This window comes from Candidatus Binatus sp. (assembly GCF_030646925.1).
GTDB lineage: Bacteria > Desulfobacterota > Binatia > Binatales > Binataceae > Binatus.
This window is the reverse complement of record NZ_JAUSKL010000084.1, coordinates 1-56,519: the sequence shown is the minus strand read 5'-3', so window position 1 is coordinate 56,519 and position 56,519 is coordinate 1. Positions and strand designations below refer to the sequence as shown.

57 protein-coding genes, 1 tRNA gene and 1 pseudogene (1 of these 59 running past the window's edge) are annotated in these 56,519 nt (G+C 61.3%); 42 read left to right on the top strand and 17 right to left on the bottom strand.

The genetic code is table 11. The features are described from left to right. From Q7S58_RS14925 to pal, 3 genes are all read left to right on the top strand, one after another. Positions 1-235: the 3' end of a cell envelope integrity protein TolA gene (locus tag Q7S58_RS14925; protein WP_304827316.1), read on the top strand. Its footprint begins 848 nt before the window's first position; 235 of the gene's 1,083 nt are visible here — the last part of the coding sequence; its start codon lies off the left edge, out of view; its stop codon occupies positions 233-235. Positions 236-299: 64 nt separating this feature from the next. Continuing rightward, complete coding sequence (locus tag Q7S58_RS14920; RefSeq protein ID WP_304827313.1) at positions 300-1,646, top strand: hypothetical protein; 1,347 nt, start codon at positions 300-302, stop codon at positions 1,644-1,646. Beyond that, positions 1,639-2,172, top strand: coding sequence for a peptidoglycan-associated lipoprotein Pal (gene pal, locus Q7S58_RS14915; protein ID WP_304827310.1), 534 nt, complete (start codon positions 1,639-1,641; stop codon positions 2,170-2,172). The genes Q7S58_RS14920 and pal overlap by 8 nt, the downstream gene beginning before the upstream one ends. A gap of 29 nt (positions 2,173-2,201) precedes the next feature. Here the strand turns inward: pal and Q7S58_RS14910 are convergent, their stop codons facing one another. After that, positions 2,202-2,354 (bottom strand): hypothetical protein, encoded by a 153-nt coding sequence (locus Q7S58_RS14910; protein ID WP_304827307.1) that lies wholly within the window; start codon positions 2,352-2,354, stop codon positions 2,202-2,204. Between the two features lie 3 nt (positions 2,355-2,357). Here Q7S58_RS14910 and bamD point away from each other — a divergent pair, with 3 nt between their 5' ends. Together bamD and Q7S58_RS14900 are read left to right on the top strand one after the other, a co-directional pair. Next, a complete protein-coding gene (bamD, locus tag Q7S58_RS14905) occupies positions 2,358-3,056 on the top strand; it encodes an outer membrane protein assembly factor BamD (protein WP_304827304.1) in 699 nt (232 codons plus the stop codon). Positions 3,057-3,127: 71 nt separating this feature from the next. Further along, positions 3,128-4,051: a bifunctional riboflavin kinase/FAD synthetase gene (locus tag Q7S58_RS14900; protein WP_304827301.1), complete on the top strand. Its 924-nt coding sequence runs from the start codon at positions 3,128-3,130 to the stop codon at positions 4,049-4,051. Between the two features lie 36 nt (positions 4,052-4,087). On the opposite strand, the gene Q7S58_RS14895 is transcribed toward Q7S58_RS14900, so the two are convergent. From Q7S58_RS14895 to Q7S58_RS14880, 4 genes are all read right to left on the bottom strand, one after another. Then, positions 4,088-4,963: an LLM class F420-dependent oxidoreductase gene (locus Q7S58_RS14895; protein WP_304827298.1), complete on the bottom strand. Its 876-nt coding sequence runs from the start codon at positions 4,961-4,963 to the stop codon at positions 4,088-4,090. Further along, entirely contained in the window at positions 4,960-5,820 is an 861-nt protein-coding gene (locus Q7S58_RS14890; protein WP_304827295.1) for a class I SAM-dependent methyltransferase, read from the bottom strand. The genes Q7S58_RS14895 and Q7S58_RS14890 overlap by 4 nt, the downstream gene beginning before the upstream one ends. A gap of 39 nt (positions 5,821-5,859) precedes the next feature. After that, positions 5,860-6,633, bottom strand: a complete 774-nt coding sequence (locus tag Q7S58_RS14885; RefSeq protein ID WP_304827292.1) for an enoyl-CoA hydratase — start codon at positions 6,631-6,633, stop codon at positions 5,860-5,862. 64 nt (positions 6,634-6,697) lie between these two features. Further along, the gene (locus Q7S58_RS14880; protein WP_304827289.1) at positions 6,698-8,425 is read right to left on the bottom strand and encodes a M48 family metallopeptidase; all 1,728 of its coding nucleotides are present in this window, start codon (positions 8,423-8,425) and stop codon (positions 6,698-6,700) included. 240 nt (positions 8,426-8,665) lie between these two features. Between Q7S58_RS14880 and hemE the strand changes: the two genes are divergently transcribed. The 6 genes from hemE to leuD all read left to right on the top strand — a co-directional run bounded on the left by hemE (position 8,666) and on the right by leuD (position 16,723). Next, entirely contained in the window at positions 8,666-10,531 is a 1,866-nt protein-coding gene (gene hemE / locus Q7S58_RS14875) for a uroporphyrinogen decarboxylase (RefSeq protein ID WP_304827286.1), read from the top strand. Between the two features lie 6 nt (positions 10,532-10,537). Next, positions 10,538-11,458: a ferrochelatase gene (gene hemH / locus Q7S58_RS14870; protein WP_304827283.1), complete on the top strand. Its 921-nt coding sequence runs from the start codon at positions 10,538-10,540 to the stop codon at positions 11,456-11,458. A gap of 85 nt (positions 11,459-11,543) precedes the next feature. Beyond that, positions 11,544-12,947, top strand: a complete 1,404-nt coding sequence (gene hemG / locus Q7S58_RS14865; RefSeq protein WP_304827280.1) for a protoporphyrinogen oxidase — start codon at positions 11,544-11,546, stop codon at positions 12,945-12,947. A 54-nt stretch (positions 12,948-13,001) separates the two neighbouring features. Then, positions 13,002-14,210, top strand: coding sequence for a DNA polymerase IV (gene dinB / locus Q7S58_RS14860; protein WP_304827276.1), 1,209 nt, complete (start codon positions 13,002-13,004; stop codon positions 14,208-14,210). Positions 14,211-14,695: 485 nt separating this feature from the next. Beyond that, on the top strand, positions 14,696-16,105 hold the full coding sequence (gene leuC, locus Q7S58_RS14855) for a 3-isopropylmalate dehydratase large subunit (protein WP_304827273.1): 1,410 nt from the start codon (positions 14,696-14,698) through the stop codon (positions 16,103-16,105). Positions 16,106-16,117: 12 nt separating this feature from the next. Then, complete coding sequence (gene leuD, locus Q7S58_RS14850) at positions 16,118-16,723, top strand: 3-isopropylmalate dehydratase small subunit (protein WP_304827270.1); 606 nt, start codon at positions 16,118-16,120, stop codon at positions 16,721-16,723. A 206-nt stretch (positions 16,724-16,929) separates the two neighbouring features. On the opposite strand, the gene Q7S58_RS14845 is transcribed toward leuD, so the two are convergent. From Q7S58_RS14845 to Q7S58_RS14835, 3 genes are read right to left on the bottom strand one after another with little or no spacing between them, the layout of a single operon-like run. Next, entirely contained in the window at positions 16,930-20,070 is a 3,141-nt protein-coding gene (locus Q7S58_RS14845; RefSeq protein WP_304827267.1) for an efflux RND transporter permease subunit, read from the bottom strand. A 1-nt stretch (position 20,071) separates the two neighbouring features. After that, the gene (locus tag Q7S58_RS14840) at positions 20,072-21,262 is read right to left on the bottom strand and encodes an efflux RND transporter periplasmic adaptor subunit (RefSeq protein WP_304827264.1); all 1,191 of its coding nucleotides are present in this window, start codon (positions 21,260-21,262) and stop codon (positions 20,072-20,074) included. 20 nt (positions 21,263-21,282) lie between these two features. Then, positions 21,283-22,458 carry a TolC family protein gene (locus Q7S58_RS14835; RefSeq protein WP_370655525.1) on the bottom strand — a complete coding sequence of 392 codons (1,176 nt, stop codon included), beginning with the start codon at positions 22,456-22,458 and terminating at the stop codon, positions 21,283-21,285. A gap of 297 nt (positions 22,459-22,755) precedes the next feature. Between Q7S58_RS14835 and Q7S58_RS14830 the strand changes: the two genes are divergently transcribed. Continuing rightward, a complete protein-coding gene (locus tag Q7S58_RS14830; protein WP_304827258.1) occupies positions 22,756-23,220 on the top strand; it encodes a hypothetical protein in 465 nt (154 codons plus the stop codon). Between the two features lie 58 nt (positions 23,221-23,278). Here Q7S58_RS14830 and Q7S58_RS14825 read toward each other — a convergent pair whose 3' ends face one another. Further along, the gene (locus Q7S58_RS14825) at positions 23,279-23,488 is read right to left on the bottom strand and encodes a hypothetical protein (protein ID WP_304827255.1); all 210 of its coding nucleotides are present in this window, start codon (positions 23,486-23,488) and stop codon (positions 23,279-23,281) included. Positions 23,489-23,499: 11 nt separating this feature from the next. Here Q7S58_RS14825 and Q7S58_RS14820 point away from each other — a divergent pair, with 11 nt between their 5' ends. From Q7S58_RS14820 to Q7S58_RS14810, 3 genes are all read left to right on the top strand, one after another. Continuing rightward, positions 23,500-24,501, top strand: a complete 1,002-nt coding sequence (locus Q7S58_RS14820) for an RluA family pseudouridine synthase (RefSeq protein WP_304827332.1) — start codon at positions 23,500-23,502, stop codon at positions 24,499-24,501. 297 nt (positions 24,502-24,798) lie between these two features. Beyond that, entirely contained in the window at positions 24,799-26,190 is a 1,392-nt protein-coding gene (rho, locus tag Q7S58_RS14815; RefSeq protein ID WP_304827252.1) for a transcription termination factor Rho, read from the top strand. 236 nt (positions 26,191-26,426) lie between these two features. Next, entirely contained in the window at positions 26,427-26,741 is a 315-nt protein-coding gene (locus Q7S58_RS14810; protein ID WP_304827249.1) for a hypothetical protein, read from the top strand. Here the strand turns inward: Q7S58_RS14810 and Q7S58_RS14805 are convergent, their stop codons facing one another. Beyond that, a complete protein-coding gene (locus Q7S58_RS14805) occupies positions 26,742-26,900 on the bottom strand; it encodes a hypothetical protein (RefSeq protein ID WP_304827246.1) in 159 nt (52 codons plus the stop codon). It lies immediately after the preceding gene. A 566-nt stretch (positions 26,901-27,466) separates the two neighbouring features. Here Q7S58_RS14805 and Q7S58_RS14800 point away from each other — a divergent pair. Beyond that, on the top strand, positions 27,467-28,012 hold the full coding sequence (locus Q7S58_RS14800; protein WP_304827242.1) for a hypothetical protein: 546 nt from the start codon (positions 27,467-27,469) through the stop codon (positions 28,010-28,012). On the opposite strand, the gene Q7S58_RS14795 is transcribed toward Q7S58_RS14800, so the two are convergent. After that, positions 28,009-28,779: a hypothetical protein gene (locus Q7S58_RS14795; protein WP_304827239.1), complete on the bottom strand. Its 771-nt coding sequence runs from the start codon at positions 28,777-28,779 to the stop codon at positions 28,009-28,011. The two genes, Q7S58_RS14800 and Q7S58_RS14795, sit on opposite strands and share 4 nt — an antisense overlap. Here Q7S58_RS14795 and Q7S58_RS14790 point away from each other — a divergent pair. Continuing rightward, positions 28,753-29,049 (top strand): hypothetical protein, encoded by a 297-nt coding sequence (locus tag Q7S58_RS14790; protein ID WP_304827236.1) that lies wholly within the window; start codon positions 28,753-28,755, stop codon positions 29,047-29,049. The two genes, Q7S58_RS14795 and Q7S58_RS14790, sit on opposite strands and share 27 nt — an antisense overlap. 156 nt (positions 29,050-29,205) lie before the next feature. Here Q7S58_RS14790 and Q7S58_RS14785 read toward each other — a convergent pair whose 3' ends face one another. Then, positions 29,206-29,739, bottom strand: coding sequence for a hypothetical protein (locus Q7S58_RS14785; RefSeq protein ID WP_304827233.1), 534 nt, complete (start codon positions 29,737-29,739; stop codon positions 29,206-29,208). A 127-nt stretch (positions 29,740-29,866) separates the two neighbouring features. Here Q7S58_RS14785 and Q7S58_RS14780 point away from each other — a divergent pair. The 21 genes from Q7S58_RS14780 (at position 29,867) to Q7S58_RS14680 (ending at position 46,750) form a co-directional block, all read left to right on the top strand. Beyond that, positions 29,867-29,953 (top strand) — tRNA-Cys (locus Q7S58_RS14780). A gap of 439 nt (positions 29,954-30,392) precedes the next feature. After that, on the top strand, positions 30,393-31,169 hold the full coding sequence (rpsB, locus tag Q7S58_RS14775; RefSeq protein ID WP_304827230.1) for a 30S ribosomal protein S2: 777 nt from the start codon (positions 30,393-30,395) through the stop codon (positions 31,167-31,169). 111 nt (positions 31,170-31,280) lie between these two features. Then, complete coding sequence (gene tsf / locus Q7S58_RS14770; protein WP_304827227.1) at positions 31,281-31,892, top strand: translation elongation factor Ts; 612 nt, start codon at positions 31,281-31,283, stop codon at positions 31,890-31,892. Between the two features lie 50 nt (positions 31,893-31,942). Further along, positions 31,943-32,692: a UMP kinase gene (pyrH, locus tag Q7S58_RS14765; protein WP_304827224.1), complete on the top strand. Its 750-nt coding sequence runs from the start codon at positions 31,943-31,945 to the stop codon at positions 32,690-32,692. Positions 32,693-32,694: 2 nt separating this feature from the next. Next, positions 32,695-33,252, top strand: coding sequence for a ribosome recycling factor (gene frr / locus Q7S58_RS14760; protein WP_304827222.1), 558 nt, complete (start codon positions 32,695-32,697; stop codon positions 33,250-33,252). A 71-nt stretch (positions 33,253-33,323) separates the two neighbouring features. Further along, a complete protein-coding gene (locus Q7S58_RS14755) occupies positions 33,324-34,097 on the top strand; it encodes an isoprenyl transferase (RefSeq protein ID WP_304827219.1) in 774 nt (257 codons plus the stop codon). Further along, positions 34,084-34,878: a phosphatidate cytidylyltransferase gene (locus Q7S58_RS14750; protein ID WP_304827216.1), complete on the top strand. Its 795-nt coding sequence runs from the start codon at positions 34,084-34,086 to the stop codon at positions 34,876-34,878. Before Q7S58_RS14755 ends, Q7S58_RS14750 begins: the two co-directional genes overlap by 14 nt. Positions 34,879-34,979: 101 nt before the next feature. Further along, positions 34,980-36,329 carry an RIP metalloprotease RseP gene (gene rseP, locus Q7S58_RS14745; protein WP_304827213.1) on the top strand — a complete coding sequence of 450 codons (1,350 nt, stop codon included), beginning with the start codon at positions 34,980-34,982 and terminating at the stop codon, positions 36,327-36,329. Continuing rightward, positions 36,316-37,122, top strand: coding sequence for a tRNA (adenosine(37)-N6)-threonylcarbamoyltransferase complex dimerization subunit type 1 TsaB (gene tsaB, locus Q7S58_RS14740; protein WP_304827210.1), 807 nt, complete (start codon positions 36,316-36,318; stop codon positions 37,120-37,122). The genes rseP and tsaB overlap by 14 nt, the downstream gene beginning before the upstream one ends. Further along, a complete protein-coding gene (locus Q7S58_RS14735) occupies positions 37,083-37,313 on the top strand; it encodes a hypothetical protein (protein WP_304827207.1) in 231 nt (76 codons plus the stop codon). Before tsaB ends, Q7S58_RS14735 begins: the two co-directional genes overlap by 40 nt. A gap of 39 nt (positions 37,314-37,352) precedes the next feature. Then, a complete protein-coding gene (gene ilvN / locus Q7S58_RS14730; RefSeq protein WP_304827204.1) occupies positions 37,353-37,886 on the top strand; it encodes an acetolactate synthase small subunit in 534 nt (177 codons plus the stop codon). A gap of 13 nt (positions 37,887-37,899) precedes the next feature. Then, on the top strand, positions 37,900-38,916 hold the full coding sequence (ilvC, locus tag Q7S58_RS14725; protein WP_304827201.1) for a ketol-acid reductoisomerase: 1,017 nt from the start codon (positions 37,900-37,902) through the stop codon (positions 38,914-38,916). Between the two features lie 6 nt (positions 38,917-38,922). Further along, positions 38,923-39,621 (top strand): phosphatidylserine decarboxylase, encoded by a 699-nt coding sequence (locus Q7S58_RS14720; RefSeq protein ID WP_304827198.1) that lies wholly within the window; start codon positions 38,923-38,925, stop codon positions 39,619-39,621. 38 nt (positions 39,622-39,659) lie between these two features. Beyond that, the gene (gene pssA, locus Q7S58_RS14715; protein WP_304827195.1) at positions 39,660-40,526 is read left to right on the top strand and encodes a CDP-diacylglycerol--serine O-phosphatidyltransferase; all 867 of its coding nucleotides are present in this window, start codon (positions 39,660-39,662) and stop codon (positions 40,524-40,526) included. 94 nt (positions 40,527-40,620) lie between these two features. After that, entirely contained in the window at positions 40,621-40,995 is a 375-nt protein-coding gene (locus Q7S58_RS14710; RefSeq protein ID WP_304827192.1) for a hypothetical protein, read from the top strand. A gap of 31 nt (positions 40,996-41,026) precedes the next feature. Further along, positions 41,027-41,269, top strand: a complete 243-nt coding sequence (locus Q7S58_RS14705; protein ID WP_304827190.1) for a hypothetical protein — start codon at positions 41,027-41,029, stop codon at positions 41,267-41,269. A 284-nt stretch (positions 41,270-41,553) separates the two neighbouring features. After that, positions 41,554-43,122 carry a 2-isopropylmalate synthase gene (locus Q7S58_RS14700; protein WP_304827187.1) on the top strand — a complete coding sequence of 523 codons (1,569 nt, stop codon included), beginning with the start codon at positions 41,554-41,556 and terminating at the stop codon, positions 43,120-43,122. 172 nt (positions 43,123-43,294) lie between these two features. Further along, positions 43,295-44,401: a 3-isopropylmalate dehydrogenase gene (gene leuB / locus Q7S58_RS14695; protein ID WP_304827184.1), complete on the top strand. Its 1,107-nt coding sequence runs from the start codon at positions 43,295-43,297 to the stop codon at positions 44,399-44,401. Next, positions 44,401-45,375 (top strand): hypothetical protein, encoded by a 975-nt coding sequence (locus tag Q7S58_RS14690; RefSeq protein ID WP_304827181.1) that lies wholly within the window; start codon positions 44,401-44,403, stop codon positions 45,373-45,375. Before leuB ends, Q7S58_RS14690 begins: the two co-directional genes overlap by 1 nt. Before the next feature lie 16 nt (positions 45,376-45,391). Continuing rightward, a complete protein-coding gene (gene truA, locus Q7S58_RS14685; protein ID WP_304827178.1) occupies positions 45,392-46,123 on the top strand; it encodes a tRNA pseudouridine(38-40) synthase TruA in 732 nt (243 codons plus the stop codon). A 345-nt stretch (positions 46,124-46,468) separates the two neighbouring features. Beyond that, positions 46,469-46,750, top strand: a complete 282-nt coding sequence (locus Q7S58_RS14680) for an HU family DNA-binding protein (protein WP_304827175.1) — start codon at positions 46,469-46,471, stop codon at positions 46,748-46,750. A gap of 61 nt (positions 46,751-46,811) precedes the next feature. Here Q7S58_RS14680 and Q7S58_RS14675 read toward each other — a convergent pair whose 3' ends face one another. Next, positions 46,812-48,185, bottom strand: a complete 1,374-nt coding sequence (locus Q7S58_RS14675) for a replication-associated recombination protein A (protein ID WP_304827171.1) — start codon at positions 48,183-48,185, stop codon at positions 46,812-46,814. Between the two features lie 127 nt (positions 48,186-48,312). On the opposite strand from Q7S58_RS14675, the gene Q7S58_RS14670 reads away from it, so the two are divergent. The 4 genes from Q7S58_RS14670 (at position 48,313) to Q7S58_RS14655 (ending at position 53,082) form a co-directional block, all read left to right on the top strand. Continuing rightward, positions 48,313-49,125: a BadF/BadG/BcrA/BcrD ATPase family protein gene (locus Q7S58_RS14670; RefSeq protein WP_304827168.1), complete on the top strand. Its 813-nt coding sequence runs from the start codon at positions 48,313-48,315 to the stop codon at positions 49,123-49,125. Positions 49,126-49,282: 157 nt separating this feature from the next. Further along, positions 49,283-50,542 carry a CaiB/BaiF CoA-transferase family protein gene (locus Q7S58_RS14665; RefSeq protein ID WP_304827166.1) on the top strand — a complete coding sequence of 420 codons (1,260 nt, stop codon included), beginning with the start codon at positions 49,283-49,285 and terminating at the stop codon, positions 50,540-50,542. A gap of 20 nt (positions 50,543-50,562) precedes the next feature. Beyond that, positions 50,563-51,780: a CaiB/BaiF CoA-transferase family protein gene (locus Q7S58_RS14660; protein ID WP_304827164.1), complete on the top strand. Its 1,218-nt coding sequence runs from the start codon at positions 50,563-50,565 to the stop codon at positions 51,778-51,780. Positions 51,781-51,831: 51 nt separating this feature from the next. After that, positions 51,832-53,082 carry an ABC transporter permease gene (locus Q7S58_RS14655; RefSeq protein ID WP_304827162.1) on the top strand — a complete coding sequence of 417 codons (1,251 nt, stop codon included), beginning with the start codon at positions 51,832-51,834 and terminating at the stop codon, positions 53,080-53,082. Positions 53,083-53,119: 37 nt separating this feature from the next. Here the strand turns inward: Q7S58_RS14655 and Q7S58_RS14650 are convergent, their stop codons facing one another. The 4 genes and pseudogenes from Q7S58_RS14650 to Q7S58_RS14635 all read right to left on the bottom strand — a co-directional run. Beyond that, a complete protein-coding gene (locus Q7S58_RS14650) occupies positions 53,120-53,407 on the bottom strand; it encodes a hypothetical protein (protein WP_304827159.1) in 288 nt (95 codons plus the stop codon). Positions 53,408-53,717: 310 nt separating this feature from the next. Further along, a complete protein-coding gene (locus tag Q7S58_RS14645; protein ID WP_304827156.1) occupies positions 53,718-54,047 on the bottom strand; it encodes an SCP2 sterol-binding domain-containing protein in 330 nt (109 codons plus the stop codon). A 198-nt stretch (positions 54,048-54,245) separates the two neighbouring features. Further along, positions 54,246-55,793: a BON domain-containing protein gene (locus tag Q7S58_RS14640; protein WP_304827153.1), complete on the bottom strand. Its 1,548-nt coding sequence runs from the start codon at positions 55,791-55,793 to the stop codon at positions 54,246-54,248. Positions 55,794-56,257: 464 nt separating this feature from the next. After that, a pseudogene (locus Q7S58_RS14635) lies at positions 56,258-56,519 on the bottom strand (hypothetical protein); the annotation flags it as partial.

Here is a 56,519-nt window from a genome sequence, read left to right as displayed (position 1 = left end):
GAACTTTTACGGCGGCAGCAATGAATTGACCGCGACCGTCGATTTCTCGATCGGTCCCGACGGCGCGCTGACGGCGGTCAAGATCGGCAAGAGTTCCAAAGATTCCGCCTTCGACGATTCGGTGATTCGCGCGATCCGCCGCGCCGCGCCGTTCCCGCCGCCGCCCGACAAGTTTCGCGATCGTTTCGGCGCGGGGATCGAGGCGCTGTTCCAGCTCGGCGAGCTAAAATCATAGGCGGTGCGCGGGGAAGTGGTGGTGGCAGTTATGATGATCGCCGGCTCTGTAGTGAAATAGGAACATGAAACGATTTCAGCTCCCAGGCGCGATCCTGTTCGCAATCGTTTTTACCGCGACTGCGCGTCTCGCCAGCGCTCAGCCGCTGCCGTCCGACTCGGGACCGCTGCAGATGACGATTCGCGGGCCCGGCTCGCAGCTCTCGACGATTTCGGTCTCGGGCCTGAAAAATCTAAGCGGCGACGACGACCATCGCACGTCGGCGGATTTCGTGCGGACGCTCAGCCGCAACCTCGAGCTCTCCGGATATTTTCGGATTATCGATCCGCACGCGTATATCGAGGACCCGCAAACGTCGGGCTTCGAACTCGGGCAGTTCAATTTCGCCGACTGGCGCTCGATCAATTCGGACTTCCTGGTCAAGGGATCGATCGCGCAGGAAGGAACCACGATCAAGCTGACCGCTTACCTGTACGACGTCGCGCAGCAGCGGCGCATGATGGGCAAAAATTACAGCGGCACGCCGAGCGACGTGCGCCGGATGGCACGGCGCTTCGCCGACGCGGTGATGGAATCGTCCACCGGCCAGAAGGGCCCGTTCGACAGCAAGCTGGCATTCGTCTCGACGCGCGGCGGACGCTTCAAGGAAATTTATACGCAATCGATCGACGGCGAGGATTTGTTCAAGCTCACCGACAATCCGACGATCAATCTGTTCCCAAGCTTCGATCGCACCACCAATTACGTGCTGTATCTTTCATACAAGAGCATGCAGCCGGCGCTTTATCTCGCGGACTTGAAAGCACAGCGCGAAATCAAACTCGACAGCCCGCACGGCCGCGTGATCGGCGGAACGATTTCTGAGGACGGGACCAAAGTGGCCGCGTCGATCGAGCGCGAAGGCGCCACCAACCTCTATTTGCTGACGCGCGAAGGCGAGCAGGTTCGACAGCTCACCGACACCACCGGCATCAACGTGAGTCCGGCCTTTTCGCCGGACGGATCGATGCTCGCGTTTACTTCCGATCGATCCGGCTCCCCCCAAGTCTGGGTGATACCCACCGCGGGCGGCTCGCCCCGCCGAATCACCTTCAAGGGCGACTACAACACCACGCCCAACTTCGCGCCGAAGGGCGACCGGATCGCTTATCAAGGCCGCGCCAACGGCCGTTTCGATATCTGGACGATCGCGCTCGGCGGCGGCGCTCCGACGCAACTTTCTGATGGCAACGGCTCGAACGAGTATCCGAGCTGGTCGCCTGACGGCCGCTATCTAGCGTTCAACTCGACCCGCGGCAGTCATTCGCGAATTTATATTATGATGGTCAGTAACCGGAAGATTATTTCTGCTCTGACGGAGGGTATAGGCAATGACACGTGTCCATCGTGGTCGTGGTGGCTGGGTGAGTAGTAGCTCAAATTTGGCTGGAGCGATCGCATTGATAAGTCTCGGCGTGGTGCTGGCGCTCGCCGGATGCTCGTCGAAGAAGACGCAGGGCGTCGGCGATTTGAGCAGCGCCAATCCCGCTGGAATGGGTGAAACTGGCAGCGGCAAGAGCTCGCTCGAGCAGATGCAGCAGGGGTCGCTCGGCCAGGGACAAAGCGGGCCGCTGACTGACATCCATTTCGGCTACAACGAATACACGATCGAACCGCAGGACGGCTCGATCCTGAAAGGCAATGCGAGCTGGCTGCAGAAAAATTCATCGAGCCGCGTGCAGGTCGAGGGACATTGCGACGATCGCGGGTCTGAGGAATACAATATCGCTCTCGGCGCCAAGCGCGCGCAGGCAGCCAAGGATTACCTGGTAACCCTGGGTATCCCGGGCAGCCGAATTTCAACCATCAGCTACGGCAAGGAGCTTCCACTTTGCACCGAACACGACGAAAGTTGCTGGGCGCAAAATCGCCGCGACCATTTCGTAGTGAACCAGTAAGGTCCTCGGTTGTGAGTATCTTCAATTGGTCAGCGCGCGCTGGCGCGGTTGTCGCCGCGTTCACGATCCTTGGCTGCAGCTCGCAAAACGACATACAGCAGCTCAATCAAAATGAGTTCACGCTGCGCGGCATGATCGCCGCCGATCGCCAGCAGATCGATTCGCTGCAGCAACAGATTCATCGGTTGAACGATCAAGTCCTCACGATCAAGCAGGGCAATGCCGACGCGGAGGGCGAATCGTCATCGCCATCGTCCAACAACAAGCGCATCGCCGAGCTCGAGTCGGAAGTGAAATCGCTGCGAGCGGGAATCGCGGCGTCGCCCGGCGTCAATCCGCCGCCAGCCGACGAGCTTGCGAGCACCGAACCTGAAACTGCGCCGCCGCCCGCGAGCGGCTTGCCGCCGTCGGGATACAGCGCGCCGCGCCCCGCGCCCGCGGAGCCGGCCTCGACCTGGCAGCAGGAACTCGATCAGGAAATCGACCAGGCGAAGGCGTCGAGCGAGCCGGGCGTCAAGCTCTATCGCTCTGGTCTCGACGCGATGAAGGCCGGCAAGTATCCGCTGGCGGTGACGATCTTCACCAAGCTGCAGCATTCGTTTCCCAAGTCCGCGCTGAGCGAGCCGGCCGAATATTTCGCCGCCAACGCGCTCTATGAAACCGGCAAGTACGATCAGGCGATCCTGCAGTTCAACGACCTCGTGATGCGCTATCCGAAGGGCAGATTTGCCAGCGCCGCGCTGCTGCGCGAAGCGGAGGCGTTCCTCAAGCTGAACGATCGGATCGATGCGCGTCTGACGTTGCAGAAACTGGTCGCCGATCACGCCGGGACGCCGCAAGCGACCGGCGCCAACACCATGATGAAAGATCTCGCAAGCGATTAAGATGAAGAATCTCGCGAGCGACCAGCCGCGCCGATTTTCGACGCTCGACAGAATGCGGCGACAGTATTGAAATGGAGATAATTCGCGACCTCGAGGCGCTCGCGCGCCATCCGTATCCGGTCACGGCGATCGGCAACTTCGACGGCGTGCACATGGGGCATCGCGCGATTCTGAAAGCTGCGATCGATCGCGCCCGCGCGGCCGGCGGCACCGCATTCGCGCTCACCTTCGATCCACTGCCGGCCAAGCTGCTGGTTCCCGCGCGCGCACCGCAACTGATTTTGCATCCGGAGGACAAGCTCGAACTGCTGCGCCTGTCGGGTATCGACGGCGTGATCGTAATCAACTTCACGCTCGCGCTCAGCCAGCTCTCGCCGCGCGATTTCGTTCGCGACTATCTGCTCGGCAAGATCGGCGCGCGCGAAGTCGTGGTCGGGCACAGCGTCAGCTTTGGCCACCAGCGCGCGGGCAACGCGGCGGTGATGGTCGATCTCGGGCGCGAATTCGGTTTCGACACCACGGTGGTCGGTCCGGTCAAGCTGGGCGGACTCGAGGTGAGCTCGACCAAGGTGCGCGAGATGATCCAGTCGGCCGATTTGCGCGGCGCGGCCAAGCTGCTCGGCCGCTATCACTTCATCCACGGGGCGGTGATTCACGGACGTGAGCGCGGCCGCACGATTGGATTTCCGACCGCGAATATCGAGAGCGAGACCGAATGCATCCCGCCCGACGGCGTGTATGCGACGCGCGTGGTGCTCGACGACGGCGCGTATGGATCGATTACCAATATCGGGATGCGGCCGACGTTTTCGGAGACGGCGCGCTCGATCGAGGCGCACATCTTCAATTTCGATCGCGATATCTATGGCCAGCGCGTGAAGCTCGATTTGATCGAGCGGATTCGGCCCGAGCGCAAGTTTGAATCAGCCGAAGCGCTGCGAAGCCAGATCGCGCTCGACTTGAGCAAAGCGCACGAAATCCTCGCCGCCGCCTGATTCGTCCGACGACGCCCGATTCGTAGCTTGATGATTCTACCGCGCAGCGGCGATCCACTGGTTCGCGAGGCGCTCGACCCACGCTGCGACGCGTGATTCGTCCTCGGGCGGATTCGCGAGAATCACCAATTCATCGACGCCGGCGCTCGCGTATCTTTTCACGTCGGCCGCTGTGATCTTCTTGGTGTACGGGCACGCGATGATCTCGACCTCGCTCGCATCGCGGCTGTTCTGATCGAGCAGTTCGCGAAGCCGTTTGATCTTCGCGGCAGCCTCGTTTGGATCGAGATTGAAGCCAAACCATCCGTTGCCATACTCGGCGGAGCGCCTGAGCGCCGGTCCGCTCTCGCCGCCGAAAATGATCGGCAGGCGCGCGCCCCGCGCGGGCTTCGGAAAACTCTTCGCGCCGTCAAAGTTCACGAACTCGCCGTGAAAGCTGGTCGCGTCCTCGCTCCACAGCCGGCGCATCACGTCGATATATTCGCGCGTTCGCTGCGCGCGCCGCTCGAACGGAATTCCCAAGGCCGCGAATTCCTCCGCCGACCATCCGATTCCGACGCCGAGCGCGAAACGCCCGCGCGCCAATCGATCGAGGCTGGCGACCTCCTTCGCGAGGACCAGCGGATTGTGCTCCGGCACCAGGCAGATTCCGGTCGCGAGCCGAATCGACTTCGTCACCGCGGCGGCGAAAGTCAGCGTGATGAACGGATCGAGCCAGTCCGCGCCGCCGGGCAGCGGAAATTCGCCGCCCGCGGTGTAGGGATACTTCGAATCCTGCGCATCGAAGAGCACCACGTGCTCGCCGACCCACAGCGTCGAAAAACCAACGCGCTCAGCGGTTTCAGCAGTCTTTAGCACCGTGTCCGGGCGCGCGCCGGCGCCGATTCCAAGTGCGAACAGTCCGACCTTCATCGCGGTGACTCCGGCGAATCGGCGCCGGCCATCCGCGGCGTCTTCACGAACTTCAGCATGAATCGATCGGTCTCGCCGCGCTTCTTAAACACATTCCAGGTGCGATCGTCTTCCGGATGACGCAGCGCCTTCGACGCGGCGACCAATTTGAATCCCGCTCGCTCGACATCCTTGACCAGAAATTTCTCATCGATTCGATGTAGCGTGGTGGTGTCCGCGTCGCCGGTGCCGGGCTTCGCACTGTGATCGATGATCTCGTAAACGCCGCCGGGTCGCAGCGCCTTGAACACCGCCGCGTTGACGTTTTCGCGATTCATCTTGAACCCGACCATGTCGTGATAATTCAGATGAATAATGACCGCGTCGAGGGTGTCCGGCTCGACTGGCAGCAAATCGGGCGCGTCGTAGGGCTTGTTCACTGTAACCACATTTTTCAAGGCGGGTTCCTTCAGCCGTTCCTGCCACGCGTCGCCGATCTTCTGGAACTGCGGAGGAAACGGTCCGTTCTGCGAATAGACTTTGCCGGTCGGGCCGACCGCGCGCGAAAAAAGTTCCGTCAAGTAGCCACCGCCGGCGAAAATATCGGCGATCTTCATGCCCGGCTTGATGTCGTAAAACGCCATGATTTGTTCGGGCTTGCGGCCTGCGTCGAGCGCTTTGTCGGCGGCGGGTCGATCTGGCGAATTGATCGCGTCGGCGATCTCTTTCGAGATTTTGTCGGGAGGAATCGGCGCCGTCTCGGCGACCTCGGCGGCCACCGCCGGTATCTCGGCGCGGACCGCTGATCGCGGAGCCGCTGCGGCGAATATGATTGCCGCGGTGATCAGCAAGATCGGCTGCGTGGATTTGGTTTTCATCGGTCTATCTCCGATAGCAAGAATCGCTGCTAGTTGATTCTAGCGCTTCGCCGCAACTTGCGTTCGGCCGCGTTCCATCGCGGCGTTCCGCCGCGCTTCCATATCTTGCGTGTGGCCGCTCAGACCGAAGGCGCGCGAGAAGTCCTGCTCGATTCGAAGACCCTCTTCGAGCGGCACGCGCGACGCCAGATCGTAGAGCCGCTTCATTTGCTTCACCACCACCGGATCGCAACTGAGGATTTGTCCGGCTAACTCCTTCGCCGCCGGCATCACTTGCTCGCGCGGCACCACACGATTCACCAGGCCCATCCGCTCCGCGTCGTGCGCGCTCAGATAATTGCCCGTAAGCGAAAGTTCCTTCGCCTTGCGGAGCCCGACGGCGCGCGGCAACCGTGCGGACATCCCGCCCGCCGGCATCAGGCCGACGCGCGCATGAGTGTCGGCGAACTGAGCAGTGTCGGCCGCGATGATGATGTCGCAGGCGAGCGCGAGTTCGAATCCGCCGGTGATAGCGAATCCATTGACGGCCGCGATCACTGGAACCTCCATGTCTTCGATCACCGAAACGAACGTGACGTTGCCTTCCTCGCGCAGCCCGCCGCCGAGATCCTTGAGATCCATGCCGGCGCAAAAGGCGCGGCCGGCGCCCGTGATGATCACTGCGCCGACGTCGCTCGCGATGCGCAATTCGCGCATCGTGCGGCAGAACGACGCGCGGAGTTCGCGATTCAGCGCGTTCAGCTTCTCCGGGCGACTCAGCGTAACGGTGGCAATCCCGTTTTCCTTTTCCAGCATCAGCACGGGTTCACTCATGGACATCCTCCAGCGGTTGCTCTCAACTAAACACGCCTGCGGCGGTCGGCAAAGCAGCGGCGATTTACAGCGCGCCCGACGATGCGGTCTTTTCCTGCGGAGGAATGCTCGGCGCGGGCGCCTTCACGTCGGCATGCGCCCACGCCTTTTTGAATCGATCCTGCACTTGCGACGCGTCGTCGGCGTTGCGCGCGGTAAGGCATGCTTCGAGTCCCGCGAGCGACCAGCCGTTTTCCGGATTGCGCGCGAGATCGTCGCGAAACACCTGCTCCGCGTCCGACGGCTTGCCCGCGGCGATAAGTTCCATCCCGAGCGTCTCGCGCACCGGGTAGTACCACGGCGGCGGCTCCTCGTAAGTGAGCGTGTCCTGAATCGCAACCGCGGCGCGAAGCTGCGCGATCGCATCGTCGTGCTTGCCCTGGGCGGCGGCGATCTCGCCGGCGAGCGTTTCGGAGCCGAGCTCGAGTAATTTTTTGGCGGAGTTGAATCCGACGATACGATCGGCGGGCGTGGCCGCGACGATCGCCTCGAGTTGCTTGCGTTCCTGTTCAGCCTGATCGAATTTTTTCTTCGCGACAAATGCCAGCCCGCGCGCGTAATGCCACACTCCCGTCAGGTACGTAAACTCCGACGACGGCGCCGGTTCCTTTAGAATCGCATCCCATTTCCCGAAACGAGCTTCGGTGAAATAACGCGACGGCAGCGTGAACTCACCCATCGGCATCGAATGAATCATCTGCAGCGACTCGGGCGAATAAGACACCACGTCGAGATCGTGCGACGCCTTGAACGCACACTTGCTGTTGCCCTGCATCATGCACGACGCCCACAGGAACTGGATGTTGTGCGGATAGTACATCAGCGGGTAAACGCCCTTGGGATTGCGCTCGCGGATGTACACCCGGTCGGCTTTGATCGCGCGCTCATTCGCCATGGCGGAATTTTGATAATCCCCGGTGCGGATATAGATGTGCGACGGCATATGCACGAGATGGCCCGACGCAGGCACGATCGGGCCGAGTCGATCGGCGGCCGGCAGCGCGCGCCCAGGATTCGGCGAGGCCTCGACCGCGTGGATATAATAATGATTCGCGCCCATGTGATCCGGATATTTCGCCATCACGCCTTCGAGCGTCGCCACGATTTCCTCGGTGCCCGGAACCGGCTTGCCGTCGGGGGTCCATAGATTCCACGGATGGAGATCCATCATCGATTCGGCGAACAGGACTCCTGCGTCGGGATCGTCGGGATATTTTTTCGCGACGTCGCGCATCGCGTTCGCGTACGCGGTCTGCAGCGCGTCGGTCATCTTGCCGTCGGCCGCGTAACGCTGCGCGAGCGCCTCGATATACGCGCGCTCGGGTTCGCTCACCTTGGGCTCGAGCGAACGCGCCTTCTGAATCGCCTCGTAGGCCGCCTTGCCGCGCTCATCGTCCTCGGGCAGGTTGATGTTCGGCCCGAGCGAAAGCGCGATTCCCCAGTACGCCATCGCCATGTCCGGGTCGCGCTGCGCCGCTTCCTTGAATGAGCCGGCCGCCTCGTCGTGGTTGAACGCGTAGATGAAGGTCAGGCCCTGGTCGAAATATTTTTGCGCGAGCGGAGAATTCGTCGTCACCGAATGATGCAGATGGCCGAGGCCGTCGAAAATCGGTTCGTGACGAGAGTCCGCACTCGGAGATGAAGCGGCGGCCGGTGATGCGGGAGCAACCGGCGACGAATCGCATCGCGCCGGTGCGGCGATCGCAATCGAGAGCATCAGGCCGGCTATAGTAGCCAGAATTTGCGTCCGCATAGGCTTACCCCGTTAGAGGATGTGGTACCACGGCGGCCGGAAATCGAAAAGCCGAGATCGCGGCGGGCGCGCGGGATAGGGTGAGTGGACTTGCCCGGTATCCACACGGCAAGATTGCATTTGCGGCAGGCCGCGCTCATGGACCCTGAGACATCATCATCGCCATCCGAGACAACCCCCGGCTTCGACGGACTCCGCGTAGTTTCGTTCGAGAGCCGGTTGGCGGCCGAGGCGGTCAGAATGATCGAGCGGCGTGGCGGCGTCGCGATCATCGCGCCGGCGATGCGCGAAATTCCGCTCGAGGACAATCGCGCCGCGCTCGAGTTCGCGGACCGGCTGCTGGCGGGCGGATTCGAACTCGTGATCTTTCTGACCGGCGTCGGCGCGCGCGCGCTGTTCCAGGCAATCGAGACGCGGCATCCGCGCGGTCTGATAGTCGAGGCTCTAAAGAAGGTCACGACCGTGGCGCGAGGACCTAAGCCGATTCGCGCGATGCGCGAGCTTGGCCTCGAGCCGACGATCGTCGTGCCGGAGCCCAACACCTGGCGCGAGATACTGAACTCGGTTTCGGCGCGCGGCGATCTGAACGGCCAGCGCGTCGCGATCCAGGAATACGGCGCGTCGAATCGCGAGTTGATCGCGGGCCTCGAGGCGCGCGGCGCAATCGTCACGGTGGTGCCGGTTTATCGATGGGCGCTGCCGATCGATCGCGCGCCGCTGCGCGCGGCGCTGGAGCAGATCGCGGCCGGCGAGGCCGAGGTCGCGCTCTTCACCAGCTCGAATCAAGTGACCAACGTCATCCAGATGGCGGAGGCGGACGGAATCGGCGCTGATGTGATGCGCGGGTTTTCGCGGATGGCGGTCGGATCGATCGGGCCGGTTTGCTCCGAGCAATTGCGTGCTTACGGAATCGCGGTGGACTTCGAACCTCAGCACTCGAAGCTGGGCCATTTCGTGAACGAAGCCGCAGCTCGTGCCGCATCGATCCTGGCGTCGAAGTACCGCGCGCCGCGAATCGAAGTCGTCGAGGTGCCGATTCGGAGGCGTGTCGCGAGCGCACCGCCGATACGATCGCCGCTGCACGATCATCCGATGATGAAAGCGTGCCGGCGCGAGGCAGCGCCGTACACGCCGATTTGGCTGATGCGGCAGGCAGGCCGCTACATGCCGGAGTATCGCCGCGTTCGCGAGCGTCATGATTTTCTCGAGATGTGCCGGCAACCCGAACTTGCCGCCGAGGTCACCGTCACGGCGGTCGAGCGGCTCGGCGTCGATGCGGCGATTATTTTCGCAGACATTCTGCTGCCGCTCATTCCGATGGCTGTGGGGCTCCATTTTGAAAAAGGCGACGGCCCGATTATCGATCGCCCAATTCGGAGCGCCGCCGATCTGGATCGGATCCCGCCGATCGATCCGGATGCGCTGAACTTCGTCGGCGAATCGATCAAGCTGGTGAAGTCGGCGCTCGCGAACAAGACTCCGTTGATCGGATTTGCGGGCGCGCCATTCACGCTCGCTTCGTATCTGATCGAAGGCGGATCGTCGCGGCAATATCAGGCCACCAAAACTTTCATGTACACGCAGCCAGAGGTGTGGCATCGCCTGATGGAGATGCTGGCGCGAATCACCGCCGACTATCTGAAAATGCAAATCGCGGCCGGCGCCGATATCGTGCAGATTTTCGATAGTTGGGTCGGCAGCCTCGGCCCCGACGATTTTCGCCGCTTCGTCCTGCCGCATACTGCCGCCGTGATTGCTGCGATTCCGGCGGAAGTGCCGGTGATTCATTTCGGCACCGTGACCGGCAATCTGCTCGAGCTGATGCGCGCGGCGGGCGGCGACGTGCTCGGCCTTGACTGGCGCGTGAACCTGGCCGAGGCGTGGGCGCGCCTCAACTACAGCGTCGCTGTGCAAGGCAATCTCGATCCGGTGGCGCTCTTCGCCGACGTTCCGGAAATTCGCACTCGCGCCCGCGCTATCCTCGATCAAGCGGGCTGCCGCGCCGGCCACATCTTCAATCTCGGTCACGGAATCCTGCCCGAGACGCCGGTCGATCATGTGATCGCGCTGGTCGATGCGGTCCACGAGATGAGCGCGCGGCACTGAACTTCGATGAGCCCGAAATGCGACGCGGTGCTAATCGCCGGCTTCGGCGGACCGACTCGCGCTGATGAAGTGCGGCCGTTTCTCGACAACGTGCTGCGCGGGCGGCCGATGCCGCGCGAGCGGTACGAGGAAGTCGTTCATCACTACGAAGTGCTCGGCGGAAAATCGCCCTACAATGAATTGACGATGCGGCAGGCCGAGGCGGTGCGAGAATCACTCCGCGCGAAAAATATCGAAGTGCCGATCTCGGTCGGGATGCGCAACTGGAAGCCGTACATCGGCAATGCGCTGCGAGATCTTGCAGACGCTGGCGCGCGGCGAGTGCTCGGCTTCATCATGGCGGCGCATCGCAGCGAAGCGAGTTGGGAGCGCTACCAGGCGACGATCGAAGAGGCGCGCGATGCGCTCGGCAGTTCTGCGCCGACGATCGAGTATCCCGCGCCGTGGCACAATCATCCGCTGTTCATAGCGGCGACTGCGTCGCGCGTTCGCGACGCGTACGCGCGATTGGATGCCGCCGCTAGATCGCGCGCGCGGCTCGTTTTCACCGCGCACAGCATCCCGGTTGCGATGGCCGAAAATAGCAAGTACGTCGAGCAGCTTACTGAATCGGCGCGGCTCGTCGCGAATGAACTTGGCGTCGCATCGTGGAGCCTCGCGTATCAAAGCCGGAGTGGCAGTCCGCGCGATCGATGGCTCGAGCCGGCCATTGGCGACGTGCTGCACAATCTCGACAGCGATGCGGCGGTGGTAGTACCGATCGGATTTAATTGCGATCACGTTGAGGTACTGTACGACCTCGACGTCGAGGCGGCGCAAATTGCGCGCGACGCCGGCGTCACGATGGAACGTGCGCAAACCGTCGGCGACCATCCGCAGTTCATCGAGATGATTGCGTCGATTGTGAGCGCGCACGTGACCAATTGATCGGCGCGCGAGCGCGACGAACGTCCGAAATAATTTGCGGGAGCGGTTCACGACGAACTCCAAATCCCAAATCAGGCGCGTAGCGGTGGTCGGCGGAGGAATCACCGGCCTCAGCGCGGCGTATCGGCTTCGGGAAATAGCAGCGACGCGCGAAATCCCGCTCGAAGTCGCGCTGCTCGAGCGTGGCGATCGCGTCGGCGGACCGCTCGAGACGATCCGCCGCGACGGATTCGTAATCGAGACCGGCGCCGATTCATTCTTGTCTGAAAAACCATGGGCCGCGGATCTCGCCAGACGCCTTGGCCTTGGCGCCGAACTGATTCCGACTCGCGAAATTTATCGCCGTACATTCGTCGTGCGCGCCGGACACCTGGTTGCGATTCCGGCGGGATTCTCGATGCTCGCACCGTCTCATCTCGGGCCGGTTTTTTTCAGTCCGCTGTTTTCGATTCTCGGCAAACTCAGAATCGCGCTCGAACCGCTTATCCCGGCGCGCACCGACGGCGCCGACGAAAGCCTCGCGTCATTCGTGACGCGCCGGCTCGGCCGCGAGGTGCTCGAACGAGTCGCGCAACCGCTCGCCGGCGGAATCTACACCGCCGACCCGAACCGCCTGAGTATCGCGGCGACGCTGCCGCGCTTCGTCGAGATGGAGCGGCGTCACGGCAGCTTGATCAAGGGACTCCGCGCGGCGGAACGATCGAGCACAGCGAAAAACCGGAATGTAAGCGGCGCGCGATGGAGCCTGTTCCAGAGTTTCAAAACCGGGATGGCGGCGCTGCCGAAAGCGTTGGCCGCCAAGCTCGGTAGCTCGATTCGCAAATCTGCCGAAGTTGTTGCGATGTCGCGAGACGGCGAGCGCTGGCGGCTCGCGACTGCGAACGGCGATACAGTCGAGGCTGACGCGGTGATCGTCGCGGCGCCTGCGTATGCGACCGCGCGCATTTTGTCGTCGATTGCGCCGCGCGCGGCGCAACTGCTCGCGCAAATCAGCTATGCGTCGGCGGCGACGGTCAACCTCGCCTTCATGCAGAGCGATTTTCCGGCGCCGCCCGAGGCCTTCGGTTTCGTGGTTCCGGCAATCGAGCGGCGCAGGATAATCGCCGGCAGTTTTTCTAGTTTCAAATTCGAAGGACGCGCCCCCGATGGCGCAGTTCTGGCGCGCGCATTCGTCGGCGGCGTGCTCCAAAAAGAAATGATGCTTTTATCCGACGACGAGATCGTCGCCGCGGTGCGCGACGAATTCCGCGCGTTGCTCGGTATCGGCGTGACGCCGACAATCGTCGAAGTTCGGCGCTGGCCCAACTCGATGCCGCAGTACGAAGTCGGGCACCTGGCGCGCGTCACCGAAATTGAAACTCTGCTCGCCGACGTCCCCGCGTTCGCGATCGCTGGCGCGGCGTATCGCGGCGTCGGCATCCCCGATTGCGTCCGCAGTGGCGAGCAGGCGTCCGACGCGATCTTCGCTAAACTCATTTCAGACACCTGAATCGTGAGCATCGGGAACACATCGACGACCGCCTCAACTGCGCATTGGCCCCGCGTGATCGCACACGCTGACATGGACGCCTTCTTCGCCGCGGTCGAAATTCTCGACAATCCCGCGTTGCGCGGCCTGCCCGTAATCGTCGGCGGACGCAGCGCGCGCGGCGTCGTCACGTCGGCGTCGTATGAGGCGCGCAAATTCGGCGTGCGCTCGGCGATGCCAACCGCGCAGGCGCAGAAGCTTTGCCCCGACGGCGTGTTTGTGCCCGGCCGGATGAACCGCTACGTCGAGATTTCGCGCGTCGTGCAGCGCGTCTTCGAAAGTTTCAGCCCGGTGGTCGAGCCGCTCTCGCTCGACGAGGCCTTCATCGATCTGACCGGCACCGAACGACTGTTAGGCCCGGCGCTCGGCGCGGCGCGCGATCTCAAACGCCGCGTGCTCGAGGAAACCGGGCTGGTCGTGTCGGTGGGCGTCGCGCCGACCAAGATGGCTGCGAAAATACTGAGCGACATGTCGAAGCCCGACGGCCTGCTAGCGATCGGTCCTGAATATTTGACCGAATTTTTGCGCCCGCTGCCGGTCGAGCGGCTCTGGGGTGTCGGCCGCGTCACGCTCGCGCGCTTGAATGAACATGGAATCAGGACGGTCGGCGATCTCGCAAGCCGCGATGCGGCCGAGCTCAAAAGTCTGTTCAGTTCGATGGGTCTGCATCTGCATGAACTGGCATCCGGCCACGATGCGCGCCACGTAATCGCCGATTGGCAGCGCAAATCTTACGGCGAGGAGAATACGTTCGCACACGATCTCGCGCAGGATTCGGATGAACTCCACCGCGCGCTGATTGCTCATGGCGATACGATCGCGCGGCGTCTCCGCGCCGACAAAGTGCGCGCGCGAACTATCACACTGAAGCTGAAACTCGCGCGACCGCTCGGCGGCGGGCGCTATCCGCTCGTCACGCGCAGTTTCTCGCTCGAGCATTCGACCAACGACGGTCCTGAAATCACGCGCCTCGCGATTCATCTGCTGAGCCGCGTGCGTGACCGTGACAAGATTCGGCTGGCCGGCGTGCAGGTGCATCATCTGGAACGCGCGGACGATTCTCAACTGGGGCTGTTCGATTCCGCGCCAACCGTCAACGACGATCGCAAACGCGATCGTTTGAATCGCGCGCTCGACGTGGTCAACAAAAAATTCGGCGAAGAGGCAGTCACTCGCGGCCTCGCCCGCGCCGAACGCGCGGCCCCGTCGCGCCGCATCAAATAGGAGGGAAAAATGAGAGGGCGAATCGTAAGAAAACAGAATCCGGGATTCTTCGCTTCGCTCGAAATGACAAAAGATAATTTGCCGACAAAGATCTTTTTCGATTCACTCAGGCCGATCGAATCTTCGCGATGCTCGGTTGGGATCTTTCGACTACGGCAGCCTCCGCTCAAGATGACGGAAAAGAAGCGACCCGTCCGAGTCGAGAATCAGTGTGCTCGTGTCATTCAGAGCGAAGCGAAGAATCCCGGATTCTTTCTTCGCGCCGACTGCACCCTCACCCGCCGATCCCTCGCTTCGTTCGGTGTCGGCGACCTCTCCCGCAACTAAGCGGGCGAGGTATTAAAAAGGGCCCCTTCGCTCAGAATGACAAAGTAGCGTTTCACGACGACGCAGGCGCCAGCAATGTGGGTGGTTGTTTGCCTGAGTCGCGATGAAGCATAATCAGGATTTCCGACCAATCTGCGGGAGGCGACGGTCCACCGACAATGGCGGCTAAAACCCTATTCGAGAAAATTTGGGAATCGCATGTCGTGCAGGAAAAGGTGCACGAGCCTTCCCTGCTCTACATCGATTTGCACCTGGTGCACGAAGTCACTTCGCCGCAGGCGTTCGAGGGCCTGCGACATTCAGGACGCAAAATCCGCGCGCCCCATCGCACCTTCGCGACGCAGGATCACAACGTCCCGACCACCGATCGATCCAAGCCCATCGCTGATCCCGATTCCAGGCTCCAGGTCGAAACGCTGCGCCGCAACTGCGCCGAATTCAACGTCAGGCTCTACGATTTGGGCTCGCGCGACCAGGGAATCATCCACGTGATCGGTCCGCAGTTGGGACTCACGCAGCCCGGGATGACGATCGTTTGCGGCGACAGCCATACCGCGACGCACGGCGCATTCGGCGCGCTCGCGTTCGGAATCGGCACCAGCGAAGTCGAGCACGTGCTCGCGACGCAATGCCTGTGGGAGGAACGTCCGCGCACCTTTGAGATTCGCATCGATGGCAACCTCGGCGCGGGTATCAGCGCGAAGGATTTGATCCTCGGGATCATCGGGCGCATCAAGACTGACGGCGCGACCGGCCACGTGATCGAGTATCGCGGCTCGGCGATCGCAGCGCTCTCGATGGAAGAGCGGATGACGATTTGCAACATGTCGATCGAAGCCGGCGCGCGCGCCGGGATGGTCGCGGCGGACAAGACCACCGTCGATTACTTGCGCGGACGCCGCTACGTGCCGACCGGCAAGGATTTCGACTCGCTCGCGGAGCGTTGGCTCCAGTGCCGCAGCGACGACGGCGCGAAATTCGATCGTAGTGTCGTATTCGATGGCGCATCGTTCGCGCCGCAGGTGACGTGGGGCACGAATCCCGCGATGGTCACCGACATCAGCGGGCGTGTGCCCAATCCAGCCGAGATTGACGACAATGAACAGCGCGATACGGTTGAACGCGCGCTCGCATACATGGCGCTCCGGCCGGGGACGAAAATCGAGGACATCAAGATCGATCGCGTGTTTATCGGATCGTGCACCAATTCACGCATCAGCGATCTCAAGGCGGCCGCGGAAGTCGTCAAGGGCCGCCGCGTCGCGGGCACGGTGCACGCGATGGTGGTGCCGGGGTCGCAGGAAGTGAAGCTCGAAGCGGAGACGCTCGGCCTCGACAAAATTTTCACCGAGGCGGGCTTCGAATGGCGCGAGTCGGGATGCAGTATGTGCCTCGCGATGAATCCCGACGTGCTGCTGCCGGGCGAGCGATGCGCCAGTACGTCGAATCGCAATTTCGAAGGACGCCAAGGGAAAGGTGGCCGCACTCATCTGGTGAGCCCCGCGATGGCGGCGGCGGCGGCGATCGCCGGCCACTTCGTTGACGTCCGCGAGTTCACCAATCGCTAGAGGAGCGCCAAGATGCGTGCATTTGAAAAATTCACGGGCACGGTGGCGCCGCTCGATCGCGCCAATGTCGAGACCGATCAGATCATTCCGAAACAGTTTCTGAAAGCGGTGGTGCGGACTGGCCTCGGCAAGGGACTTTTCTTCGACTGGCGCAAAAATCCCGACGGCAGCGAAAATAAAGACTTCGTGATCAACAAGCCGCGCTACCAGGGCGCGTCGATTCTGGTCGCGCGCAACAATTTCGGATGCGGCAGTTCGCGCGAGCACGCGGTGTGGGCGCTTGAGGATCACGGCTTTCGCGCCGTCATCGCGCCGCAGTTCGCCGATATCTTCCACAACAACAGCTTGAAGAACGGCTTTCTGCCGATCACGCTGAAGCCTGACGAAGTCGAGCACATTTTTCGCGCGACCGACGACTACGAATCGTATCGGCTTACCGTCGATCTCGAAGAGCAGACCGTCTCCGACGATTTCGGATGGACCGCGCATTTCGAGATCGAGCCGTTTCAGAAGAAATGCCTGCTCGAGGGCCTCGACGATATCTCGCTCACGCTGGTGCACGAGGACAAGATTGCCGCGTACGAGAAGGCGCATCCGCTGCCGCATCGATTCGAGTAGGCGCGATCTCGTTTGAGCGAGCGCTAGCAGGATGCGGAAAAAGTGTTTTTGACCCCTGACAGCATTGATCCAAGACGCACTCTCGTAATGGTAGTAATGCTTACTCTTCGCCGAAATCGTCTTTCGCCCGGTATTTCCGCATCCTGCTAGAGCCCGACTGCAGTCCCCCAAGCGCATTTCCGTCGGACCTCGCGGGCTTTGCAGTTTCATATCGAAGCGCGCTCCCGCCCTTTTTCAATCGTGGCAGGTTCAGAAATTGAACCGCTGTTGGCTATCGCATAGACCGCCGGAAATAGAAGCAATGTCAGGGCGGTTGCGGTGAACAATCCACCGATCACCACCGTCGCGAGCGGGCGTTGTACCTCGCTGCCGGGCGAAGTTGAGAGGGCCATCGGGATGAATCCGAGCGACGCGACCAACGCCGTCATCAATACCGGACGCAATCGAAGTTCGGCGGCCTTTCTGATCGCGTCTGCCGGCGCGGCGCCAGCAGACTCGAGCTGGCGGCAAAAGGAGACGAGCACGAGTCCATTGAGAACCGCGACGCCGAACAGCGCGATGAATCCGACGCCGGCGGAAATGCTGAACGGCAGTCCGCGGATCCAGAGCGCGACGATTCCACCGATCACGGCGAACGGCACATTGAGAAAAATCAGGATTGCGGGCTTGAGTTCGCGGAACGCCATCCAGAGCATGAACACGATCAGCGCGAGCGCCATCGGCACGACGACGGCGAGCCGACGCCGCGCGTTGAGAAAATTCTCGAATTGGCCGCCCCATTCGATGCGATAGCCAGCGGGAAGCGCGAGCCCGCGCGCGACTGACATCTGCGCATCGTTCACGACCGACACGAGATCGCGGCCGCGCACATTGAACTCGACCGTCCGGCGGCGCGAAAGCTGGCTGCGATTTATCAGCGCGGGACCGCTTCCGATCGTTATCGTGGCGACGTCGCCAAGCGGCACCATCTGGCCGGTGGTGGATTTGAGCGGCAGCGACTTGATCGCATCGAGATCGTTTTCGAACCGTGAGGTGATTTTTACGACCAGGTCGAATCGGCGATCGCCTTCAAACACGACTCCCGCGGTTCTGCCGACCGCCATCGTTTGCGCCAGCAAGTTCACGTCGTCCACCGTCAGGCCATAACGAGCGAGCCTTGCGCGGTCGGGAGTGATTCGCAGATAGGTGAGACCGGTGCCTTGCTCGACCCGGAGATCAACTACGCCCGGAACCCGCCGCATCAGATCGCCGGCTGTTTGGGCCAATCGTTGCAGCGTGTCGAGGTCAGGGCCGTAAATCTGTGCAGCGACATCAGAGCGCGCGCCCGCCACCAGTTCATTGGTCCGCATCTCGATCGGCTGCGATACCGCCAGCCCAGCTTCGGGGACGGCTCTCTCCACCGCCGCGCTGAGCTGCTCGCCTAGCCCGTCTTTGGTGAGTCCTCTCCTCCATTCACGATGCGGTTTCAGTTCGATATAGACGTCGGTCTGCTCGACACCCATCGGATCGGTGGCGATCTCTGGCGCCCCGGTTTTGCTGACCACGTGGGCGACTTCGGGGACGCTGAGCAATGCCTGCTGGATTCGCTGATCGGTAGCGATCGATTCACCGAGCGAAATGCCGGGCAGCCGTCTCACCTCGATCAACAGATCGCCTTCGTCGAGTTGGGGAACGAACTCGGCGCCGAGACGCGTAAAAATTCCGAGCCCTGCCACCAGCAGTGCCGCGCCGATCCAGATGGCGGTCCATCTTCGCCGCAGCACGCGATCCAGCATCGGCCGGTAAGCTCGGTCGGCCTGCCGCATCAGCCACGCTTCATGGTTCGATTCGGCCGGTACCAGGAAGTAGCTCGCGAGCACCGGCACGATAGTCAGCGAGGCGACGAACGCGCCGGCCAGTGCGAACAACACCGTCATCGCCATCGGATGGAACAATTTGCCTTCCATCCCACCCAGCGCGAGGATCGGCATATACACGATCGCGATAATCGCCTCGCCGAAGATGCTGGCGCTGCGCACTTCGACGGCCGCATCGTGAATGACGCTGGTGCGTTCCTCAGGAGTAAGCGGCGCGCCTTTGCGGCGCCGGAACTCGCTTAGCCGCCGCACCGAGTTTTCGACGATAATTACCGCCCCATCGACGATCAGGCCAAAGTCGATCGCGCCGAGGCTCATCAGATTGCCCGAGGTTCCGGTCAGGTTCATCATCACCACCGCGAACATCATCGAGAGCGGGATCGTGACTGCTACGATGAGGCCCGCGCGCAGATCTCCCAGCAGGAGCAACAGGACGGCAATCACCAGGGCGGCGCCCTCGATCAGATTCTTCGCAACGGTGTGGATGGTCGAGTTGACGAGGATCGAGCGATCATAGAACGGCTCAATTACCATTCCCTTCGGCAGCGTGGGCTGGAGCGCGGCGACCTTCCTCTCGACCGCCTGCGTAACGGTGCGGGAGTTTTCACCCATCAGCATCATCGCGACGCCGACCGCCACCTCGCCCTTCGCATCGATCGAAGCCGCGCCGCGTCTCAATTGCGGACCGAAGCGGACTTCGCCGAGGTTGGATATCGTAATGGAAATTCCCTGAGGCGTGGCGCCGACGACCACTTTCTTGAGATCGTCCAGGCTTTTTACCAGCCCGTTGGTTCCGATGACGTACTGTTCGCGATTGTGCTCGATATACCCGCCGCCCGCGTTGGCGTTGGTCAATTCAAGAGCGCGCACAACGTCCTGTATTGAAAGCCCCGCGGCTTGCACCCGGTTTGAATCGACGATCACCTGGTATTGGCGATTCTCGCCGCCGAAGCTATTCACCTCGACCACGCCCGGCACCGAGCGGAGTTGCGGCGCGATGTACCAGTCGAGCACTTCCTCAAGTTCCATGAGCGAGTGCCCCTTGCCCTTGACGGCGAATTGATAAATCTCGCCGAGGCCGGTGCTAATCGGGCCCATTTCGGGCTTGCCGTACACGATGGGAACCGCTTCGGACGCCTCGCGCATCCGCTCGCTCACGAGCTGTCGCGCCAGATAGATGTTGGTCTTGTCGGTGAACACCACCGTCACCACCGAAATTCCGTATTTCGAAATCGAGCGGATTTCGGTCACGTTGGGAATCCCGGACATCGCGCGCTCGACCGGAACTGAGACGTATTGCTCCATTTCGAGCGGCGAGAGCGCGGGCGCGGAGGTGATGACCTGGACCTGGATATTGGTCAGGTCGGGAATCGCGTCGATTGGGAGCCGGGTGGCAGAATCGATCGCGAACACGCAAAAGATCGCGAATGCGACGAGCACCACAGGCCGGCTGTCGAGCGACCAGCGGACGATTGCGCCCAGCAGCCTCATCTCAATCGCCCTCCTCGCCGAAGGTGCCTTTGAGCACGACGCTCTTGAGGGTGAAGACTCCGGAAGTTACGACCTGTTCGCCGGCGCGCAGTCCCTCGAGCACTTCGACTCTCCCTTCCGCAGAACGGCCGAGAGTAACTTGATGGACCGCGTATTCGCCGTTGGGATCCTGCACGAAGACGACATCGCGGTTCGCGATCTGCGTGATCGCTCCTAACGGAACTACGATGCGGGCGGGCTGGCTCGCGGAGTCTCTCATCACCACCCGCGCGATGCCGAAAAGCCCCGCCTTCAGATCGCGTCCCTGGTCCTTGATCACGATTCGGGCCACCACGGTCCGAGCTGACGGATCGATCTCGCGGCCGATAGTTTCGACGTCGCCCTGGAAGACCTGCTTTGGATAGGCGTTGAGACGGATGTCCGCCTTGGCGCCTTCCGTGACGTGAGACAAATCCTTCTCGAAGAGCCGGCCGAGAAAATAAGCGCGGTTGAGATTGGCGACTACGGCCAGCACCCATTCGGGACCAACCACCTGGCCTGCCACCGCATTGCGCTTCAGCACGTAGCCGTCGATCGGAGTTCGAAGCTCGAGCCGTGCCGCATCGCTCGTGTAGGCTCCTGCGCCCGAACCGAATGCAGCCAGCGACTGTGATGCGGCCGTTTCATCTGCCTCGAGTGCACGGGCTTCGGCGGTTGCAGTGGCCAGCTCCTGACCTGAAGCAAGCCCCTTCTTCGCGAGATTTCGCAGACGTTCCGCGTTTAGCCGCGCTGCATTCGCCCGGGCGCCGGCGGACGTAAGCGCCGCCCGCGCGTGCGCAAGTTCCGGCGAGTTCAGGACCACCAGCAACGCGCCCGCCTTGACCCAGTCGCCCTCCTTGAAGCTGACCTGGACGATCCGACCCTGCGCGCGCGCCACTACTTGCGCCGATCTATCGGGATCGGGCGCGATTTCTCCCGTCAGTTCGACCGTCGCCGGCAGCGATGCGATCGCCACCGGTTGAACTTCCAGATGCACCGCGGCCCTGACCTGCGGCGATAGAGAGACCCTGCTCGGAAGCTCTTCATGATGAGTGTCGGGTTTGTTCGGCTGCGCCGGCGACGCGTCCCGCGCGGCGACTTTTTCCGCTGGCGGCAACTCGGGGCTTCGACCACATGCGCTAAGCGCGACGAAGAATGCCAAAAACATTGCCATCGCAATAATCAGCAAGCGGCTCATGGACGGCCCTCCGCCAGATCGAATCCACTCATGCGCATCAGGTTGACCCACGCGGCGGCATACGCGCGCCGCGCCTCGACATGCCCGAGTTCAAGTTGGATCAGACTTCGCTGTGCGAGCAGCGCGTCACGCACTGTGAGTTGCCTGGACGAAAGTCCTTCGCCGATCGCGCCAAGGTCCCGCTTCGCGCGGACCATCAGGTCGGGAAAATATTGCTGAAGCGCCGCGCGACGCGATCGCCAATCGGCGTAGGCCTGCGCAACTTGGATGCGCACTTGCCGGCGAACCAGAGCGACGTTCGCACTGGCCTGCTCGATTCGCGCGATCGTCTCCTGGATCTCACCGGCGCGGCTGGGCCAGATCGGCGATAGCAGCGGAATTGGAATCGAGATCCCGCCGCCAATGACCCGCTCGCTGAAGCCGTCGCGCTGCGCGAAGAAGGAAACCGTCGGATTCGGAATCTGCAGGCGCCGAATCAGATCGAGACGGCTTTCGAGTACCCGGCGCTCCGCCTGCGCCGCCGCGATCTCGCCTCTCAGCATCAGCGCCGTGGTTTCAAGTCCAGCCAATCCCGCCTCGATTGCGGTGGGAGTGGTCTGCTGCGGCGACAACTCTCCGGTGACGGAAATCGGCTCTGCCGGGTCTAATCCCAGCAGACCCGCGAGCAGGGTCTGCGCGCTACTCTGGCGGCGTTCGGCTTCATAGCGAATCTGTGAGATCTGCACGGCCTCCGATTTCGCGACATCTGCATCCACCGGCGAGACCAGCGATTCTTGCGCCCTCGCCTGGGCGAGAGCCCCGAGCCCATCAGCCACGCGTCCAACCTCACGCGCAAGTTGGACAAAATCGTTGGCCGCAACGACGTCGAAGTACGCCGCGAGCGCCTGCGCAGACACATCAAGCCGCACGACCGCATATCTTCGAATCTCGGCATCGAGCGTCGCGTCCACCTCTCGAAGACGCGCACCGCGTTGGCCCCCAATCTCAACTTCCTGCGAGAGCGTGACGTACCAATTGAAGGTGGAGCCCGGCGCGCCGCCGAAGAACGTGCGCTGGTCAGCTTGAAACGACACACCGGGCAGTCTCGGCAACCAGACGCCCGCCGTCACGCGGCGTCCAGCTAACGCCTGCAGTTCGAGCCGCGCGCGCCGGACCTCGGGGCTTTGGTCCAAAGCGCAGCGGACTACTTCACGCTGCGTCACCGGTCCGGTACATGCGCCCTGGGCGCTGGCGCTGCACCAATCGAAAAGGGAAATGGTCGCTGCCGCAAGAGCGGCGAATATATCTCTTCGCATTCTCTATCCTCGAAGCTGGACAACGAACCTGCATACGCCACAAATAGAAACGGGCGCACGTCGTGCCTAAGCGGGTGTCAGCTTCGAGGCGGGCGAAAGAAGTCCTTGGGTTCGAGGATGTCGCGGAATGGCTCTTCAAGCGGTATTGAAACAAACTGTGTCAAGTCTGTCTGAGTGACGAGCGGCGTTGGAACGCTCACTGCGGCTATTCGGCTCAAATGCCCGCACGTGCACGTCGGGCAGAACGGCAGGCAATTGTCGCCTTGTGGAGTCGGGCTCGTCGGGCTGGTGCAATCCGCGACTTCGCCGCTGAACGCGGTCGCGACAAAGTGCGAAAACCCGGAAATCTCAAATATCAGAACCGAAAAAATTAAAATGATCAGCGCTCCAGAGAACGACGCGCGCCCCCGCCGTATCGTCAGCGGCCCCAATGCACGTGCCTTGCTCCAGTTCCTTGACATCATGGTGGGCAGATCGGGTGTTCGACCCAGTTTCTCGTTTGAATGCCAAGGTTGTCAAGCCGCAAACAAGGATCCGGCCAAATATCACAGCGCAGACTGGGGGATTGAATCCGCGATTCGAGTAGGCGCGATCTCGTTTGAGCGAACCGGGCAACAATCTGTCATGATGAGGCAATGAAACTCGCCGCCACAATCGGATTGATCGCGCTCTGCTCGACGCTCAGCGCGTGCTGGTTCTACTCGAAGCCGGAAGGCGACCCCGCCGCCGGTTGCCGCACCACGACGTACGGCGTCGCGATCGCCTCGACCAGCAACACCAGTTGCCCGCCCGACAATCCTCCACCGCCCGTACCCGCACCCGCGCCTGCGCTGCCGCCACCCTCGCTGTAACACGATGCGCATATCTCGCGATCGTTAAACGGGTAATCATCGTATCGTAAAATCATCGGCAGAAGTGATGCTGCCCCAGACGCTCACCGCCGACGCCGGGCATGATCGGATGCGCCTCGACGTTTTCATTTCGATGCGCCTCGCGCCGGAGTATTCGCGCTCGCAAGTCGCGCGCATGATCAAGGCGGGGCTGGTGACCGTCAATGGCGGCATCGCGCGGGCGGCGAGCGGGATTCGTGCCGGCGACCGCATCGACATTGCGGCGCCCGCGGCGAACGCTCCGCTCGATCCGGATTCGTTGCGCAGCGGCGCTCCTGAAATTCCGATCGTGTTCGCCGACGACGAAATTATCGTCGTGAACAAGCCGCCCGGCATGACGGTGCATCCTGCGCCGGGTCATCCTGACGGCACGCTGGTCGATGCGCTGCTCGCGCGATTCCCGGAACTCGCGACGATGGCCGAGCCCGACGGCGTGCTGCGTCCCGGGATCGTGCATCGGCTCGACAAGGACACCTCGGGCATCATGGTGGTGGCGCGGACTCCGTTTGCGCGCACCGCGCTTTCGCGCCAGTTCAAGGAGCGCACCGTCAGGAAAATCTATCTTGCGATCGTCAAGGGAGTCGTCGCGCGCGATCAGTTGAGCGTCGAGCGCCCCGTCGGACGTCATCCGATCGAGCGCAAGCGAATGTCGGTCAGTTCGCACGTGCCGCGCGATGCGATCAGCCACTTCACCGTGCTCCGACGTTTTGCCGCGACCAAGGAATCCAGCGGCGCTTCGCTGATCCGGGTGCGGCCCGAGACTGGCCGGATGCATCAGATAAGAGTGCATCTCGCGTCGATTGGGCATCCGTGCCTCGGCGATAAACTGTACGGCGGCGCGAAGCACGGCGACAGCGATCACTTCGATCGGCAGGCGCTGCACGCGCTGGCGCTGACGATCGAGCATCCGCGGAAACGCGATCGCCGGCAGTTCGTCGCGCCGCCGCCGGCCGACTTCGTGCGATTTCTAGCACTCCATGATTGCCCGATCGACGATCAGGTAATCGCGCGATGGATCGATTCTTCATGAGGGGGCGTTGACATGCCGGCCTCGGATCAGTAGCGTTTTGCTTGAGCTTCCGCACTGAGGACGCTGAGACGGTCGGGTGAGTAGTTAGAACCGTTTCCATGCGGTCCCGAATTCCGAATTCACGGCCTTAGTTGTTCCAAACCCCGACCGCTTGGGCACTGGCGAATCGAATTTGCGTATCTCGCTCGGCGAGACGCCCGTCGCCCACAACGTCAATAACCTGCAGCACCGGTATCGAACAGCCGCCAGTTGCAGCATCCAAGGTAAAAGAGAGAGTCCAGGTTGCGGGGAAGGCACATGGGCAAGAGCAGAGGGTTGGCGAAGAGCGACGATCGTCACTTCGACGAAAGTCGTTCGCAAAACGGAGCGCCGCGCCAGGTTAATCTGGACAGCAATCCGAATCTTCCGCCTCCGGCGCCGGTTATCAGCGATGACGGCGTACTCAATCTAAAATCACTAAAGCGGGCCAAGATTACCGAGCTGGCGCAGATCGCACGCGACTTCAATGTCGAGGGCGCGACCAACATGCGCAAGCAGGAGATGACTTTTGCGATCCTGCAGGCGCAGGCCGCGCGCAACGGATCGATCCTCGGCGAAGGTGTGCTTGAAATCCTGCCCGACGGCTTCGGTTTCCTGCGCGCTCCCGATTACAACTACCTGCCGGGTCCCGACGACATCTATATATCGCCGAGCCAGATTCGCAAATTCGGGCTGCGCACCGGCGACGTCGTGTCGGGCCTTATCCGGCCGCCGAAAGAAGGCGAGCGCTACTTCGCGTTGCTCAAGGTCGAGTCGATCAACTACGAGGATCCGGAAAAAGCGCGCGACAAAATCCTCTTCGACAACCTGACGCCGCTCTATCCCGAGGAGCACATCAAGCTCGAGTACGATCCCGCCGACCTGACGACTCGCATCATCGATTTGGTCGCGCCGATTGGCAAAGGCCAGCGCGGACTTATCGTCGCGGCGCCGTTCACCGGCAAAACCATGATGCTGCAAGCGATCGCCAAAGCGATCGCGCATAACCATCCTGAGATCGTGCTGATCGTGCTGCTCGTCGATGAGCGTCCCGAGGAAGTCACTGACATGCTGCGCTCCGTACAGGGTGAGGTCATCAGCTCGACCTTCGACGAGCCCGCGACGCGGCACGTGCAGGTGGCCGAGATGGTGATCGAGAAGGCGCGGCGGCTGGTCGAGCACGGGCGCGACGTCGTGATCCTGCTCGATTCGATCACGCGGCTCGCGCGCGCCTACAACACGGTGGTGCCGCCGTCGGGCAAAATCCTCTCGGGCGGCGTCGATTCGAACGCTCTGCACAAGCCCAAGAAATTCTTCGGCGCCGCGCGCAACACCGAGGACGGCGGCAGCTTGACGATTATCGCGACGGCGCTGGTCGATACCGGCAGCCGCATGGATGAAGTTATCTTCGAAGAGTTCAAGGGCACCGGCAATCAGCAGATCGCGCTCGATCGCCGCCTGCTCGAGAAGCGCGTGTTCCCGACCATCGATATCCAGCGCTCGCTGACGCGCAAGGAAGAGCTACTGCTGCCGCGCGCCACGCTGAATCGCGTCTTCATCCTGCGCCGGCTGCTCTCGCAGCTCAATGCGGTCGAGGCGATGGAATTTTTGATCGACAAGATGGAGAAGACCAAGACCAACGAGGAATTCCTCGAATCGATGAACGCGTGACAACGCAACCGGGACTCCCCTTTGTCATTCAGAGCGAAGGCTGCCGGAGCGAAGAATCCCGGATCTGGTGTCTTGCCTTTGCTCTTGCCGCGACTGCATCCTCACCGCCTCGTCGCTTTGCGCCTCGGCTGCCTCTCCCGCAACAAAGCGGGCGAGGCATAAGAGGGCGGCCTCCGCTCAAGATGACGGAATCGGCGCAACCGGAGCCGTTGGTACTGGCTGAATTAAGACACTCGATGCGGCAAATTAAGACAGCCTTGTCTCGTGGCGAACGAGAACTGGCACGGCATATCGACGGCGGTATCCGGCAGTTTGTGATCACGTTGCGTCGCGCGGGCGTCGAGACGTTTGAATCCTGCGAAGGTGGCAGAGGCCATGCTTTCCCCGATCCGACGATTAGGTTTCATGGCGATAGCGGAGAAGGATTCCGGGCAGTCGGTATTGCTCTGACGCACGGGCTTCCCGTGCTGCATCTCAGGCGCACTTACACCGTCAGCGATAGTGTGCTCGCTGGGCCTTATTGGGAACTTACTTTTCGGAGCAAGGCTTAGCTAGGAAAGACGCGCACAGTGCTCGCATTTGGGATGACCACCAGTGCCGGGCACGCGATTATACGACTCGATATTGTTGCCTTCTGTGCACCTGTCGTTGTCGTGATAAACAGCCTTGTGCGATGCCAGTTTGGAGTGAAACGCTGCAACTTTTGCCATCTGACTCAGCCTCCGCTGTCACTTTCAGAAAGTGACTAAATGTGGGGCGATCAGATACCTTTTTTGACTCACTGTCAACCGTGCCTTTTGGCACTGAGCGCGGGAAATTAAGACAGTCGCCATCCAGTGGATATAGGTTTGACGTTAGCATAGAATTGTGTTAGCGCCGCTGTGTTGGCGGACGCAGGAGAAAGCAGACTTGACCCGAAATTTGCGGTTCAGCTCCAGTTGCTGGATATTCTCGCGACTGTGGTTCAACTCGGTATACCGTGGGGAGCAGCGTGCTTCATCGCGTATATGGGTTTCCTCTCAATCGATGCACTCGCGGGAAAAGTTACCTTCGCGGAACTTGGCGCGAGATTTATAGGCGATGTCCGAATCAACGAAGCTCTAGCGTGGTTTCTTTCTGGCGCATTCGGATGGTATGGACTAAATGAGCGCCGGTTGCGACGAAAGCACATCGAACGTATCGCACCACAAATCAACGAATTGGAGTCGCGCCTTGATCCCAAGCGTACATCCAGCCGCCTTACCCCTCATGGGACTACCAGGCGCGAGGATAAGCGATGACTATTGATCAATGGCTTGGCGAGATGCACTTTTGGAGTTTGCTTGCCGGAGTGTGGTTGTTGCTGTTCGCGTGCTGGCGTCCGTATCGACTCGACGCTCTTCGCGAAACTCTGTTCGCTCTGAGGGATGAGTTATTTCTCATCGCAGACGATGAAGAAAGCCTATCGTTCAGCCATCCGGCGTATACCGAACTTAGGAATCATTTGAACAGCATGATCCGGTTTGCGGAAAAAATGACGTTTTTTCGGTCATTGGTGTTTTGGTCGTCTGTGCCGAAAGCAGTCACCAAATCGGACGTAAACGAGCTTCAGGGACTACCTCTTCACGTCCAAAAAAGGATGCTCCGTATCAGAGCGGAAGCAAGCGTTGCTGTTGCAAACCACGTTATCTATGGATCTCCCTTGCTTCTCATTGTTTTTCACGCACTTCAGACAATCGGCCATGCTAATAATTTCGCGAAAACACTTGTGAATCGAGTTCGTTCAGGAATCGCGCGCCCTCTTGAAGCACAGGCCCGTGATCAATATCGTCTCGCGTCCTAACTGCGCGGTTTGTTTGTCCCCTTGCCGCCGCGTCCGACGATCAATCTGAATCGCGGTGCGCCTGCTCGCAATGTCGATTGTGGCGTGCGATCTGGCAACGGCGGCATGTCCTGCGGCTCAAGCGCGGCGTGTACAAGCTCGCCAATCGTCCAGATATGATCCGTGGTACCAAGCGCCATCGCTGGCGTGCAGCGCAAGGATTCATGCACGCGACATAGGTTGTAGAAGCTGACCCACAGCGAGATCGCGGCGCGATGACTTTCCAGTTTCTTTGAAAATCCGTTCGTCAAGCGCGTGCAGCGGCGCATCTGCATCCGGCTCGACAAATTGAATCGCTCGACATACGACGTGCTGATTTTCTCAGGATCGGGAAGTCCTCTTATCGTGGTCTTTTCGACGGTGCTGACATGGCCGGGGGAGTAGCGATGCGCCGCATCCGGCAAATTGGAATCAGAGACGTATTGCTTCGTGATCATCGCGTAATCCACGTCCCAACCGAACGCGGCCTCGACCGCGCCAACGTACGGCGCATACCCGTCCGACGTGATCTGCGGACGATTCACGATGCGTCCGCGTAGATCGCGCGCCAGCGCGTAGGTGTTTGCCGTTGACCGCTTCCCTACCAGATACGACAGAACGGCCTTCTGCGTGGCCGCCAACGCGACGAACAGCCATACATCACCGTACTCGGCAGGATCGCCATCGTTAACGCGCTTCTGCTTTTTCTGGATGAAATCCCATTGCTCATCAAGCTCGATCTGATTCACTTGCAGATCGCGCATCATGCGGTCATGGAGACGTTCGCAGCCGTCGCCGACGCGAAGGCTGAGGCTTATTATCGTGTTGCGGTTTACGTTGGTCAGGCGTTCAGTCGAGCGGATCGAGCAGCCTTCGGTCAGCGCGCTTATCGCTTGGACCTGTTTCTCGAATGGGAGAATGTTCATTGCCAGCCCCTGATCTTGCTTTGCATCGGTTGGGCGGCGACAATGAAAGAGCCATCTTTGATGTGTCCGCCAAACCCGGATGCGTTGAAGTGAGACTGGCGCGGGTGTTAGAGCACTCGCGCCGGTCGGCTTTCATCCACAGGCTCACCACGGCCCCTCGCGCCTGACGCAGCCACGCAGTCAGGGCGGGGGCCTTTTTGTTGTCGCCCCGCGCATCGGTGAGCGCGGATGTCGGGGCTAATATGGTTCTCACTTCGGTTCCTCCGTTTTCACATTTTCGGACGGCTTCTCGCCCGAAGGCTTGTCTTCCTGTGCGGGGGTCGGGTCTCCGTTCTTTCCTTTGCGTTTTTTCGACTTGCCGGGATACCACTCAGCCAATCCCCATCGTCCCCGCGCCACGGAAATAAACTCATCCGAACGGCTCAGCATACTGCTCAGATTCGCAGTGTCATCAATTGGAGATTCGATTGCCTTGCCGCGATACAGAGCGGCTGCAATGTCTTCGAGGCTGGCTGGCTGCTTTGTCCGCCTTTGCAGAAATCCCTTCGCGGCAGCGATCTGAGTCATTCCAAAAAAGTCGCCGGGGGTTACTAATTCCTCAACCGTAATTCCAGAGACGACGGTTGGAACGACCGTCCGAATCGGCGCTTCAGCCTCTGGTTCTATGCGGGACTCGCTTAAACCCAACTCGCGCCTCAGCCGATTTATCATGAGATTAAGATCGTCGCGCTCGCGCTCCCATTCTTGCAGTAGCGCCCTTTTGGCCTCATTGATGTCTGCCATTTGCTCGTCCCTCGATTGATGACTACATTGACAGAAGTTGTCATTGTTGTCAATCAACGAATCGCATCGCTGATTGACACCACTGCCGACGCGAGCATAGGCTTATCGATGGGAGTTTGGAAAGTGCGGGGACGTGGTAGAGCGGTTGAATACAGCGATCTGCAAAATCGTACGCCGGTTGCTCGGCGCGTGGGTTCAAATCCCACCGTCCCCGCCCGCAGACTATTTCATAGACTCGACAAGGCTGCTAGATGGGGACGATGAAACCCCGCCACGCTGTCGCGCTCGCGCTTGTGGGATGGTATCTGATGCTGTGCGATCCCTCCATATCAGACATAATGCCGTCGTTCGCGTGTCGTCTGGAAAAAGGATTCGATACAGCCAAGGAATGTGAAGAGGCGCGGGCCAAAGCCGTTATTCCGCCCGGACCTGCGACGGTTGAGAAGCATCAGACAAAGCACGAGTTTCGATGCTTTTCGTCGGACGACGCGCGGTTCAAAGAGCCAAACTAAGACACTCGCGACTTGAAATTCAGACACTCAGCCCCGAATTAAGACAGTACCGAGCCGTTCGCACGGCTTTATTGAACGGCGGCAGCCTGATATTAAGTGGGGATCGCCCCAAGCGGGGCCAAGAGGCAGGAACTAAATTCTATGACTGAAATCAGCATGAAGCAGCTACTGGAGGCCGGCGTTCACTTCGGCCATCAGACCAGCCGCTGGAACCCGAAGATGAAGCAATACATCTTCGGCGCCCGCAACGGCATCTACATTATCGATCTGCAGCAGACCGTGAAGATGTTTCGCGCGACCTTCGATTTCGCGCGCGATCTGGCCGCCGCCGGCGGCACGATGCTGTTCGTCGGAACCAAGAAACAGGCCCAGGATATCGTCAAGGACGAGGCCGAGCGCTGCGGGATGTTCTACGTGAACAATCGATGGCTCGGCGGGATGCTCACCAACTTCCAGACCATCCGCGCTTCGATCGATCGCCTGAAAAAGCTCGAAGAGACAATGGCCGATCCTGAAATGATCAAGGCGCTCACCAAAAAAGAAATGAGCGACAACGGCCGCGAGCACGAAAAGCTGATGCACACGCTCGGCGGCATCAAAAATATGCGCAAGCTGCCCGATGCGCTGTGGGTGATCGACACCAAGAAAGAGGATATCGCGGTGGCCGAGGCGAACCGGCTCGGGATTCCGGTGGCTGCGGTGGTCGATACCAATTGCGATCCCGACCTGATCGCCTATCGTATCCCCGGCAACGACGACGCGATCCGCGCGATCAAGCTGTTCACCGCCGCGGTTGCCGACGCGATTATCGACGGCAAGCAGATCGCCGAGGAGCGCGCGAAGGGCCAGCAGGACGGCGGTTCGAGCAGTCCGCCGAGCGATGGCGGCGCGCCGGCCGATTCTCCGAGCACGATCTAGCGCGAAACTCTTTTCCGTTTGACGATAACAATCGGCGGCGATCGGATGACGATCGCCGCTTGCACCATAGTTGCCCTGCGAACGATACTGTCTGAGCTACAGGAATAGCCCATGAAAATTGACCCAAAAACAGTCATGGCACTGCGCGAGAAAACCGGCGCAGGCGTGATGGATTGCAAAAAGGCGCTGGCCGAGACCGCCGGCGACCTCGAAAAGGCCGTAACCTGGCTCCACGACAAGGGTATCGCCGCGGCCGCGCAACGCGCCGACCGGGTTGCATCCGAAGGCTCGGTCGGATCGTACATACATGCGGGTGGGAAGCTCGGCGTGTTGATCGAAGTCAATTGCGAGACCGATTTCTGCGCCAAGTCGGAAGCTTTCCAGGCGCTGGTCAAGGAACTGGCGATGCAGGTTGCGGCGGCCAATCCGGTCTGCGTCAAGCGCGAGGATGTGTCGGCTGCGGTGATCGAGCAGGAACGGCAGATCTACGCCTCACAGGCCGAGGGCAAGCCGGCCGGGGTCGTCACCAAGATCATCGAGGGCAAGGTCGATAAGTTTTACCGGGAGTCCTGTCTCCTCGAGCAAGCTTATATTCGCGATCCGAACAAGAGCGTCAGCGACCTGCTAACCGAAGCGGGGCTGCAGATGCGCGAGAAAATCGAGGTTCGCCGCTTCATGCGTTTCCAGTTGGGTGAACCCAACGAACCGGGCGTTGCGAACTGAGGAACCTGAACTGGCGTTTCGCCGATTCGAGGAGTGGGGGCTCGCGATCCATGGCTGAAGTCCAGGCCGCCGCAAACCTGAAGCCGCGCTTCAGCCGAATCCTGCTGAAACTCTCCGGCGAGGCGCTGGCGCCGGCCCAGGGCGCGGGCCTCGACCCAGACGCGCTTTCGCAGATCGCTCTCGAAATTAAGGAAGTCGCGCAACTCGATCTGCAGATCGCGATCGTGATCGGCGCCGGCAATTATATCCGCGGCAGCGACTATGAAGCGCGCGGGATGGATCGTTCCGCCGCCGACCAGATGGGCATGCTCGCGACCGTGATCAATTCGCTCGCGCTGCAAAATGCCCTCGAGCAGGTCGGGATCGTGACCCGCGTGATGTCCGCGATCGAGATGCACGACGTCTGCGAGCCGTATATCCGCCGCCGCGCGGTGCGCCATCTGGAAAAGGGCCGCGTCGTGATTTTCGCCGCCGGCACCGGCAATCCGTACTTCACCACCGATACCGCGGCGAGTCTGCGCGCGATGGAAATCGGCGCCGAGGTGATTCTCAAGGCCAGCCACACCGTTGACGGCGTGTACGATCGCGATCCGATGCGCGAGCCCGACGCCAAGCGGTTCGAACGGCTGACCTACATCGAAGTCTTGCAGAAAAATCTCAAGGTGATGGATTCGACCGCAATCTCGATGTGCATGGATAATCGGCTGCCCATTATCGTGTTCAATCTGCGCAAACCGGGTAATATAAGAAGGGCCGTGATGGGCGAGTCAATCGGAACCTGGGTGGAGAGCGCCACGTGACGATGCTCACAGAGACAATCGAAGATGCGCGCAAGGAAATGGAGAAGACAGTCGAGGCGTTTCGCCACGAACTGGCGCGAGTCCGCACCGGCCGCGCGTCCACCGCGCTGGTCGAAAATCTGCAAGTCAATTACTACGGCTCGAAGACGCCGCTGCGCCAGCTCGCGGGATTGTCGGCGCCCGAGCCGCGCCTGATCGTGATCACGCCTTACGACAAGGGCTCCCTGCACGATATCGAAAAAGCGATCCAGACCTCGGACCTCAGTCTCAATCCGATGAGCGACGGCAAGTTGATCAGGATTCCGATTCCGGAATTAACCGAGGAACGGCGCAAGGACCTGGTCAAGCACGTTCGCAAAATCGCCGAAGAGTTTCGCGTCGGCGTCCGCAATCATCGCCGCGACGCCAACGACATGCTGAAGGAACTGCACAAGGACAAGCAGGCGACCGAGGACGAGATGCGCGCCGGCGAGGCCAAGGTCCAGCAGTTCACCACCGAGTTCATCGAGAAGGTCGACAAGGTTCTGAGCGCCAAGGAAGCGGAGATAATGGAGGTCTGAGTTCGCCCGCGGAGCGTACGCCTCGAAAGCGGGAGGAGTTCGAGCAGCCCGATCAGCAAGTGACCATCTCATTGCCATTAAACGATTTTCCGGCGTTATCCGTCGATTCCTCGCGACTGCCGCGCCACGTCGCGATCGTCATGGACGGCAACGGCCGCTGGGCGCGCGGCCACGGACTGCCGCGCCACGAGGGCCATCGCCGCGGCAAGGATTCGGTGCGCGCGGTCGTCGAAGCGGCGCGCGAACTCGGCATCCCATATCTCACCTTGTTCGCGTTCTCTAACGAGAACTGGCATCGCCCGAGCACCGAAGTCAGTTTCCTGATGCAGCTCTTTCATCGCTATCTCATCACCGAGACCAAGCGCCTGATGAAGCGCGATATTCGCGTCGTTGCGCTCGGCGAAACCGATCGGCTGCCGCCTCGCGTGCGCCAGGCCCTGGCCGCCACCGTCGAAGCGACCCGCGACAATCGCACGATGACGGTTGCGATCGCGCTCTCCTACGGCGGGCGGCAGGATGTCGTGAACGCGGTGAAAGCAATCGCGCAGTCGGTCGCCGACGGCAAGCTCTCTCCCGACGAAATCGATGAGCAGACCGTCGCCCGCGAACTGACGACCGGCGGCTTGCCCGACCCGGATCTTTTGATTCGCACCTCGGGCGAACTTCGCATCTCGAATTTTTTCCTGTTTCAGCTCGCCTACACCGAACTCTATTTCACCGATACGCTGTGGCCCGATTTCCGGGAGCGCGATTTCCTTGCCGCGCTGGCCGCGTATCAGCTTCGCGAGCGCCGCTTCGGCGCAGTCTCGAACGGCGCCGACCACCCGCTGCGTGCTCAAAACTAGGCTCTGGACCGCAGCGATCGCGCTGCCGGTATTGCTCGCCGCGATCTTGTTTGGATCCGATTCGTTTTTCCGATTGTTCATCGCGGTCCTTGGATGCTTCGCGCTCTACGAGATCGCAGCGATGACTTGGGCTGCGAGCCCCGGCCGCATCGCGCTCGCGATTGCGATTCTTCTCGCCGTCGGCGCAGTTCCGCTGTTCGCACTGCTGTACTGCGGCGATGCGGGCTGGCTTTTGCCGACGCTGGTCATACTCATGATGCTCGCGCTGATGATCGTCGTCGCGCGCCGCGGCGCTGACGCGGGACCTAAGGGCCTCGCGTTGACCGCGATCGGAGCCGCATATGCCGGCGTCCTGTTTCCCTACTTCGCCTTGCTACGAAACTCGCCGCGCGGAATCGAGTTGCTCGTCCTGATGCTCGCGCTGGTGATTGCGAGCGACACCGGCGCCTATTTCGTCGGGCGCGGAATCGGAAAAACCAAACTGATGCCGCTCGTTAGTCCGAACAAGACTGTCGAGGGAGCAATCGGCGGACTCGTCTCGTCGATCATCGCCGGCCTGATGCTGCGCCCGATGCTGGCGCCCGACTGGAGCATCGCCGGCGCCGCGATCTTCTCAGCCGCTATCGCCGTGCTCGCGCAACTTGGCGACCTTGCCGGCTCCGCGCTGAAACGCTCCGCTGGAGTCAAGGACTCGGGCTGGCTGTTCCCGGGGCACGGCGGGCTGATCGATCGAACTTGTTCGCTGGTTTTGGCGGCGGTTTTCACCTACTATTACTCGTAATGCGGCTTCGCGGGCCGTTTTTTTTCTGCTCGAATCCTCATCAAAAGAGGGCAAGCTTTGAATAGGAACATTTTTGTAGTCGCCGATCGCCGCGGGCTCGTATGCTGATATCGATTCTCGCCGCCGCACTTATTTTCGCCGTGCTGGTCATCGTGCACGAGGCAGGTCACTTCGCGATGGCCAAGCGGCTCGGCGTGCGCGTGCTGCGTTTCTCCATCGGCTATCCCCCCAAACTGTGGGGAACCAGGCGCGGCGAGACTGAATACTCGATCGGTGCGACGCCCTTCGGCGGTTACGTGCGGATGCTCGGCGACGAAGTCGGCGAAAATCCCAAGAGCGAGGAACTCGCGAACTATCTCCACGAGATCGGCCTCGACGTGATTGGCGATGCTCGCGCTCACAGCCGCATCAAGCCCACTTCCGACTTCGATCAAAATCTGCGAACCATCGCCGAGCGTCTTGCCTTCTCGCCATCCGATGCCGCCACGACTATCGGTCGCGAACTTCGCCCCGACGAAGCGGGCCTGATCGACGAAATCAATCAGCGCGGGTCGGTCGAAGAATCGATCAAGTTTCTCACCGAGCATCCGCCTCCGGTACTGCTCAAGTCATTTCAGAAGCGTGCGTTCCCCACGCAGAGTCTCGGCAAGCGCATCCTGATCGTTCTCGCCGGACCGCTCTCGAACCTCCTTTTTGCCCCGGTCCTGCTCACCGTCGTCTTCATGGTCGGGGTACCGCTGCTGTTGCCCGTGGTCGGACAAGTCAAACCGGATCTGCCCGCCTTCAAAGCCGGCCTCCGCACCGGCGACCGAATCATTTCGCTCAACGGTCAGCCGACCGACAGTTGGAACGACTTCTCGCGCCGAATCAAAGAGGGCGACGGCACTCCCTTCAAGGTCGAAATCGTTCGCACCGACGGCGCGGCCTCGAGCAAGCAAACGATCGTCGTCACCCCCACCAAACAGGAGCAGAAGACCATCTACGGCACCATGGCGGCGACGTGGGTGATCGGCGTGCTGCCGCGCGGCGATGAAACCCGCAAGCGCTTCGGTCCGCTGAGCGCGTTCGGCCACGGCGTCACCACCTCGATCGACATGGCGAAGCAACTGGTCGTCGGGATCGCGAGTATCGTCACCGGCGCGATTCCGGTGCGCGAGGCTCTCGGTGGCCCAATCATGATTGCCCAGATGGCTGGCCGCGAGGCGCACGAAGGATTCTCGAGCCTCGCGATGTTCACCGTAATGCTTAGCCTCGAACTCGGCATCATCAACCTGCTGCCGGTCCCGCTGCTCGACGGCGGCCATCTGCTGTTCTTCGCCTTCGAGGGCGTGCTGGGCCGGCCGCTCGAGTTGCGCTATCGCGAGATGATGCTGCAAGTCGGGCTGTTTCTGCTGGTCGCGCTGATGGCGTTTGTCATCTTCAATGATATCTCGCGCATTGTTCAGGGTTGAGCAGCTCCTCGACGAAGGAGCATCGACGGGCCACGTCCTCGGACTCGACACTGCAACCGGAGTCGCGAGCCTCGCGCTGATTTCGCATGGGCGAGTGATCGACAAAATCGATCGCGCCGTTGCGTCTCACAGCGTTTCAATCCCCGCCATCGTCGATGAACTCGTAGGCAACGCCGGGCTTTCGATCAGCGAACTGAACGCAATCGCGGTCGGAATTGGACCCGGCTCATACACCGGCCTTCGAATCGGACTCAGCTATGCAAAAGGCCTCGTGCTGGCCACCGGATGCTCCCTCGTCGGTGTTCCGAGCTTCGACTCAATCGCGATCGCAGCGCGCGAGTCCGGCGAGGTTGCACCGGGCGCCTCGATTTGCGTTATTTTTGACGCCAGAAGGGGCGAAGTGTACGCAGCCCTTTACCGAGTCGTGGCCGATCGGCTAGAAAAACGATCAGAGGAATCGGTAGTCGCGCTCGAACACCTGGCATCGCGCATCACCGGGGATACGCTGTTCGTCGGTGACTCATGCGCGAACGATGCGGCGGCCCTGGTTGGAAGGCGGGGGCTCGGGGTGGCGGTTCTCGAAACAGGGACGCTCGATTTGCGCGGAGTTTGCGTCGCGGCGATTGGCGCAGCGCGGCTGGCTCATGGCGAAAAGGATCGAGGCGAATCGCTTGAACCGCTTTATATAAGAACGCCGGATTCCACCTTCAGGAAGACCACCAGGGATCCGGCCGCAATAGCCACGGAGGGCTTATGGAGCAGCGAGAGGAAGAAATCATCCGGCGGCATCTAGATCAGGATCAGGAATTGAAGAGTCTCTACACCGAGCATCAGGGATTAAAACGCAAGCTGGAAGAATTCCGTCATAAGCACTATCTGACCACCGAAGAGGCAATCGAAGAAAAGCGCATCCAGAAGCTCAAACTGGCCTCCAAAGACCGGATGATGGCGATCCTCGGCCGCTATCAACACGAGGCTCGCTGACCCGGCGGATTCCGGCCATGTGTGCGCGCACCCTACTGCATGAGAAGTCATACGATATCGGTTCTGGTTGAAAACGAATTCGGCGTGCTCGCGCGCGTGGCCGGACTGTTTTCCAGCCGCGGCTTCAACATCGAATCTCTGACCGTCAATGAGGATCCGCTCGATCCGACGGTCTCGAGAATTGTGCTCGTCACCACCGGCGACGATCAGATCCTCGAGCAAATCAACAAACAACTGAACAAGCTCGTTTGTGTCATCAAGATTGCCGACTTCAAGGACGTCGAAACTATCGACCGCGAGATGGTGATCGTAAAGGTCTCCGTCGATGAACGCACGCGCGGCGAGCTGGATTCGATCGTCGCGGCGTTTCGCGCCCACGTGATCGATATCGGCCCGCGCGCGATCACCGTCGAACTCACCGGCGACGCCGAAAAAATCAAGGCATTCATCGCGATCGTGCGCCCACTCGGAATCAAGGAAGTGGTTCGCTCGGGCAAAGTCGCGATGGCGCGCGCGGTGCAACTGAACGCCGAAAATCATCAAAATCGGCGCGTGCGCGAATCTTCCGAATAGCAGGAGAAATCGAATGAAGGTTTATTACGACCGCGACGCCGACCCGAGCGCGCTCAAAGGCAAAAAAATCGCGGTCATCGGCTTCGGCAGCCAGGGACACGCACACGCCCTCAACCTCCGCGACAGCGGGATGGAGGTATGCGTCGGCCTCGGCAAAAGCTCGCCCTCGCGCGCGAAGGCCGCCCAACAAGGACTGCCCGTCTTCGACACCGCCGAAGCTGCCCGCCAGGCCGATATCATCATGATGCTCGTGCCGGACGAGATGGGCTCCGAAATCTACGAAGCCGAAATCGCGAAGCATCTGACCAAGGGTAAATACCTGGCCTTCGGTCACGGCTTCAATATCCATTTCAAATTCATCCAGCCGCCGCCCGACGTGAACGTGTTCATGATCGCGCCGAAAGGCCCAGGCCATCTCGTGCGATCGGAATACACCAAAGGCCGTGGCGTTCCGTGCCTGCTTGCGGTTCAGCAGGATCCGTCGAAAGACACGGCCAAGGTCGGTCTCGCTTACGGCAGCGCGATCGGAGGCGCGCGCGCGGCGGTGATCGAAACCACTTTCAAGGAAGAGACTGAGACCGATCTGTTCGGCGAGCAATCGGTGCTATGCGGCGGGCTGACCGAACTGATTCGCGCCGGTTACGAAACGCTGGTCGAAGCCGGCTATGCACCCGAGATGGCATACTTCGAATGCCTGCACGAAGTTAAGTTGATCGTCGATTTGATCTACGAGGGCGGCATCTCGAACATGCGTTACTCGATTAGCAACACTGCGGAATACGGCGATATGACGCGCGGCAAGCGCGTCGTCGGCGGGCCCTCGCGCGAGGCGATGAAACAAATCCTGGCCGACATCCAGTCGGGCAAATTCGCCAACGAATGGATCGGCGAGTATCGCGCCGGGCTGCCGCATTTCCGGGAATTGCGCAAGGAAGCCGAGCATCATCCGATCGAGGAGGTCGGCCGCAAGCTGCGCTCGTTCATGCCGTGGCTCGCGAGCGATCGCCTGGTCGATAAATCGAAGAACTAGGCTCCATTGGCCGGTGAGACAGATAGTGGCCGCCCAACAGCCGGCGGATTGATCGCGCGCGCGGCGAAACTTATCGGCATCGCCGCGGAAGGCGTGATCATGTCCGTCGCCGTCACCGCGGCAGGCATCATACTGATCGCGCTCGGCGCGAAATCGATCGGTGCGATCGTCGTGCTGATCGCGATCGCGGTCGCGATGTTCTTCCGCGATCCCGACCGCTTCCCGGCCCGCACCGACGGCGTTGTGATCTCGGGCGCGGACGGCAAAGTCACCGACATTGCCGAGGTCGCTTTCCCGGCCGGCGCGGGCGATCGATGCCATCGCGTGTCCGTCTTCATGTCGCCGCTCAACGTCCACGTAAATCGCGCTCCCGTCGGCGGCGTGGTCACGATGGTCGAGCACACCTCGGGCGAATTTCGCGCCGCGTTTCGCGATGACGCCAGCGAGCACAACGAGCGCAATCTGATCGCGATGTCCGACCCGCTGGGCCGCAGGTTCGCGATGCTCCAGGTGGCCGGTTACCTGGCCCGGCGCATAGTTTGCCGGTTGCGCGCGCGTGATAGAATACAGGTAGCCCAAAGGATCGGACTCATCATGTTCGGCAGCCGCGTCGATCACTTCTTTCCCGCTGAATACCGGGTCATGGTCACGATGGGCCAACGCGTGCGGGCGGGCGAGACTATCATCGGAGCAATCGAACCATGAGCCGCAATTCCCGGCGTTCGCGCGATGAACGCGCTCGGATGGAACTCCACTCCGCGCGGGAGCAGAACCCAAGTTCCGATAGCCGCTTGCGGCGCGGAGTTTTCCTGCTCCCCGCGACCATCACGTCGATTGGCCTGCTCTCCGGTTTCTATTCGATCGTCTCTGCCGTAAGCGGCCATTTCGAAGTCGCCGCCGTATTGATCGGACTCGCCTTCGTCTGCGACGGCCTCGACGGACGCGTCGCGCGCGCGTCCCGCACCTCGAGCCACTTCGGCGTCGAGTACGACAGCCTTTCCGACCTCGTCGCGTTCGGCGTCGCGCCCGCGATGCTGATGTATTCGTGGGCGCTCAAACCGATCGGCTCGACCGGTATCGCGATCAGCGGACTCTTTGTGATTTGCGCTGCGCTACGTCTCGCGCGTTTCAATGTGCAAACTGCGACCGCCGACAAGCATCGCTTCACCGGATTGCCGGTCCCCGGCGCCGCGGCAATGATCGCCGGGATGGCGCTCGCGTACAGCTATTTCGAACTCGATTCGCCGCGCACGCTATGCGCGTTCATGGCGCCGATCACGCTCGCGCTCGCTGGCCTGATGATCTCGCGCGTCCCCTACCCGAGTTTCAAAACCCTGAAACTCGACAAGCGCGCGCAGGTCGAGTTGGTAATCGCGATGGTGGTATTCGCGGCGATGCTGTTCGCGATGCCGCAACTCACCGCTTTTCTTATCTCGACGGCGTACGTGCTCTCCGGTCCGATCCTGCTCGTGCGCGGCGAACAGATGCGCGCCAAGGTTTCTGTGCTGCGACCCGTCGCAGTCGAGAAACCGCATGCCGCCAACGGCGCATCGCCGCGCCCCGCCCGCCCTACCGGCAGCCTCCCCGCACCAACTGTCGACCACGAATAGCGAAACATCGGGCACAGTCGGACTGAGCTTCGCTAGCTGCGAGTGTACTGATCTGCTTGAATATTCCCCGCCGGAAGTCTAGAGGGTGGCGAGTATGATCTATCTGGTGGTGTTTGCGGTGCCGGCGCTTTTCGTTCTTGTCATGGGTTTGCTTGATTGGCGGTTCAGACCCGGTACCTGGCAGGATTTAATCTGTGATTTGGGATGGGACTCTCACGTGTTGGCGTGGGGCGCGCTGGGCGGCGTTTTTACCAACTCTAACATCAATGCATCTTTCGAGAGTCAGAATCAGGTCGTAATCGCGGCGTTGATTTGCGTCGGACTACTGCTGATTCTGGCAATCTGCCTGCTTGGGCTTCTGCCACCAAGATATCAGCCACAAGTTGCATGGAAGGCAGTACTTGCATTGACCTTGGGCGGTTTCGCGCTGGCCGTTCCCGGCACTATCGCGTACCGTGCGCATATGTGAAAATGGAGATTGATTGGCGAGATATCCTCAAATGGCAAGTCTAATTGTGCAAATCATGCTCGCCGGTGTGCTGGGTGCCGCGGGAGCGCTAGTGGGAGGGCTTACGCTGTTGGCCTTGAGACTGCTGCTCACACCACGAATTCGCGCTCAACAGGCCCAGATTATTCGCGAGATTGGTATTATCGCGGCTGCCAAGCGTGCATTGCTCGAGGTGCCGGAGCCGGAAGATTTCTCGCGAAAGGCACCCGAGCAGGCACCGGGCTTGTCCGGATGAACCAACCTTCCCCGCCACTATCGCCGCCTTGACTGCTTGCGCCTGCGACGCCTAGAATCCATTCACCATGTTTCAACACCTGCTTCCGGAACTGCTGCTTAGCCTGGCCCTTATTAGGGCCCACGCCAGGCGCGCGTCCGGACAGGTCTGACAAGCCTGATTAATCTGAGACTAACGCCCCGGGCAGTGGGCCGACGAAGCCGCCCGGGGCGTTTTCTTTTTTGCCGATTTCGCCCACGACGGATCGCCGGTTTGCTGCGGGACTAACGCAGGAGAGAATGACGATGGCAAGCGCGAACACTGAACCTCATCAACCCGACCACGTGCGGATCTTCGACACCACGCTGCGCGACGGCGAGCAATCGCCCGGATGCACCATGAACGTCGAGGAAAAAATCGCGCTCGCCCGCCAGCTCGAACGCCTGAACGTTGATATCATCGAGGCCGGCTTCGCTGTCTCTTCGCCCGGCGATTTCGAATCCGTCACCCGCGTCGCGCAGGCGGTGACCGAACCGATCGTGCTGAGCCTGTCCCGCACCCGCGAAGAAGACGTCGATTCCGCGTTGCGCGCCGTCGATCATGCCCGTCATCCCGGTATCCATATCTTCATCGCGACCTCCGACATCCATCTCAAATATAAGCTCAACATGAATCGCGAAGACGTGCTCGACGCCGCGACGTGGGCCGTCACGCGCGCCAAGAAACATCTCGACTACATCGAATTTTCCTGCGAAGACGCCTCGCGCACAGACTGGGATTACATGGTGGACGTTTGCAGCGAGGTGATTCGCGCCGGCGCCACGATCATCAATCTGCCCGATACCACCGGCCACGCGATGCCCGAGGAGTTCGGCCGCATGTTCGCCTATATGCGCGAGAAGGTTCCCGGCGCCGACAAGGTGATCTGGAGCGCGCATTGCCATAACGATCTCGGCCTGGCCGTCGCGAATTCGCTGGCCGCGGTCCGCAACGGTGCGCGCCAAATCGAATGCACGATCAACGGCATCGGCGAGCGCGCAGGAAATTGCTCGCTCGAAGAAGTCGTGATGGCGATGAAGACGCGCAAAGATTTCATGGGCATTCAGTCGCGCATCAACACGCGGCAAATTTATCCGTCGTCGCGATTGCTCTCGCAGATCATCGGCCAATCGGTGCCCGCCAACAAACCGATCGTCGGCGACAACGCTTTCGCGCACGAAGCCGGTATCCATCAGGACGGCGTGCTCAAATACAAGCTGACCTACGAAATCATGAAGCCCGAGGACATCGGGATTCCCTCCAACAAGCTCGTACTCGGCAAGCATTCGGGCCGTCACGCGTTCAGCAACCGGCTGAAGGAACTGGGTATCGATACCGACGCGGTCGATCTGAATAAGGCCTTCGCCGAGTTCAAGGCGCTCTGCGACAAGAAGAAAATCGTTTACGACGACGACATCCTGGCGCTGGTCACCGAAGAGGCGCGCCGCACCACCGATCACTTCGAGCTGGTCGATCTCAAGGTCGGCTCATCGAGCACCATCACGCCGCACGCCGAAGTTACGATGCGCGTCGATGGAGTCGAGCACACCGGCAACAGCAACGGCGACGGGATGGTCGATGCCTGCTACAAGGCGATCTACAAAATCGCGGGGATCAATCCGGCGCTCGAGCGTTACGCCGTCAAGGCGATCACCGGCGGCACTGACGCGCTCGGCGAAGTGAGTTGCCTGATTCGCGAGAACGGCTCGACCGTCGCCGGACAGGGCGCGCATAGCGATATCGTGATGGCGAGCGCGCTCGCGCTGATCAATGCGCTGAACCGCTTGCAGAATCGCCGCCACGCCGTGCTGAAGCCCACTTCGGATGTCCACTGAGCCGCGAGGACTTGCCGCAGAAAGTTACATGGGCTAAGTGCATGGAGAAGCATTTTCGCGAAGGACGTTGAAAAACTTTTCACTTCACGTTTCTGGCTGAGGGATAAGACGGAAGGTTGGTTGCGATTTTACGTCTTCCGATCATTCACCTCCAAGCTTCCTGCGCTCGAGCATGGCCTACAAAATTTTAGTGCTGAAGGGTGACGGCATCGGTCCCGAAGTCGTCGGCGAGGCGCTTCAGGTGCTCAAGATAATTGCGCGCCGATCCGCCGTGGATATGGAGTTCAAGGAAGGCCTCATCGGCGGCCACGCCCTCGACGCGACCGGCACTCCGCTGCCCGACGAGGTCCTGAAGCTCGCGCAAGATAGCGACGCGATTCTGCTCGGCGCCGTCGGCGGTCCCAAGTGGGACAATCCCGGCGCCGAAAAACGTCCCGAGCAGGCGCTGCTCGGTTTGCGGAAGGCGCTGGGCTTGTTCGCCAATGTCCGCCCGGTCAAAACCGTCAAGGAACTGATCGCTGCGTCTCCGCTCAAGCCCGAAGTGATCACCGGCGTCGATCTGGTCGTTATCCGCGAACTCACCGGCGGCATCTACTACGGCAAGCCGAGTGAAAGGCGCGTCGGCAAGGAAGGCCGCGAGGCGGTCGATACCTGCTTCTACTCCGAAGCCGAAATAAGTCGCGTGCTGAGATTTGGTTTCGAACTCGCTCGCGAGCGCCGGAACAAACTCACTTCCGTCGATAAAGCCAACGTGCTTTCGTCGTCGCGCCTGTGGCGTGAAATCGCCACCGAGATGAGCGCTGAGTTCAAGGAAGTTGCCTTCGAAAATCAGCTCGTCGATTCGATGGCGATGCATCTGCTGCGGCGCCCCAAAGACTTCGACGTTATCGTCACCGAAAATTTGTTCGGCGACATCCTCACCGACGAAGCATCCGTGCTGGCCGGCTCGATGGGGATGCTGCCATCGGCCTCCCTCGGCGAGGAGCTGAACAGCGGCGGCTACCGCGTCGGCCTGTACGAACCGATTCACGGCAGCGCGCCCGATATCGCCGGCCGCGACGAAGCCAATCCGCTTGCCGCGATCCTCTCGGCTGCGATGCTCCTCGAGCATTCGCTCGGGATGCGCTCCGAGGCCGAGTTCATTGCGCAGGCGGTCGATCAAGTCATTCGCGACGGTCATCGCACGCGCGACCTTCACGGCGGCGGCGGCACCAAAACCATCGGATGCAAAGCGATGGGCCGGCTGGTGCGGGAAAAACTCGAGAGCGAAGAAGGCTGATGCCCCTGCCTCGCGAGCCGCGAGTGGCCGTGGTCGGCGCCACCGGCGTCGTCGGGAATCAAATTATCGATCTGATCGGCGCGCGCGGCTTTCAGTTCAGCGAACTCAAACTCTTCGCGACCGCGGCCGGTTCCGCCCAGACGCTCGACGCTGGCGGCGAGGAACAGTTGGTCGAGCCGCTGTCCGCTGCCGAAGATCTGCGCGGCTTCGATCTCGCTTTTCTCGCGATTCCCGCCGCTGCCGCGAGCGAAATCATAGGCGCCGCGCCCGGCCCGATTCTGATCGATCTCAGCTCGGCGAATCGCGCGCCTTCGAATTTGCCGATCGTCGCGCCGGGACTCACGCCGCGCGCCCGATTCGATCAACTGCGCGACGCGCGCCTCTTCACGATTCCGCATCCCGCGGCGCACGTGCTCGCGACCTGCCTGAATGCTCTGAGAGCTCACACCGGATTCGTCGCGGCCACCGCGATGCTCGGTGCGAGCGCCGGCGGCCGTGACATGCTCGCTGCGACCGTCGATCAAACCACCGATCTTTTGAGCGCGCGGCTCGATCTCGACGACGACGCTATCCAGCGCGGCTTCAATGTTTTTATGCGCGAGCACGAGCGCTCGATCGCAACCGCAATTTGCTCCCAGGTGATCTCGATTCTCGACCGCTCGCCGGTGCTCGCCCTTCAGGTCGTCGCGGTTCCCGTGCTGCACGGCTCCGCGCTCGCGATCAACCTTCCCGCCCTGATCGACGGCGGCGACGCGCGCGAATTGCTCCGCATTGCGCCCGGCGTGCTGATCGCGGAAGAGGGCGAACCGCTCGGTGTCATCGACGCGGTTGGCCAGGAGGCCATCGTCGTCAGCGTCGAGGAAAGCCCGGGCGCGCTCGGCCTCTGGTGCGTCTTCGACAATACGCGGCTGGCCGCTCTGGGCGCGCTGTGGATCGCCGAGACCCTCGCGCTCGGTTCCTCCGCGCTCGCCTGATCTGGCCGCGTGCGCGATGCTGCTGAAGCTCACGATCGAGTACGACGGCGCCAACTATTCCGGCTGGCAACTGCAGGCGAAGCACGATTCGATTCAAGGACGAATCGAGGGCGTACTGGAACGAATCTTTGCGGCCAGCGTGCGCGTGCATGGCTCCGGCCGCACCGATGCCGGCGTTCATGCACGCGGCCAGATCGCCTCGATCAAATTGCCGCGCGATTTCGATCCGCCCACGTTGATGCGCGCGCTGAACGCGATGCTGCCGCCGGATATCGTCGTGCTCGACGTCGCGGAAGTCCCCGATGATTTCAATCCGCGGCGCCACGCTACATCGCGAGTGTACGAATACCGCGTGCTGAATCGCCGCATCCAATCGGCGTTCGACTATCGCTATAGCTGGCTCGTGCGCGAATCGCTCGATCTTTCCGCGATGAACGATGCGGCCCGCGTGTTCCTCGGCGAGCACGATTTCGCCGCGTTTCAAACGCTCGGCTCAGACGCGAAAACCACCGTTCGCAGCGTGTTCGTCAGCGAATGGAATCGCGACGGCGTGTTTCTGGTGTATCGCGTCGAGGCCAACAGTTTTCTCCGCCACATGGTGCGCACGATGGTGGCTGCGATGGTCGAAGCGGGCAAGAACAAACTTTCCGCGCCGGATATCGCGGCGATACTTCTCGCAGGAAATCGCCGCGACGCTCCCGCGCCTGCGCCTCCGGGCGGACTTTGTCTCGTCGAGGTCCGCTATTAAATGCTTTACTTAATTGGGGACACACCCTCGCCTCCGCTGGCGCTCCGGACTCGGGGTCTACAATTGAATTGCGATTCGGCCCTTCGGCCCGATTCGGCTCCGCGACGTTCGCGCCTCGCGAAAGCTCGGCCTTCAAGGGCGCGCTTTTAGCCAAGCGCCATCGGCGTTTTCGGTGCAGCCCACAGCCAACTCACTGTCCCTGTGGATGAATCTGGTCGTGCTGTGCAGAAATCGGCGCGATCCCTAGAAAAAAATGCGATTTTCTCATGCGCGACGCTTGAATTCCTCGCCGTTCTGGTTCACGCTCAAATCATGGCTCGATTCTGAGCACCAAGGAGGAGGATGATGACGCAGTCGCAAGTAGCATCGTATCTCGCGGACAAAATCGAGATCACGAAGAAGCAGGCCAAGGCCACCCTCGAAGAACTCAACGCGCTGGTCGTGCGCGAACTCAAAAAGGAAGGTTCCCTGCGCCTCGCCGGCCTCGGAATTTTCCGCAAGCGCAAAACCAAGGCGCGGATGGGCCGCAATCCCGCGACCGGCCAGGAGATCAAGATTCCGGCCCGCACGCGGCTCCGCTTCACCGCTGCCAAGGCGCTGAAGGACAGCGTGCTCGGCACCAAGTAAGCCCGCAATTTTTGAGTGAGCCGCGAGCGCGGGTCTCCGTCGCTCGCGGTTTGCTTTTCAGCTATTCGGTTTCGCCGCGATTCCCGCCGCCGCCGCGCCGCGCATTCGCACGCTTCTCTCGCGCCCGCGCCAGATATTCGCGAATCCTGATTTCGTAACCGCGCTCCGACGGATCGTAATACACTCGGCCGCTCAATTTGTCGGGCAGATAACTCTGCGACGCCAGCGCGCCCTCGAAATCGTGCGGATACTTGTAGCCCTTGCCGTAACCGAGGCCTTTCATCATCGGCGTCGGCGCGTTGCGCAGATGCAGCGGCACGGGCAGCGCGCCCAGCGTCCTCGCATCCTCGCCCGCCTGCTTCATCGCCATATACGACGCATTCGATTTCGGCGCGCTCGCGAGATACGTGACTCCCTGCGCGAGCGGGATCACTCCCTCAGGCAATCCGACGAAATCCACCGCGTCCTTCACCGCCAGCGCGATTTGCAGCGCGCGCGGATCCGCGTTGCCGACGTCTTCCGACGCGAAGATCACCATCCGCCGCGCGATGAACAGCGGCTCCTCGCCCGCCTCGATCATGCGCATCATCCAATACACCGCCGCGTCCGGATCAGTGCCGCGCATGCTCTTGATGAACGCCGAGATGACGTTGTAATGCTCTTCGCCCGCGCGATCGTAGAGCAGCGCTTTCTGCTGCGACGATTCGAGCACGTGCTCCGGCGTGATCGATTTCGCGCCGGCGTTCAGAGCTATTTCCGCCGCTATCTCGAGCGTGCCGAGCGCGCGCCGCGCATCGCCGCCCGCATTGCGCACGATTTCATCGAGCGCGCCCATTCCAAGATTGAGCCCGCTCTGCCCGAGTCCGCGCTCCGTATCGGCCAAAGCACGTTCGACGACGGCGCCGATGTTCTCTTCCGTCAGCGGTTGCAGCACCAGGAGCCGCATCCGCGAGAGCAGCGCCGAGATCACCTCGAACGATGGATTCTCGGTCGTCGCACCGATCAACGTGATCAAACCGCTCTCGACATGCGGCAGAAACGCGTCCTGCTGCGCGCGATTCCAGCGATGAATCTCGTCGATAAAAATAACCGTGCGCTTGCCGGCCTCGAGATCGTGGCGCGCCGCCTCGACCGCCTCGCGCAAGTCGGCAATTCCCGACGTCACCGCCGGCAGGGAGCGAAATACCGCGCCCGATTGCGCCGCCAGCAATATCGCGAGCGTCGTCTTGCCGGTACCTGGCGGCCCCCACAGAATCATCGAGTGCAGCACTCGCGCCGAGACCATCTGCCGGAGAATCTTGCCCGCACCCAGCAGATGCTCCTGCCCAACGACTTCGTCGAGCGTGCGCGGACGCATCCGATCCGCCAGCGGCTGGCTGAGCGGCGTGCGCGGCGGGAACAGGCTCGGTGATTGATCGGCTTTGCGCCGTGGCATTTTTGCGACCCTAGCACAGTGTATCGAATCGTCGAACGCCGCGCCGCGAGGCGCACTCGACCGCGTTTGCAGGTTCACGCCCGCTGATCTACTTTCTATTCGGGCTGGACAGGAGCCGGCACCACTTATGATCGTTGGCATCGATATCGGTGGATCGACCACCGACGCCGTGATCCTCGAAAATGGTGGCCTGCACGTCGTCACGATCGAGGCCAATGACCCGGTCGCCGCGGCTGCCGGCGCACTCGGCAAACTCGTCTCCGATTTCGGAATCAAGCTCGAGGATATCGAGCGCGTCGCAGCTACCGGCGCGGGCTCGCGCGTGCTTCCGAAAACATTGCTCGGGCGCCCGGTGCTCGTGGTCAATGAATTCACCGCGATCGGAATCGGCGGCACCTCGCTCGCCGGCAAGCAGAATGCGCTGGTCGTTTCGCTCGGCACCGGCACCGCGATCGTGTCGGTGACCGGCGACAAGATCGAGCACTTCGGCGGCACCGGCATCGGCGGCGGCACGCTGCTCGGCCTCGCGAAACACATGCTCGGCGTCTCGACCATCGAGCGGCTCGAGAACCTTGCGCGCAAGGGCGACTTGCGGCGAATCGATCTGTCGGTGCGCGATATCGCGGGCGGCGCGATCGGCGATTTGCCACCATCGACCACCGCCTCGAATTTCGGCAAGGTCAGCGCCGACGCCACGCCCGAGGACAAGGCGCTCGCGATCATGAACATGATTGTCGAGTCGATCGGCGTGCTTGCGCTCGCGAGTGCGCGCGGATGCGGCCAGGAAAATATCGTGCTGACCGGCAAGCTCTCGCGGCTTTTCCGCTTCATGCAGGAAATCAAGCGCCTCGATTTTCCGTTCGGCCGCCGCTTCGCGATTCCCGCTCACGCCGATTTCGCGACCGCGATCGGCGCCGCCCGCCACGCCAGCCGCACGTAGCATTTTCCGCTCGCGTCGACGGTTCCAATACTTCGCGCCGCCGCCGCCCGCACGTCCGTTACCACCTTCGTCGCGATGCGGCTAGAATGCCTCGACCTATGTCCGTCGGCGATGCTCGCAATATCTGCCGGCGACAATTCCGAGGATGTGATACTCGATGCCCGCAGAATTGCTCAAAGGTTTCCGGCTACTCGATCTGACCGACGAGAAAGGCGCGCTGTGCGGTAAACTTCTTGCCGATCTCGGCGTCGAAGTGATTAAAGTCGAGCCGCCCGAAGGATGCGCGACGCGCCGTATTCCGCCATTCCTCGAAGATGTTCCGCATCCCGATCGATCGCTCTATTCGATCGCGTATCACGCCGGCAAAAAATCCGTCACCGCGAATCTCGCGAGCGCCGACGGCCGCGCGATTGTCGCTGACCTCGCCGCGCGCTCCGATTTCCTGGTCGAGTCGCATCCGCTGGGACATCTCGACGCGATCGGGCTTGGCTACGACGCCCTCGCCACGCGCAATCCGCGGCTCATCTACACGTCGATTACTCCCTTCGGCGACACCGGCCCCGGCAAGGATTATCAGTGGGCCGACATCGTCACGTGGGCGGCCGGCGGCATGATGTACCTGATGGGCGATGAGGGCAGGCCGCCAATCCAGATGAGCCTGCCGCAAGCCGGTCTGCACGCGGGCGGCGAAGCGGCGGTGGCGTCGATGCTCGCGCACTATCCGCGCCAGATCGACGGCCTCGGCCAGCGGATCGTCGTGAACATGCAGGCCTGCATCGTGTGGACGCTTATGAACGAACAGGCGATGCCGATTCTGCACGGCAACTATCTCTCGCGCACCGGACGCCACGTTGGCTCCGCCGACGCACGCCGCAAGATGGTTTACGATTGCAAGGACGGGCACATCTCGATTCTCGTGGCAGGCGGCGTCATGTTTGGCGCTTCCACCAAGACCCTCATCGCCTGGATGGGCGAGCACGGCTTCGCGTCCGACTGGATGCGCACCAAAGATTGGGTTTCCTGGGTGCCCGGCATGTTCATGAAGATGACCGAGCAGGATTATCGCGAGATCGACGATCTCGAGACCAAAATTCAGCAGTTCTTCAGCACGATGACCAAGCGCGAAATTTACGCCGTCGGCCTGAAGCGCAGAATTTTTCTCGCGCCCGTCGCGAGCGTTGCCGATGTCGCCGATGACGAGCAACTCAAGGCCCGCGATTTCTGGGTGAGCGTGCCGCACGACACGATCGGCAAGGCGCTTACCTTTCCCGGACCGTTCGTGAAGATGAGCAAAACGCCGATCGGCACTCCGACGCGCGCGCCGCGTATCGGCGAGCACAACGACGAAATTTATTCCGGCTTGCTCGGCCTCACGCCCGCGCATCTGACTAAACTCCGCGCCTCCGGTGCGATCTGATTTTTTGAGGAGAGATTTCGATGAGCCGCTTCGCATTGGAAGGCGTTCACATCCTCGATTTCGCGTGGGTCGGCGTTGGCCCGATCACCACCAAATATTTTGCCGACAATGGCGCCGAGGTGATTCGCGTCGAATCGGCCGCGCGTCCCGACGTGCTCCGAATCGGCCCGCCATGGAAGGACGCGCAGCCCGGCCTCAATCGCAGCCAGTTCTTCGCCAGCTACAACACCTCGAAAAAAGGAATCACGCTCGATTTGAGCAAGCCGAAAGCGCGCGAACTCGCAAAACGGATGGTGCCGTGGGCCGACATCATCGTCGAAAGTTTCACGCCCAAAGCGATGCGCAACTGGGGCCTCGACTATGAAAGCCTGCGCGAACTCCGCCCCGACCTGATCATGCTCTCGACCTGCATGCAGGGTCAGACCGGCCCCAACGCGCTCTACCCCGGTTTCGGACAACTGATGGCGGCGCTGTCGGGCTTTTATTACATCTCGGGCTACGAGCACGGCTCATGCGCGCCGCCCTACGGCGCCTACACCGATTTCATCGCACCGCGAATTTCCGCATGCACCCTATTGGCCGCGCTCGATTATCGGCGTCGCACCGGCGTCGGCCAGTATATCGACATGGCGCAGTATGAAGCCGCGATGCAAAATCTCGCGCCCGCGCTGATTGATTACTTCGCGACCGGCCGGATCCTCGGCCCGCGCGCCAACGCGTCGGATCGCTACGCTCCGCACGGCGCTTATCGATGCGCCGACGAAGATGGGCACGAGCGATGGATCGCGATCGCCGTCGCCAATGACGAGCAGTGGGCCGCGATGCTCGATGCCGTCGATGCAACCTGCTCCGACGCGCGTTTCGCGACCGCCATCTCGCGCCTCGAACACGCGGCGCCACTTGACGAATTCGTCGGTACTCTAACGCGCGATCACACGGCCTCTGCACTCATGTCGAAGTTGCAGGCAGCGGGCGTCGCCGCGTATCCGGTCCAGAATTGCGTCGATATTCATCAGGACGAAAATCTCGAGTCGTTCGGTTTCTGGCATTGGCTCGATCACAAGGAGATGGGTCCGTCGCCGTACGAAGGATTGTCTCATCGAATGAGCCGCACGCCCGGCGATCTGCGCGCGCCCGCGCCGATCCTCGGCCAGCACAACGACGAAGTCTTCCGCGAGATGCTGCATCTGAGCGCAGACGAAATCGAGCAGTTGCGCAGCGAGAACGTGATATTCTGATTCGTTCGCGATGCCTCCCGAGCAGTGCTCGGCAGAGCGCGCGACCTCATCGTGCGATACGAACTGAAAATTGCGCTCCGCTACCTGCGCGCCCGCCGCAAGGACGCGTTCATCTCGATCACCACGATCTTCACCGGCGTCGGCGTGATGATCGGCGTCGCCGCGTTGACGGTCACGCTGTCCGTGATGGGCGGCTTCGAAGCGAGCATGAAGGAGCGCGTGCTCAGCCTGAGCCCGCAAGTTCAGATCATCAACAGCCAGGGCTCGATCTTCAACGCTCCCTTTATTCAGACCACCGCGAACAAGGTGCGTGGCGTGAGCGGCTCCGACGCGTACATGACGGGCCAGGCGATGCTCAGTTCGGGACGCGGAATCGGCGGCGTGCTGATTCGCGGCGTCGAGCCGAAAAATCCGATCGTGCAGGGCGAATGGGCGCGCTACATGATCGATGGCGGCCTCGACAACCTCGCGCGCGACTACCATGCGACACCCACCAGCGGCGGTCCTCCGATCGCCACGTCAGGTATCGCGATTGGCGTCGGCCTCGCGCACAAGCTCAAAGCAAAACCCGGCGACCCCGTTCGAGTGGTGGCGCCGATCATTTCGCCGGACGGCTCGCTATCGACCAAAGCCGCCGAATTCGTGATCGGCGCGATCTTCGATTCCGGGATCAGCTTCCTCGACAACAGCATGGCCTTCATGGATCTCAAGCATGCGCAGGATTTCTTCGGCCGCCCCGGACAAGTCGACGGCATCGACATCCATCTGGCCAACCTCGATCAAACCGACGCCGTGACCGACGCGATTCGCAAACAGTTCGGCAGTCCTTACCGCGTTCACAACTGGATCGAATTCAACGAGTCCGCCGCCGCCGGCTTCGAACTGCTGAAACGCGTCTACGCGCTCGTGCTGATACTGCTGATCGGAGTCGCCGCGTTTAACCTGGTCGCGACCTTGATCATGGTCGTGATGGAGAAGCGCAAGGATATCGCCGTGCTGATTTCGATGGGCGCGACGCGCCGCGACGTCCGCCTGATCTTCGTGCTGAAAGGATTGATCGTCGGCGCCGCCGGCACCGCGATGGGCCTCCTCCTCGGCGCGATCGCCTGCTTCGCGCTCGCGCACTACCACTTCATCCGCATCCCGCGCGAAATCTACGGCATGTCCACCCTGCCAATCGCAGTCGAACCGCTCAACTTCGTGCTGGTGGCGCTCGCGTCTCTGCTGCTATGCCTGCTGGCGACGGTCTATCCGGCGCGCCAGGCATCCAGAGAAATGCCCGTCGAAGTCTTCCGCTCCTAACCCCTACATCCTGCCCCTCATCACCGAGCTGACTTGCTTACCTATGGGATGGATTGTGATTCGTATTGGTGGGGGGCTTGCCAACCAGCTTCGGCTTGCGAACGACCAGCGTCTCATGGCCGCGAACCTTGATCGTGCGCGCCGGCTCCGACTGAAACGTCTGGCTCGGTTGGTCGGGATGCCGCGGCCGCGAGGTCGTCCGTTGGCGCCGCCAGTTGCTCAGCTCCTTGGACAACTTCGAAGCCAGCGAATCATTGTCCTGGCCGTTTTCGGTGGCCTCTCCGCCTTCCTTGCCGAGGTCGTCCTCGAAGTCCGGCGAACTCATCTGTGTTCTCTCTTCTGATGACGTGGGATCTGTCCTCCTTCTCGTATTTTCGAGAAATGGTTATCTACCGTGATAAATTGGATTGCTGTGACGGGGGCACTCAGAACGGTCGCCGCTCGCGGGCGTCTTTGATCAATCGCTGGATTTTTTGTGCGTACCGAATCTTGAAGTTATCGGCGCTTGGGAATTGAGGATTTCGCTGAATGAATTTTGTATCGGTAGCTGGATGCGGCTGGCTTTCGTGTCCGCCGGGCCCCTTGGGTGGAACCCAGCGATATCTTCTATTCCATTGTTATCGAAGACGTACGATCTACGCAAACAGACTTTGCATCCTTAGTGCCAGACCCATGTCGCCTGCGATTCGAAGCTTGCCGCTCATAAAGGCCACCTGCCCATTGAGCTTGCCCGTCGTCATGTCCACGTAGTCCTGCGCCGACATCGAGATCGTGATGCTCGGATTGGCGGCCGGACCTTCTTTCACTTCGCACGTCTCGTTGTTGATGATCACGTGCCACTTGCCGCCGTTGTCGCCCGAAAGGTCGAACTGGTAAACCGCGTTGAGGCCCTTCGCCGCATCTTTGTTGAAGCGACTCGGCATCGCTGCGAAGATTTCTTTTGGTGCGCTCGGTTGATCAGCCATGGAAAAAAAATTCCTCCTGATAAGTGCGGCGCGCTGGCCGCGCTCTTTCCGCCATATAAGCTATCGGTTGAAACCTTGTCAATAGGATTGCTTCAACGTGCGATGCTGCCGCTTATCTCGCGAAAACTCACCGGCAGTTGCGACGCGCGTACGAGTAGCTAGATCCTCACCGCATTGATGCCGCGGTTCCCGACTCAATCAAAATCCGAACACCCGGCCGGGCTCGACCGTGATCAGATTGGTTCGCACCTGCACCGGCGCCGCGCTTTCCGTGATCAGCACAGCGCGCTGCTTGTCCGCTTCGGTCTTCACGCTGCCCGCGATAAACGCGTCGTGCCCGATGATCTTGATTGTGACTTTGTCCAGTCCTGCATTCGCGAGCTGCTGGGCTATCTGATCCTGCCTGCGCGCCCAATCGCCCTCATCAGTCGATAGCGAATCGATCACGTTGGTCACCCCTGACACCTGGCGCACCGTACGTTCAGCTAGCAGTTTGTCGTTCGCGTTGAACACCTTGCCGAAGATCGTCACGGTGCCGCCGCTAGTGTAGCAGTCAACGCGGCGCAGCTTCGGATTCGAGGCCAACACCTGCTTGACTCGCTGTTGTAGCGTGAGGGGCGGAGGCTTGGCGGCCACTTCTGGACGAGGGGGACGCCGCGCCGGGCGCGGCTCAGTCGGCGCGGGCGGCGGCTCGTAAGACGCGACGGGCGGAGTTTCTTCCGCGCGCGGAGTACCACCGCCTGCGACCGGCGGCGCCGCTGGCGGCGATACCGCCGGCGAACTTCCATACTCGGGCGCTTCGGTCGGGCTCAAGCTCGCGAGTTTGGTGCTGAGCGCCGACTCGATCGCGTCTTTCGAGGCCGGGTCCTTGTTGAAGATGACCGGGTAATCGATCTCGACCGCGCTCCCGCTGAAGCGCGGAAACGTCCATGCCAAAACTACTTTCACCACGTCCGCGTCGAAACTCGGATTGGGACTGGTGGACGTGCGCACCGCCGCGCCATCGACCGCGCCGCTCGGCAGCACCTTAACTCGCAGGATCATCGCATCCTTGAACGAATTGTCCGCGCTTAGCGCCCGCGCATAACTGTCGTTCAGGGTGTCTTTGTGCTCCTCGAAAAATTTGTGCACTGCTTCCTGATTGCGCTCCGGCGCGTACGCCGACTCGCCCGTCACCTGCACGCCGATCGCCGACGCGAGGCTGACCGGCGCGCCGGCCGTAGCCGCCGCACCTGGCGATACTGCTGATGCCGGCGAAGCCTCAGCCACTGGCTGCTCAGCCTTCTTGCTGCTCAGATGCAACGCGAGCCACGCGCCGCCGCCCAGCGCGACGATCGCCGCCAGCGCGTACGCCGCCAGCGTCAGCGCGCTGCGGCCCTCTTCGCCCTCGACTTCATCCGGCGGCATCCTGCCGGTGAATCGTCCCGACGGAGTCGGCTGCGCCGGCGCGGGCGCGACTCGGCGCGCCGAAGGTGGCGGCGGTTGCTCGATGAATGGCGGCGAGGCCGGCTCAGTGCTGAGCCGCGCTCCGCAAAAATTGCAAATCAATTCGCCGGGCTGCGCCTTGCCGCCGCAAACCGGACATTCGATCGGCGCTTCGCCCGCATCCTCGCTCGGCATCGCGATTGTCGGGCGTCCCGTACCCGGCGCAAACGCCGGCCCGCTTCCGACCAGCGCGGTTCCGTCGATTTCGCAAAATGTCTCTGAATCGGGGTAGATTTTATCGCAGCGCGGGCATCTCTTCATGTTTGGTATGCGCCCCTTGAACGCTTCACTTCCGATGATATCCGCGCCAATCCGTATTGCCAACCGGCCACCAGGCGAGAGCAAGAAGCCGAAACGCCTGGGGTTTCACGCTTCCTGGGGTGATCGGATGCGCGCTACGCGCTGTAAATAAAAGGTGAAGAGAGCTTCACACGTGAAACACTGACTACTTATTATTCTTGAACCAGCATCCAGTATGCGCCGATTCTCCTCACTGTCGGATGGTGCACGTTACGGACGAGATGGGTGCAAAATATTCCACATGACCCATCTTTCCCAACTGATTTTTAACAGCGCGGAGCGCGCATCCTTTTTTATCGCGATTCGGCCCTGCGGCCCGAAGTCGGCTTCGCGTCACCCAAGGAAGCCCCCTTCGACCGAGCCTCGGGGTAAACTCCACCCGTGAGGGGTTTCGGACCTTCTGCTTTCTGCCCTCTCTGCTTTGCTCACTGCTTCGCGATTATTTCATCCGCGAACCTGTTCATCCCCTCGAGTTGATCCTTGGTTCCGGGCCCCGCACCAAAAATAATCCGCGACACTCCCATCTCCGCGAATTGCTTCACGTGCTCGAGCTTCAACGGCTCGCCGAGGCGCGGACTCACCGTCAGCTCGAGCGGCGTCGCGCGCGCCGCCGCCCGCTCATGCTCGCGGAGTCGCGCGATCGTTGTGCGCATCTCCGCGATACTCTCGGCGATCCCGTACCAGCCG

Coding starts and splice junctions, on each gene's coding strand:
- Q7S58_RS14735 (WP_304827207.1), top strand. CDS start 37,083: ATGGAGCAGCGAGAGGAAGAAATCATCCGGCGGCATCTAGATCAGGAT.
- Q7S58_RS14660 (WP_304827164.1), top strand. CDS start 50,563: ATGAGCCGCTTCGCATTGGAAGGCGTTCACATCCTCGATTTCGCGTGG.
- tsf (WP_304827227.1), top strand. CDS start 31,281: ATGAAAATTGACCCAAAAACAGTCATGGCACTGCGCGAGAAAACCGGC.
- Q7S58_RS14785 (WP_304827233.1), bottom strand. CDS start 29,739: ATGGCAGACATCAATGAGGCCAAAAGGGCGCTACTGCAAGAATGGGAG.
- leuD (WP_304827270.1), top strand. CDS start 16,118: ATGCGTGCATTTGAAAAATTCACGGGCACGGTGGCGCCGCTCGATCGC.
- pssA (WP_304827195.1), top strand. CDS start 39,660: ATGGAACTCCACTCCGCGCGGGAGCAGAACCCAAGTTCCGATAGCCGC.
- Q7S58_RS14665 (WP_304827166.1), top strand. CDS start 49,283: ATGCCCGCAGAATTGCTCAAAGGTTTCCGGCTACTCGATCTGACCGAC.
- hemE (WP_304827286.1), top strand. CDS start 8,666: ATGATCGAGCGGCGTGGCGGCGTCGCGATCATCGCGCCGGCGATGCGC.
- pyrH (WP_304827224.1), top strand. CDS start 31,943: ATGGCTGAAGTCCAGGCCGCCGCAAACCTGAAGCCGCGCTTCAGCCGA.
- Q7S58_RS14890 (WP_304827295.1), bottom strand. CDS start 5,820: ATGAAAACCAAATCCACGCAGCCGATCTTGCTGATCACCGCGGCAATC.
- Q7S58_RS14885 (WP_304827292.1), bottom strand. CDS start 6,633: ATGAGTGAACCCGTGCTGATGCTGGAAAAGGAAAACGGGATTGCCACC.
- Q7S58_RS14845 (WP_304827267.1), bottom strand. CDS start 20,070: ATGAGGCTGCTGGGCGCAATCGTCCGCTGGTCGCTCGACAGCCGGCCT.
- Q7S58_RS14710 (WP_304827192.1), top strand. CDS start 40,621: ATGATCTATCTGGTGGTGTTTGCGGTGCCGGCGCTTTTCGTTCTTGTC.
- Q7S58_RS14900 (WP_304827301.1), top strand. CDS start 3,128: ATGGAGATAATTCGCGACCTCGAGGCGCTCGCGCGCCATCCGTATCCG.
- hemH (WP_304827283.1), top strand. CDS start 10,538: ATGAGCCCGAAATGCGACGCGGTGCTAATCGCCGGCTTCGGCGGACCG.
- rho (WP_304827252.1), top strand. CDS start 24,799: ATGGGCAAGAGCAGAGGGTTGGCGAAGAGCGACGATCGTCACTTCGAC.
- Q7S58_RS14840 (WP_304827264.1), bottom strand. CDS start 21,262: ATGGCAATGTTTTTGGCATTCTTCGTCGCGCTTAGCGCATGTGGTCGA.
- Q7S58_RS14670 (WP_304827168.1), top strand. CDS start 48,313: ATGATCGTTGGCATCGATATCGGTGGATCGACCACCGACGCCGTGATC.
- Q7S58_RS14650 (WP_304827159.1), bottom strand. CDS start 53,407: ATGAGTTCGCCGGACTTCGAGGACGACCTCGGCAAGGAAGGCGGAGAG.
- Q7S58_RS14680 (WP_304827175.1), top strand. CDS start 46,469: ATGACGCAGTCGCAAGTAGCATCGTATCTCGCGGACAAAATCGAGATC.
- Q7S58_RS14640 (WP_304827153.1), bottom strand. CDS start 55,793: ATGAAGAGATGCCCGCGCTGCGATAAAATCTACCCCGATTCAGAGACA.
- Q7S58_RS14880 (WP_304827289.1), bottom strand. CDS start 8,425: ATGCGGACGCAAATTCTGGCTACTATAGCCGGCCTGATGCTCTCGATT.
- ilvC (WP_304827201.1), top strand. CDS start 37,900: ATGAAGGTTTATTACGACCGCGACGCCGACCCGAGCGCGCTCAAAGGC.
- Q7S58_RS14705 (WP_304827190.1), top strand. CDS start 41,027: ATGGCAAGTCTAATTGTGCAAATCATGCTCGCCGGTGTGCTGGGTGCC.
- Q7S58_RS14800 (WP_304827242.1), top strand. CDS start 27,467: ATGACTATTGATCAATGGCTTGGCGAGATGCACTTTTGGAGTTTGCTT.
- Q7S58_RS14690 (WP_304827181.1), top strand. CDS start 44,401: ATGCCCCTGCCTCGCGAGCCGCGAGTGGCCGTGGTCGGCGCCACCGGC.
- truA (WP_304827178.1), top strand. CDS start 45,392: ATGCTGCTGAAGCTCACGATCGAGTACGACGGCGCCAACTATTCCGGC.
- Q7S58_RS14895 (WP_304827298.1), bottom strand. CDS start 4,963: ATGAAGGTCGGACTGTTCGCACTTGGAATCGGCGCCGGCGCGCGCCCG.
- Q7S58_RS14810 (WP_304827249.1), top strand. CDS start 26,427: ATGCGGCAAATTAAGACAGCCTTGTCTCGTGGCGAACGAGAACTGGCA.
- Q7S58_RS14675 (WP_304827171.1), bottom strand. CDS start 48,185: ATGCCACGGCGCAAAGCCGATCAATCACCGAGCCTGTTCCCGCCGCGC.
- Q7S58_RS14805 (WP_304827246.1), bottom strand. CDS start 26,900: ATGGCAAAAGTTGCAGCGTTTCACTCCAAACTGGCATCGCACAAGGCT.
- leuB (WP_304827184.1), top strand. CDS start 43,295: ATGGCCTACAAAATTTTAGTGCTGAAGGGTGACGGCATCGGTCCCGAA.
- ilvN (WP_304827204.1), top strand. CDS start 37,353: ATGAGAAGTCATACGATATCGGTTCTGGTTGAAAACGAATTCGGCGTG.
- rpsB (WP_304827230.1), top strand. CDS start 30,393: ATGACTGAAATCAGCATGAAGCAGCTACTGGAGGCCGGCGTTCACTTC.
- Q7S58_RS14820 (WP_304827332.1), top strand. CDS start 23,500: ATGCTGCCCCAGACGCTCACCGCCGACGCCGGGCATGATCGGATGCGC.
- Q7S58_RS14645 (WP_304827156.1), bottom strand. CDS start 54,047: ATGGCTGATCAACCGAGCGCACCAAAAGAAATCTTCGCAGCGATGCCG.
- leuC (WP_304827273.1), top strand. CDS start 14,696: ATGGCGGCTAAAACCCTATTCGAGAAAATTTGGGAATCGCATGTCGTG.
- frr (WP_304827222.1), top strand. CDS start 32,695: ATGCTCACAGAGACAATCGAAGATGCGCGCAAGGAAATGGAGAAGACA.
- Q7S58_RS14920 (WP_304827313.1), top strand. CDS start 300: ATGAAACGATTTCAGCTCCCAGGCGCGATCCTGTTCGCAATCGTTTTT.
- Q7S58_RS14910 (WP_304827307.1), bottom strand. CDS start 2,354: ATGAATCTGTTGCTGCAGCGAATCGATCTGCTGGCGATCGGCGGCGAT.
- rseP (WP_304827213.1), top strand. CDS start 34,980: ATGCTGATATCGATTCTCGCCGCCGCACTTATTTTCGCCGTGCTGGTC.
- Q7S58_RS14825 (WP_304827255.1), bottom strand. CDS start 23,488: ATGATTTTACGATACGATGATTACCCGTTTAACGATCGCGAGATATGC.
- Q7S58_RS14700 (WP_304827187.1), top strand. CDS start 41,554: ATGGCAAGCGCGAACACTGAACCTCATCAACCCGACCACGTGCGGATC.